Annotated in this window: 58 protein-coding genes (1 of these 58 running past the window's edge); 26 read left to right on the top strand and 32 right to left on the bottom strand. The window is 72.1% G+C overall.

Annotated elements, in window-relative coordinates; all coding sequences use genetic code 11:
- Both VT52_RS24785 and VT52_RS24780 read right to left on the bottom strand, forming a co-directional pair.
- Positions 1–405: the 5' portion of an ATP-binding protein gene (locus tag VT52_RS24785; RefSeq protein ID WP_046417248.1), read on the bottom strand. 51 nt of this gene lie to the left of the window's left edge; 405 of the gene's 456 nt are visible here — the first part of the coding sequence; its start codon is at positions 403–405; its stop codon lies off the left edge, out of view.
- 65 nt (positions 406–470) lie between these two features.
- Positions 471–854, bottom strand: a complete 384-nt coding sequence (locus tag VT52_RS24780) for an STAS domain-containing protein (protein WP_107481431.1) — start codon at positions 852–854, stop codon at positions 471–473.
- Positions 855–1,102: 248 nt separating this feature from the next.
- Here VT52_RS24780 and VT52_RS24775 point away from each other — a divergent pair, with 248 nt between their 5' ends.
- The 4 genes from VT52_RS24775 (at position 1,103) to VT52_RS24760 (ending at position 5,620) form a co-directional block, all read left to right on the top strand.
- On the top strand, positions 1,103–2,203 hold the full coding sequence (locus tag VT52_RS24775) for a serine/threonine-protein kinase (RefSeq protein ID WP_046417249.1): 1,101 nt from the start codon (positions 1,103–1,105) through the stop codon (positions 2,201–2,203).
- Between the two features lie 43 nt (positions 2,204–2,246).
- Complete coding sequence (locus tag VT52_RS24770; RefSeq protein WP_046417250.1) at positions 2,247–3,164, top strand: phosphorothioated DNA-binding restriction endonuclease; 918 nt, start codon at positions 2,247–2,249, stop codon at positions 3,162–3,164.
- A gap of 252 nt (positions 3,165–3,416) precedes the next feature.
- Positions 3,417–3,692: a hypothetical protein gene (locus VT52_RS24765; RefSeq protein WP_046417252.1), complete on the top strand. Its 276-nt coding sequence runs from the start codon at positions 3,417–3,419 to the stop codon at positions 3,690–3,692.
- Between the two features lie 113 nt (positions 3,693–3,805).
- Positions 3,806–5,620, top strand: a complete 1,815-nt coding sequence (locus VT52_RS24760; protein ID WP_079175244.1) for a phosphatidylglycerol lysyltransferase domain-containing protein — start codon at positions 3,806–3,808, stop codon at positions 5,618–5,620.
- A 43-nt stretch (positions 5,621–5,663) separates the two neighbouring features.
- Here the strand turns inward: VT52_RS24760 and VT52_RS24755 are convergent, their stop codons facing one another.
- The 4 genes from VT52_RS24755 to VT52_RS24740 form a co-directional block, all read right to left on the bottom strand.
- Entirely contained in the window at positions 5,664–7,058 is a 1,395-nt protein-coding gene (locus tag VT52_RS24755) for a sensor histidine kinase (RefSeq protein ID WP_420856307.1), read from the bottom strand.
- 18 nt (positions 7,059–7,076) lie between these two features.
- Positions 7,077–7,811 (bottom strand): response regulator transcription factor, encoded by a 735-nt coding sequence (locus tag VT52_RS24750; RefSeq protein WP_079175243.1) that lies wholly within the window; start codon positions 7,809–7,811, stop codon positions 7,077–7,079.
- A gap of 227 nt (positions 7,812–8,038) precedes the next feature.
- Entirely contained in the window at positions 8,039–8,563 is a 525-nt protein-coding gene (locus tag VT52_RS24745) for a CE1759 family FMN reductase (protein ID WP_046417256.1), read from the bottom strand.
- Positions 8,560–9,669, bottom strand: coding sequence for an LLM class flavin-dependent oxidoreductase (locus tag VT52_RS24740; RefSeq protein ID WP_046417257.1), 1,110 nt, complete (start codon positions 9,667–9,669; stop codon positions 8,560–8,562). The genes VT52_RS24745 and VT52_RS24740 overlap by 4 nt, the downstream gene beginning before the upstream one ends.
- A gap of 177 nt (positions 9,670–9,846) precedes the next feature.
- On the opposite strand from VT52_RS24740, the gene VT52_RS24735 reads away from it, so the two are divergent.
- Genes VT52_RS24735 through VT52_RS24725 form a run of 3 tightly spaced genes read left to right on the top strand, consistent with a single transcriptional unit; the run spans position 9,847 to position 11,188 of the window.
- A complete protein-coding gene (locus tag VT52_RS24735) occupies positions 9,847–10,185 on the top strand; it encodes a YnfA family protein (protein ID WP_046417259.1) in 339 nt (112 codons plus the stop codon).
- A gap of 47 nt (positions 10,186–10,232) precedes the next feature.
- Complete coding sequence (locus tag VT52_RS24730; RefSeq protein WP_046417260.1) at positions 10,233–11,009, top strand: SDR family NAD(P)-dependent oxidoreductase; 777 nt, start codon at positions 10,233–10,235, stop codon at positions 11,007–11,009.
- Positions 11,009–11,188: a hypothetical protein gene (locus VT52_RS24725; protein WP_046417261.1), complete on the top strand. Its 180-nt coding sequence runs from the start codon at positions 11,009–11,011 to the stop codon at positions 11,186–11,188. The genes VT52_RS24730 and VT52_RS24725 overlap by 1 nt, the downstream gene beginning before the upstream one ends.
- A 96-nt stretch (positions 11,189–11,284) precedes the next feature.
- On the opposite strand, the gene VT52_RS24720 is transcribed toward VT52_RS24725, so the two are convergent.
- Positions 11,285–12,478, bottom strand: coding sequence for an RtcB family protein (locus VT52_RS24720; protein WP_046417263.1), 1,194 nt, complete (start codon positions 12,476–12,478; stop codon positions 11,285–11,287).
- 242 nt (positions 12,479–12,720) lie between these two features.
- On the opposite strand from VT52_RS24720, the gene VT52_RS24715 reads away from it, so the two are divergent.
- From VT52_RS24715 to VT52_RS24690, 6 genes are all read left to right on the top strand, one after another.
- On the top strand, positions 12,721–13,560 hold the full coding sequence (locus VT52_RS24715; protein ID WP_046417264.1) for a hypothetical protein: 840 nt from the start codon (positions 12,721–12,723) through the stop codon (positions 13,558–13,560).
- Positions 13,561–13,688: 128 nt separating this feature from the next.
- Positions 13,689–14,540: a DUF3558 domain-containing protein gene (locus VT52_RS24710; RefSeq protein ID WP_240509867.1), complete on the top strand. Its 852-nt coding sequence runs from the start codon at positions 13,689–13,691 to the stop codon at positions 14,538–14,540.
- Between the two features lie 118 nt (positions 14,541–14,658).
- Positions 14,659–16,083 (top strand): DUF2637 domain-containing protein, encoded by a 1,425-nt coding sequence (locus VT52_RS24705; RefSeq protein WP_046417265.1) that lies wholly within the window; start codon positions 14,659–14,661, stop codon positions 16,081–16,083.
- Positions 16,084–16,264: 181 nt separating this feature from the next.
- The gene (locus VT52_RS24700) at positions 16,265–16,687 is read left to right on the top strand and encodes an RlpA-like double-psi beta-barrel domain-containing protein (RefSeq protein ID WP_046417266.1); all 423 of its coding nucleotides are present in this window, start codon (positions 16,265–16,267) and stop codon (positions 16,685–16,687) included.
- 13 nt (positions 16,688–16,700) lie between these two features.
- Positions 16,701–17,309, top strand: coding sequence for a hypothetical protein (locus VT52_RS24695; RefSeq protein WP_046417267.1), 609 nt, complete (start codon positions 16,701–16,703; stop codon positions 17,307–17,309).
- Positions 17,310–17,326: 17 nt separating this feature from the next.
- Positions 17,327–18,190, top strand: coding sequence for a MauE/DoxX family redox-associated membrane protein (locus VT52_RS24690; protein WP_046417268.1), 864 nt, complete (start codon positions 17,327–17,329; stop codon positions 18,188–18,190).
- A 50-nt stretch (positions 18,191–18,240) separates the two neighbouring features.
- Here the strand turns inward: VT52_RS24690 and lysS are convergent, their stop codons facing one another.
- Entirely contained in the window at positions 18,241–19,980 is a 1,740-nt protein-coding gene (lysS, locus tag VT52_RS24685) for a lysine--tRNA ligase (RefSeq protein WP_046417269.1), read from the bottom strand.
- 210 nt (positions 19,981–20,190) lie between these two features.
- On the opposite strand from lysS, the gene argS reads away from it, so the two are divergent.
- The gene (gene argS / locus VT52_RS24680; protein ID WP_046417271.1) at positions 20,191–21,972 is read left to right on the top strand and encodes an arginine--tRNA ligase; all 1,782 of its coding nucleotides are present in this window, start codon (positions 20,191–20,193) and stop codon (positions 21,970–21,972) included.
- 5 nt (positions 21,973–21,977) lie between these two features.
- On the opposite strand, the gene VT52_RS24675 is transcribed toward argS, so the two are convergent.
- A complete protein-coding gene (locus VT52_RS24675) occupies positions 21,978–22,985 on the bottom strand; it encodes a helix-turn-helix transcriptional regulator (RefSeq protein WP_046417273.1) in 1,008 nt (335 codons plus the stop codon).
- An 81-nt stretch (positions 22,986–23,066) separates the two neighbouring features.
- Here VT52_RS24675 and VT52_RS24670 point away from each other — a divergent pair, with 81 nt between their 5' ends.
- Both VT52_RS24670 and VT52_RS24665 read left to right on the top strand, forming a co-directional pair.
- The gene (locus VT52_RS24670) at positions 23,067–23,447 is read left to right on the top strand and encodes a VOC family protein (protein WP_046417274.1); all 381 of its coding nucleotides are present in this window, start codon (positions 23,067–23,069) and stop codon (positions 23,445–23,447) included.
- A gap of 145 nt (positions 23,448–23,592) precedes the next feature.
- Positions 23,593–24,420 (top strand): DUF4253 domain-containing protein, encoded by an 828-nt coding sequence (locus VT52_RS24665; RefSeq protein ID WP_046417275.1) that lies wholly within the window; start codon positions 23,593–23,595, stop codon positions 24,418–24,420.
- 46 nt (positions 24,421–24,466) lie between these two features.
- Here VT52_RS24665 and VT52_RS24660 read toward each other — a convergent pair whose 3' ends face one another.
- Positions 24,467–25,834 carry a transcriptional regulator gene (locus VT52_RS24660; protein ID WP_046417276.1) on the bottom strand — a complete coding sequence of 456 codons (1,368 nt, stop codon included), beginning with the start codon at positions 25,832–25,834 and terminating at the stop codon, positions 24,467–24,469.
- Between the two features lie 176 nt (positions 25,835–26,010).
- On the opposite strand from VT52_RS24660, the gene VT52_RS24655 reads away from it, so the two are divergent.
- The gene (locus VT52_RS24655) at positions 26,011–26,787 is read left to right on the top strand and encodes a DUF4232 domain-containing protein (RefSeq protein WP_046417278.1); all 777 of its coding nucleotides are present in this window, start codon (positions 26,011–26,013) and stop codon (positions 26,785–26,787) included.
- A gap of 18 nt (positions 26,788–26,805) precedes the next feature.
- Here the strand turns inward: VT52_RS24655 and VT52_RS38940 are convergent, their stop codons facing one another.
- Both VT52_RS38940 and hemB read right to left on the bottom strand, forming a co-directional pair.
- Positions 26,806–27,579, bottom strand: a complete 774-nt coding sequence (locus tag VT52_RS38940) for an NAD(P)-dependent oxidoreductase (protein WP_240509866.1) — start codon at positions 27,577–27,579, stop codon at positions 26,806–26,808.
- Positions 27,580–27,655: 76 nt separating this feature from the next.
- Positions 27,656–28,648: a porphobilinogen synthase gene (hemB, locus tag VT52_RS24645; RefSeq protein ID WP_046417279.1), complete on the bottom strand. Its 993-nt coding sequence runs from the start codon at positions 28,646–28,648 to the stop codon at positions 27,656–27,658.
- 206 nt (positions 28,649–28,854) lie between these two features.
- On the opposite strand from hemB, the gene VT52_RS24640 reads away from it, so the two are divergent.
- Positions 28,855–29,850, top strand: a complete 996-nt coding sequence (locus VT52_RS24640; RefSeq protein WP_046417281.1) for a phospholipase D-like domain-containing protein — start codon at positions 28,855–28,857, stop codon at positions 29,848–29,850.
- Positions 29,851–29,950: 100 nt separating this feature from the next.
- Here VT52_RS24640 and VT52_RS24635 read toward each other — a convergent pair whose 3' ends face one another.
- A complete protein-coding gene (locus tag VT52_RS24635; RefSeq protein ID WP_046417283.1) occupies positions 29,951–30,880 on the bottom strand; it encodes a helix-turn-helix domain-containing protein in 930 nt (309 codons plus the stop codon).
- A 155-nt stretch (positions 30,881–31,035) separates the two neighbouring features.
- Between VT52_RS24635 and VT52_RS24630 the strand changes: the two genes are divergently transcribed.
- Positions 31,036–31,758: an SDR family oxidoreductase gene (locus tag VT52_RS24630; RefSeq protein ID WP_046417284.1), complete on the top strand. Its 723-nt coding sequence runs from the start codon at positions 31,036–31,038 to the stop codon at positions 31,756–31,758.
- Positions 31,759–31,798: 40 nt separating this feature from the next.
- On the opposite strand, the gene VT52_RS24625 is transcribed toward VT52_RS24630, so the two are convergent.
- Positions 31,799–32,644, bottom strand: a complete 846-nt coding sequence (locus VT52_RS24625) for an SDR family NAD(P)-dependent oxidoreductase (RefSeq protein ID WP_046417285.1) — start codon at positions 32,642–32,644, stop codon at positions 31,799–31,801.
- Positions 32,645–32,774: 130 nt separating this feature from the next.
- Between VT52_RS24625 and VT52_RS24620 the strand changes: the two genes are divergently transcribed.
- Positions 32,775–33,365: a TetR/AcrR family transcriptional regulator gene (locus tag VT52_RS24620; RefSeq protein WP_046417286.1), complete on the top strand. Its 591-nt coding sequence runs from the start codon at positions 32,775–32,777 to the stop codon at positions 33,363–33,365.
- A gap of 670 nt (positions 33,366–34,035) precedes the next feature.
- Positions 34,036–34,746: an RICIN domain-containing protein gene (locus VT52_RS24615; protein ID WP_046417287.1), complete on the top strand. Its 711-nt coding sequence runs from the start codon at positions 34,036–34,038 to the stop codon at positions 34,744–34,746.
- A 121-nt stretch (positions 34,747–34,867) separates the two neighbouring features.
- Here the strand turns inward: VT52_RS24615 and VT52_RS24610 are convergent, their stop codons facing one another.
- Positions 34,868–35,392: an ATP-binding protein gene (locus VT52_RS24610; RefSeq protein ID WP_063888333.1), complete on the bottom strand. Its 525-nt coding sequence runs from the start codon at positions 35,390–35,392 to the stop codon at positions 34,868–34,870.
- Positions 35,393–35,552: 160 nt separating this feature from the next.
- Here VT52_RS24610 and VT52_RS24605 point away from each other — a divergent pair, with 160 nt between their 5' ends.
- Entirely contained in the window at positions 35,553–36,386 is an 834-nt protein-coding gene (locus tag VT52_RS24605; RefSeq protein WP_046417335.1) for a DUF5753 domain-containing protein, read from the top strand.
- Positions 36,383–36,559, top strand: coding sequence for a DUF397 domain-containing protein (locus tag VT52_RS24600; RefSeq protein ID WP_046417288.1), 177 nt, complete (start codon positions 36,383–36,385; stop codon positions 36,557–36,559). Before VT52_RS24605 ends, VT52_RS24600 begins: the two co-directional genes overlap by 4 nt.
- A 59-nt stretch (positions 36,560–36,618) precedes the next feature.
- Here the strand turns inward: VT52_RS24600 and VT52_RS24595 are convergent, their stop codons facing one another.
- From VT52_RS24595 to VT52_RS24565, 7 genes are all read right to left on the bottom strand, one after another.
- Entirely contained in the window at positions 36,619–37,032 is a 414-nt protein-coding gene (locus VT52_RS24595; protein ID WP_046417290.1) for a hypothetical protein, read from the bottom strand.
- A gap of 190 nt (positions 37,033–37,222) precedes the next feature.
- Complete coding sequence (locus VT52_RS35975; protein WP_079175242.1) at positions 37,223–37,603, bottom strand: hypothetical protein; 381 nt, start codon at positions 37,601–37,603, stop codon at positions 37,223–37,225.
- A 122-nt stretch (positions 37,604–37,725) separates the two neighbouring features.
- Positions 37,726–39,429 (bottom strand): bifunctional uroporphyrinogen-III C-methyltransferase/uroporphyrinogen-III synthase, encoded by a 1,704-nt coding sequence (locus tag VT52_RS24585; protein ID WP_046417293.1) that lies wholly within the window; start codon positions 39,427–39,429, stop codon positions 37,726–37,728.
- Positions 39,426–40,385, bottom strand: a complete 960-nt coding sequence (hemC, locus tag VT52_RS24580) for a hydroxymethylbilane synthase (protein WP_046417294.1) — start codon at positions 40,383–40,385, stop codon at positions 39,426–39,428. Before hemC ends, VT52_RS24585 begins: the two co-directional genes overlap by 4 nt.
- A complete protein-coding gene (locus VT52_RS24575; protein ID WP_046417295.1) occupies positions 40,382–42,082 on the bottom strand; it encodes a glutamyl-tRNA reductase in 1,701 nt (566 codons plus the stop codon). The genes hemC and VT52_RS24575 overlap by 4 nt, the downstream gene beginning before the upstream one ends.
- Complete coding sequence (locus VT52_RS24570) at positions 42,079–42,843, bottom strand: redox-sensing transcriptional repressor Rex (protein ID WP_046417297.1); 765 nt, start codon at positions 42,841–42,843, stop codon at positions 42,079–42,081. The genes VT52_RS24575 and VT52_RS24570 overlap by 4 nt, the downstream gene beginning before the upstream one ends.
- 281 nt (positions 42,844–43,124) lie before the next feature.
- The gene (locus VT52_RS24565) at positions 43,125–43,424 is read right to left on the bottom strand and encodes a glutaredoxin family protein (protein WP_206306598.1); all 300 of its coding nucleotides are present in this window, start codon (positions 43,422–43,424) and stop codon (positions 43,125–43,127) included.
- Between the two features lie 110 nt (positions 43,425–43,534).
- Between VT52_RS24565 and VT52_RS24560 the strand changes: the two genes are divergently transcribed.
- The 3 genes from VT52_RS24560 (at position 43,535) to VT52_RS24550 (ending at position 47,125) form a co-directional block, all read left to right on the top strand.
- Positions 43,535–44,464 (top strand): HAD family hydrolase, encoded by a 930-nt coding sequence (locus VT52_RS24560; RefSeq protein ID WP_079175241.1) that lies wholly within the window; start codon positions 43,535–43,537, stop codon positions 44,462–44,464.
- Between the two features lie 409 nt (positions 44,465–44,873).
- Positions 44,874–45,668 (top strand): ECF subfamily RNA polymerase sigma factor, BldN family, encoded by a 795-nt coding sequence (locus VT52_RS24555; protein WP_046417301.1) that lies wholly within the window; start codon positions 44,874–44,876, stop codon positions 45,666–45,668.
- Between the two features lie 248 nt (positions 45,669–45,916).
- A complete protein-coding gene (locus VT52_RS24550; RefSeq protein WP_046417303.1) occupies positions 45,917–47,125 on the top strand; it encodes a DUF5667 domain-containing protein in 1,209 nt (402 codons plus the stop codon).
- 99 nt (positions 47,126–47,224) lie between these two features.
- Here the strand turns inward: VT52_RS24550 and VT52_RS24545 are convergent, their stop codons facing one another.
- From VT52_RS24545 to VT52_RS24505, 10 genes are all read right to left on the bottom strand, one after another.
- Positions 47,225–48,316, bottom strand: coding sequence for a lysophospholipid acyltransferase family protein (locus VT52_RS24545; protein WP_046417304.1), 1,092 nt, complete (start codon positions 48,314–48,316; stop codon positions 47,225–47,227).
- A 24-nt stretch (positions 48,317–48,340) separates the two neighbouring features.
- Entirely contained in the window at positions 48,341–49,402 is a 1,062-nt protein-coding gene (locus tag VT52_RS24540; protein WP_046417305.1) for an NAD-dependent epimerase/dehydratase family protein, read from the bottom strand.
- A gap of 215 nt (positions 49,403–49,617) precedes the next feature.
- Positions 49,618–49,716 (bottom strand): 30S ribosomal protein bS22, encoded by a 99-nt coding sequence (locus tag VT52_RS35970; RefSeq protein ID WP_003948845.1) that lies wholly within the window; start codon positions 49,714–49,716, stop codon positions 49,618–49,620.
- 134 nt (positions 49,717–49,850) lie between these two features.
- The gene (locus VT52_RS24535) at positions 49,851–50,063 is read right to left on the bottom strand and encodes a helix-turn-helix domain-containing protein (RefSeq protein ID WP_046417307.1); all 213 of its coding nucleotides are present in this window, start codon (positions 50,061–50,063) and stop codon (positions 49,851–49,853) included.
- Between the two features lie 129 nt (positions 50,064–50,192).
- The gene (locus tag VT52_RS24530) at positions 50,193–50,990 is read right to left on the bottom strand and encodes a phosphatase (RefSeq protein ID WP_240509865.1); all 798 of its coding nucleotides are present in this window, start codon (positions 50,988–50,990) and stop codon (positions 50,193–50,195) included.
- 97 nt (positions 50,991–51,087) lie between these two features.
- Entirely contained in the window at positions 51,088–52,260 is a 1,173-nt protein-coding gene (locus VT52_RS24525) for an acetoin utilization protein AcuC (protein WP_079175239.1), read from the bottom strand.
- Positions 52,211–53,428, bottom strand: coding sequence for an MFS transporter (locus tag VT52_RS24520; RefSeq protein WP_046417310.1), 1,218 nt, complete (start codon positions 53,426–53,428; stop codon positions 52,211–52,213). The genes VT52_RS24525 and VT52_RS24520 overlap by 50 nt, the downstream gene beginning before the upstream one ends.
- A gap of 23 nt (positions 53,429–53,451) precedes the next feature.
- Positions 53,452–54,198, bottom strand: a complete 747-nt coding sequence (locus tag VT52_RS24515; RefSeq protein ID WP_046417311.1) for a VC0807 family protein — start codon at positions 54,196–54,198, stop codon at positions 53,452–53,454.
- Positions 54,199–54,303: 105 nt separating this feature from the next.
- The gene (locus VT52_RS24510) at positions 54,304–54,948 is read right to left on the bottom strand and encodes an HAD family hydrolase (RefSeq protein WP_046417312.1); all 645 of its coding nucleotides are present in this window, start codon (positions 54,946–54,948) and stop codon (positions 54,304–54,306) included.
- A gap of 9 nt (positions 54,949–54,957) precedes the next feature.
- Positions 54,958–55,770 carry a DUF3050 domain-containing protein gene (locus VT52_RS24505; protein ID WP_240509864.1) on the bottom strand — a complete coding sequence of 271 codons (813 nt, stop codon included), beginning with the start codon at positions 55,768–55,770 and terminating at the stop codon, positions 54,958–54,960.
- Between the last annotated feature and the right edge of the window lie 122 nt (positions 55,771–55,892).

Raw genomic sequence — 55,892 nt, 5'->3', positions numbered from 1 at the left:
CTTGCCCCGCCGCGACGGCACGGTCCGCAGCTGTTCGCACAGCCGCGTGACGAGGCGCAGACCATGGCCGCCGGCGCGGCGCGGGTCCGGGTCCCGCAGCAGGGGTTCCTGGGACGAGCTGTCGCGCACGGCGATGGTCAGGCGGGCGGCGTCCGCGGAGAGCTCCAGCAGCAGTTCGCCGGGGCCGGGGGCGTGGCGGAGCGCGTTGGTGACGAGCTCGCTGACGACGAGCTGTGCGTCCTGGTTCGGCTGCCGGTCGGGATGGTGGCCCGCGCGCGCCAGCAGTGTGCGCACGGCCCAGCGGGCGTCCGCGACGGGGATACCCGCCATGCCCCAGACGGCGCTGTAGCGCGAGGGCGCCGAGCGGGGTTCATCCATCGCCTGGATTCCGAGCGGGATGACCATGGGAGTGTCTCCGATAGGGCGTATGTTCCTTTTGATCACGGATTCTTCTCGTGCCTGTCTCTCGGCTACCCACTGTCCTCGTCTTCATGGGGTTCTCGTCCGCCGGTACGGACAGCGGCGCCGGTGTCCGAGACCGTGAAGTGTCCGAGAACGCCGCCGACGTCCAGCAGCCGCCGCACGACGGGATTCAGGGGGCCGAGCAGTACGAGGTCGCGGCCGTCGGACGTGTGACGGCGCCGGAGCGCCAGGAGGGTGTTGAGGAGCATGCTGTCGGCGAAGGTGACCCGGGACAGGTCGATCGCCGTGACGGGCAGCGCGGCGCGGTCGGCCGCCTCCCGAGCGGCTTCGAAATCCTCGGCGTCGTCCCAGTCCATCTCGCCGCGCAGCGTGATCACGAAGGTCTCTTCGTGGCGGGTGACGTGCACCTTCATCTCCGAACCCGGATGCATTGCGTCATCCTCACATCACCGGCCTCCGTCAGGCCAGTCGTCCGCCGGCGGGCACCGGACCACGGGCACCGGACCGCGGGTGCCGGCCGCCCGCGGTCCGGCCGGGGCGGCGGGCACCTGAGCGCGACCTGAGGGCCGCGGGGCCGATACGCTTGGGCCGCTGCGGCACCCTCCCAACTGATCCGCTCCCGCGGTGAGTCACGGCCTGCGGCGATCCAGACGTCTTTGGGCATGAGGATGAAGAACAAGTGCTTATAGCGGGCCGATACAGGCTGCGGGACACCATCGGGCGGGGCGCGATGGGGGAGGTCTGGCGGGCCTTCGACGAGACGCTCGGCAGACCGGTCGCCGTGAAGCTCCTGCTCCCCCACGACTCCGATCCGACCGCGTCCTCGCGGTTCCGGCTGGAGGCGCAGACCGCGGGGCGCCTCAGCCACGCGAACGTCGTCGGCGTCCTGGACTTCGGCGAGTTCGAGGGCCGGCTGTTCCTGGTGATGGAGTTGGTCGACGGGGGCAGCCTCGACGGGGTGCTCAGCGCCTCCGGGCCGCTGCCCGCCGAGCGGGTGGCCCGGATCGCCGCGCAGGCCGCCGTCGGGCTGGCCCTCGCGCACCGGCAGGGCATCGTGCACCGGGACATCAAACCGGCCAACCTGCTGCTGTCCGCCGACGACACCCTGAAAATAGGGGACTTCGGCATCGCCCGCTTCTTCGACGACCCCAACTCCGCGCTCACCGCGACCGGGCAGATCGTCGGCACCAGCCTGTACCTGGCGCCCGAGCGGGCCCTGGGCCGCACCGCCGCTCCGGCCTCCGACGTGTACTCCCTGGGCTGCGTGCTCTACCAACTCCTCACCGGGCGACCGCCGTTCCAGGCGGACAGTCCGCTCGCGGTGCTGCACCAGCACCTCGACGCCGCCCCCGTCCCGCCCCGGCAGCTGCGCTCCGACCTCTCGCCCGCCTTCGAGAGCTATCTGCTCGGCCTGCTGGCCAAGGAGCCCGAGAGCCGGCCCACGGCCCAGGAGGTCGCGGACTGGTTCGGGCGCGGCTCCTGGCGCGGCGCACCGGAGCCGATGCCGCTCGCGCAGGGCCACGGCCGCTCGAAGCAGTCGCCGGCCCGCGCCGCGAGGCCGACCGCCCCCGCACGCCGCGCCCCCGCTCCCCCGACGCGCTCCGGCGGCGCCTTCACCCCCGCGGGGGACACCGAGTGGCAGACGAGCGTGCACCGGGCCGCGAACCGCCGCCCGCGCCTGCCACTGGTCCGCCGTTCCCGCGTGCTGGCCGTGCTCGGCGGCACCAGCCTCTTCGTGCTGGCGCTGCTGGCGGGCATGGCCTGGTTCTCGCCCGGCTGAGCCGCCGGGAGCATCCGGCACGGGCCGTCTACGATCGGGCCGCATGGACTGGTTGGAGCAGGTCGGCAAGCTCAGGCAGTGGGCCAGGGGCGGGGTGCGGGCCCCGCACAAGCCGCTGTTGCTGCTGTACGCGCTCGGCCGGTTCCAGCAGGACGCCGAGGGCGGGCTGCGGTACACGGCGGTGGAGGCGGACCTCCAGCGGCTGCTGACCGAGTACGGCCCGCCGAACCGGACGACGCCCGCGTACCCCTTCCACCACCTCACCGCCGACGGTGTGTGGGAGGTACGCACCGACCGGGGGGCCGGCAGCCCGGGGAGCGGGGTGCGGGACCTGCGGGAGACGGGTGCCACCGGGCGGCTCGCGCCGGACCTGCGCGCCGCGCTGCGGCGTGACCCGCGACTCCTCGGCAGGATCACGCGGTTGCTGCTCGACCTGCACTTCCCGCCCTCCCTGCACGGCGAGTTGTGCGAGGCGGTGGGCCTGGAGCCGGAGTGGGCCCGGACCGGGCTGCCTCCGGCGGCGCGCAGACGGCGGGACCCGCGGATGCGGGAACTGGTGCTGACCGCCTACGAGTACCGGTGCGCGTTCTGCGGCTACGACGGCCGGATCGGCGCGATGCCGGTCGGGCTGGAGGCGGCCCATGTGCGCTGGTGGGCCTTCGACGGCCCCGACGAGGTCGAGAACGGGCTGTGCCTGTGCTCGCTGCACCACAAGCTGTTCGACCGGGGCGTCCTCGGCATCGGGGACGGCCGGCGCATCCTGGTCTCGCAGCGGTTCGCCGGCCACAGTCCCGCGGCCCGCGACCATGTCACCGCCCTCGCGGGCCACCGCGTGATCGGCCCCCGGCCCGGCATACGTCCGGTCGCGGACGCCCACCGCGACTGGCACACCCGCCAGGTCTTCCGCGGCGAACCGCGGCTGCCCGGACAGCGGGCCGGCGACGGTACGAGGGTGAGCTGAGGGGGCGGCGGCCGGGCCGCCGGCCGCCCGCGCGCCACGCACCGCAGCGTTCGCGTCCTCCGCCATCATGGAACGGCCCCGTCCGCGGTCTTGGCCGGACGTCGTCGACGAGGCCCGTAATGTCTTGCATGTCCGCACTCGCGCGGACAGGCGTGGCGTCGGCCCCCAGAGACCCTACGTATTGTAGGTTCCCGACCGGCCGGGGCCGCGCGGCCGTTCATACACCTGTTCCACCACGTCAACGGGGGATCCATGCAGGACACGGAGACGGTGCCCGGTGGCGAGGTCTGCGCGCGCAGCCTCGCGCCGACCCTCGCCGTACTCGTCGTCAGCCTTTTCGTCGCCGCCGTCGGCGTGTACGAGCTGTGCGGCTTCGGGCTGCACAGCCTCGACCGGCGCCCGCACCTGTTCAGCGACGGCCTCGCCACCGGCGGGGTGATCGTCGCGGTGGTGGCCGCCGGGGCCGCGGCGGGGAACCTGGCCTGGATGCTGGCCTCCGCCCGGCGCGGTACGGAAAGGACCAGGTAAGAAGCGGGCCCGGTACGCTCCTGTCCCGATAGACAGACCGGCGCATTGTTCCCTACAAGTTGTAGGGTCGCGCCCGTAGGCCCCGTCCCCCTTCCCCAAGGTGACCAGTCACCATGCCTGCTCCGCAGTCGACCGTCCCCTCCGCGCACGCCCCCTCCGAGCGTGCCCCGCGCCGCGAGTTCCCGCCGATCACGCCCGGCCCCCGGCTGCGCGCCGCCGCTGCCTCGGTCACGGTGTGGTACCTGCGGCTGATCGCCGTGCTCAACGTCCTCGCGGTCCTCTCCCTGCCGTTCCGCGAGGAGGTCCACGAGCACAACACCAGCAAGCTCTTCAACCAGCAGCATCCGCATCACGTCGGCGCGTTCTTCACGCCGTACCTGGCCACCGGCGGCCTCGTCTCGGCCGCGCTCGCGATCTTCCTGATGCTGGTGATGCGGCGCCGCAAGCGCGCCGCCTGGCTGACCAACATCGCGCTCGCCGGACCGCTCCTCGCGGTGTACGTCGTCGGGCTCGTCACGCAGGACCGGTACGCCGACCACGTCTTCAACTGGGTCTCGGCCGGCCTGACCGGTCTGTTCGTGGCCGCCCTGCTGATCGGCAGGCGCGAGTTCAACGCGGTCGGCGACCCCTCCAACCCGAAGCTGGCGCTTGCCGTCGGCGCGGGCGGGCTGCTGGCCACCGGCGGCCTCGGCACCCTGCTGGTGCACGCCACCAACAGGCTTCCCGGCGCCGGCCTCACCGACGAGATCGTCTACACCTACCTGCGCGGCATCAGCGTCGGCATGTTCGCCGACCGCATCGAGCATGTGCACGCGCCCCGCTGGACCGACATCACGGTCAACGTATCGCTCGCCGTGGCCTTCTGCCTCGTCCTCTACGCCTGCTTCCGCTCCCCGCGCGGCAAGCAACTGCTCACCGCCGCCGACGAGGAGCGGCTGCGCGCCCTGCTCGACAAGCACGGGGCCCGCGACTCCCTCGGCTACTTCGCGCTGCGCCGCGACAAGGCCGCCGTCTTCTCCCCCAGCGGCAAGGCCGCGATCACCTACCGCGTCGTCGGCGCCGTCTCCCTCGCCTCCGGCGACCCGATCGGCGACCCCGAGGCGTGGCCCGGCGCCATCGACGCCTGGCTCGCCGAGGCCCGCCGGCACGCCTGGATCCCCGCGGTCATGGGCGCGAGCGAGGAGGCCGGCACCGTCTACGCGCGGCACGGTCTGGACGCCCTCGAACTCGGTGACGAGGCGATCGTGGACATCGCCGACTTCACCCTCGAAGGGCGCCCGATGCGGGTGGTCCGGCAGGCCCACAACCGGGTCAAGCGGGCCGGTTACACCGTGCGCATCCGGCGCCACGAGGACATCCCTGCCGAGGAGATGGCCCACCTCATCGACCGCGCCGACCACTGGCGCGACGGCGCCACCGAACGCGGCTTCTCCATGGCCCTCGGCCGCCTCGGCGACCCGGGGGACGGCCGCTGCGTGATGCTGGAGTGCCGCGACGGCGACGACCAGCCGCGCGCCCTGCTCAGCTTCGTGCCCTGGGGCGAGCGTGGCCTCTCCCTGGACCTGATGCGCCGCGACCGCGACTGCGAGAACGGCCTGATGGAGTACATGGTCGTCGAGCTCCTGCTGCACGCGGGCGACTTGGGCGTGCAGCGGGTCTCGCTGAACTTCGCCATGTTCCGCTCGGTCTTCGAACGCGGCGCCCGGCTCGGCGCGGGCCCGGTGCTGCGGCTGTGGCGCTCGGTCCTCACCTTCTTCTCGCGCTGGTGGCAGATCGAGTCCCTGTACCGCGCGAACGCGAAGTACCGGCCGGTGTGGGAACCCCGGTTCCTGCTCTTCGCCAAGTCCAGCGACATCCCGCGGATCGGCCTGGCGAGCGCGCGGGCGGAAGGGTTCCTCACGCTGCCGGTGATCGGGGAGCGGTCGTAGCGGGGACGCGAGGGAGGGCAGGCCCGGCCGGGTGCGGCCGGGCCTAACCGCCGCCCACGGTGAACCCGATCACCGCGCCCCCGCCCTCCCGGCGATACGCGAACGGCGCTCCCCCGTGCGCCATCGCCACCTCCCGGACGATGGACAGCCCGAGCCCCGACCCCGGCAGGGAGCGCGCGTCGGCGGCCCGGTAGAAGCGGTCGAAGATGCGGATCAGGTCGCCCTCGGCGATGCCGGGCCCCCGGTCCAGGACCTCGACGCGGACGGTTCCGGGCCGGGCCGGGCCCATGACGTGGACCTCGATCGGCGCCTGGCCCGCGCGGTCGAACTTGGCCGCGTTCTCGACCAGGTTGGACATGGCCCGCTGGAGCATCCCCGGCCGTCCGTCGGTCGTCGTGTCGCCGCTCACGCGCAGCACGATCCGCCGGCCGGTGCGCCGCGCCGCCAGCCCCACCACGTCCTCCGCGATGTCGGCGAGATCCACCCGCTGCGGCGGCTCGGTGTCGGACTGCCCGGCGGCGAGGTCGACCAGCTCGTTCACGAGGTCGGTCAGTTCGCGCGCCTCCTGGGTGAGGTCGGCGACGAGGTCGTCCCGGGTCGCCGGGGGCAGCTCGTCGATGCGGCGCAGGAGGGAGATGTTCGTACGGAGCGAGGTGAGCGGCGTCCGCAGTTCGTGCCCCGCGTCCTGGACGAGGCGCCGCTGGTCCTCCTCCGACTGCGCGAGCCGCCCCAGCATCCGGTCGAAGGCCCGCCCGAGCCGCCCCACCTCGTCGAGCCCGGCCACCGGGACCTCGATGCCGAGGCGCCGGGTGCGGGCGACGTCCTCGGCTGCGTTGGTGAGCACCACCAGGCGCCGGGTGATCCGGCGGGCCAGCCACCAGCCGAACAGCCCGGCGGCGACCACCACGGCCGCCATCAGGATCAGCGTCCGCTGCTGCAGGGTGCGCAGCAGGTCCTCGGTGTCGCTGAACTCCTGCGCCACCTGCACCGCGCCCCGCCCGTCACCGAGCGAGACGGTGGCGATGCGGTAGAGGTCGTCGCCGACCTGGACGTCCTTGTGCTCGACCGCCTTGCCGGCCGTCCGCGTGAGCGCCATCGACCTGTCGTGCGAGGTGACGGGCAGCGACGGGTCGCCGTGGTCGACGATCTGGCCCTGCGCGCCGAGCACCTGCACATCGGTACGGGCGGGCCGGACCAGGTCGTGGCCCGGCCGGGAGGAGGAGAAGTCCTCCGGCAGCATCCTGTGCTGCCGCACCTCGTCCCGTACGTCCTGCACGACCTGGCTGAACACCGACTGCTGGTCGACACGGACCAGCCGGGCCGCCGAGCCGTACGACACGATGCCGACGAGGATGGCGACGGCCGCGGTCACGGCGGCGAAGGAGATGGCGAAGGTGGTGCGCAGGGAGACCAGCTTGGGCCGGCGCCGAGCGAGCATCCGACGCAGGCGGCCCACTCAGTCCTCCCGCAGCACGTAACCCACGCCGCGCACCGTGTGGATCAGCTGCGGGGCGCCGGGCTCGTCCAGCTTGCGGCGCAGATAGCCGACGTAGACGGCGAGGTTCTTGGAGCCGGGGCCGAAGTCGTAGCCCCAGATGCGGTCGTAGATCGTGGAGTGGTCGAGGACGATTCCGGCGTTGCGCACCAGCAGTTCCAGCAGCTCGAACTCGGTGCGGGTCAGCTCCAGCTCCCGCTTGCCGCGCCAGGCCCGGCGGGCCTGGAGGTCCATGCGGATGCCGGCGGCCTCTACCTGCCGGTCGGAGAGCTGGGGCTCGCCCCGGCCACCGCCGCCGCCGTCGCCGCCGGCCGGCCCCGCGGGGACCGGGGTGGTGCGGCGCAGCAGGGCGCGCAGCCGGGCGAAGACCTCCTCGACGTCGAAGGGCTTGACCACGTAGTCGTCCGCGCCGGCGTCCAGGCCCGCGATGCGGTCGGCGGTCTCCACCAGGGCGGTGAGCATGAGGATCGGGGTGCGGTCGCCCTCGGCGCGCAGCACGCGGCAGACCTGGAGGCCGTCGATACCCGGCATCATCACGTCGAGCAGGAGGACGTCCGGCGGCGTCCTGTGGGCCTGTGCGAGCGCCTCGACGCCGTCGGCCACCGCCGTCACCTCGTACCCTTCCAGCGTCAGGGCACGTTCGAGGGCGTGGCGGATGGCACGGTCGTCTTCGGCGAGCAGCACAGTCTGGGGCACGGAACCAGTCTGCCAAGGCCCGCGGCGGTTCGGCGGGGCTGGTTGGGCCTACGATCACGCTTTTTACCGCGCTCTCACCGTCGGGCGGGCAACCGGCGCGGGTCACCTACCGTCCTCTCACCGAACGGGGCGGGCGGAGCGTTCGGCGCGGTCCGGCGTCGGGTGCGGCCACGTCATGACCGGTCACGCGCCGGGAGCCGCGCGCGGAACGCGGCTCCGCGCCCCCCTCAGGTCGCTCGCAGCGCGGCCGGCCGCCCGGCGAAGGGGACGGCGCGCGCCTCCACCCCCCGCTCCGCCTCCGGCATCAGCGCGGCCAGCTCCCGCGCCGCCCGCTCGATCCGCTCCGGCAGTCCCCGCGCGCCCCAGTCCTCCGCGGCCGCGTAGACACCGGTCGGCGCGACGACGGCCCGCAGGTGGGAGAAGAGGGGGCGCAGGGCGTGGTCGAGGACCAGGGAGTGCCGCGCGGTGCCCCCGGTCGCGGCGATCAGCACCGGCTTGCCGGCCAGCGCGTCCCTGTCGAGCACGTCGAAGAAGGACTTGAACAGCCCGCTGTACGAGGCGCTGAACACCGGCGTGCCGACGATCAGCCCGTCGGCCCCGGTCACCGCGTCCTGCGCGGCGGCGAGGCCGCGCAGCTCGATCACCTCGGTGTCCACGGGCGTCCGGTCCGCCACCGCCGCCGCGAGCCGGTCGGCCAGCAGCCGGGTGGACGAGGGGACGCTCAGTCCCGCGGACACGACGACGAGCTTCATACGGCACTCTCCTGCTTCTCGCGCTTGTCGCCCTCTTCCTTCCCGGCCAGCAAGGACGCGTGCGTCGGCGCCTGCGGCACCTCCGCCGGGCGCCCCTTCGCGAACTCCTCGCGCAGCACCGGCACGACCTCCTCGCCCAGCAGGTCCAGCTGTTCCAGGACGGTCTTCAGCGGCAGCCCGGCGTGGTCCATCAGGAACAGCTGGCGCTGGTAGTCGCCGACGGTCTCGCGGAACGCCAGGGTCCGCTCGATGACCTGCTGCGGGGAGCCCACCGTCAACGGGGTCTGCTCGGTGAAGTCCTCCAGTGAGGGGCCGTGGCCGTACACCGGGGCGTTGTCGAAGTACGGCCGGAACTCGCGCACCGCGTCCTGCGAGTTCCGGCGCATGAACGCCTGGCCGCCGAGGCCGACGATCGCCTGTTCGGGGGTGCCGTGCCCGTGGTGGGCGTAGCGCGCCCGGTACAGGCCGACCATCCGCCTGGTGTGCTCGGCAGGCCAGAAGATGTTGTTGTGGAAGAAGCCGTCGCCGTAGAAGGCGGCCTGCTCGGCGATCTCCGGGGAGCGGATGGAGCCGTGCCAGACGAACGGCGCCACGCCGTCCAGCGGCCTCGGGGTGGAGGTGAAGCCCTGGAGCGGGGTGCGGAACTCGCCCTCCCAGTCGACGACGTCCTCGCGCCACAGCCTGCGCAGCAGGGCGTAGTTCTCGATGGCGAGGTCGATGCCCCGACGGATGTCCTTGCCGAACCAGGGGTAGACCGGGCCGGTGTTGCCGCGGCCCGTCATCAGGTCGACGCGGCCGTCGGCCAGGTGCTGGAGCATCGCGAAGTCCTCCGCGATCTTCACCGGGTCGTTGGTGGTGATCAGCGTGGTGGACGTGGAGAGGATCAGCTTCTCGGTCCGCGCGGCTATGTACCCGAGCATCGTGGTCGGGGACGACGGCACGAACGGCGGGTTGTGGTGCTCACCGGTCGCGAAGACGTCAAGACCGACCTCCTCGGCCTTCAGCGCGATGGCGACCATGGCCTTGATCCGCTCCCGCTCGGTCGGCGTGCGCCCCGTGGTGGGGTCCGGCGTCACATCACCGACCGTGAAGATCCCGAACTGCATGGCCGCTCACCCTTCAATTGGTTGACCATTCAACTACATCGCCCAACGGTACCCCGCGCCCGGATATTCCGGCGCCGCTGTTCCGGCGCCGCCGCCTGTCCGGACCACGCGCTCCCCGGGTCCCTCCCGCCGCCGGCCGCGGGGCCCCGGTACGCCCCGCCGTGCCAAGCTGCCGGCATGACGATCCTCCGTTCCGCCACCCTCTTCGTCCTCGCCGCGATCCTCGAGATCGGTGGGGCCTGGCTGGTCTGGCAGGGGGTGCGGGAGCACCGGGGGTGGCTGTGGGCCGCCGGTGGGGTGATCGCCCTCGGGGCGTACGGGTTCGTCGCGACCTTCCAGCCGGACGCGCACTTCGGGCGCGTCCTCGCGGCGTACGGCGGGATCTTCGTGGCCGGGTCGATCCTGTGGGGCGCGGTCGCGGACGGTTACCGGCCGGACCGCTGGGACATCACCGGGGCGCTCGTCTGCCTCGGCGGAATGGCGCTGATCGTGTGGGCCCCGAGGAACGGCGGCTGAGCCTCGCTTACATTGGACGGAGCACCGACACACCCGAGGAGCCGCCCATGGCCACGTCCGCCCCGTCCGCCGCCTCCCGCATCGCCGTCGTCACGGGTGCGAGCAGCGGCATCGGCGCTTCGACGGCCCGGCAGCTCGCCGCCGCCGGCTACCGCGTGGTGCTCACCGCCCGCCGCAAGGACCGCATCGAGGCCCTGGCGGAGGAGATCAACGCGGCCGGTCACGCGGCGACGGCGTACCCGCTGGACGTGACGGACCGCGCGGCCGTGGACGAGTTCGCGACGGCCTTCAAGACCATCGGCGTCCTGGTGAACAACGCGGGCGGCGCGCTCGGCGCCGACCCGGTGGCCACCGGCGACCCGGCCGACTGGCGCACGATGTACGAGACGAACGTCATCGGCACCCTGAACCTCACCCAGGCCCTGCTGCCCAAGCTGGAGGCGAGCGGCGACGGCGTCGTGGTCGTGGTCTCCTCCACCGCCGGACACGCCACCTACGAGGGCGGCGCGGGCTACGTCGCCGCCAAGCACGGCGCCCATGTGCTCGCCGAGACCCTCCGGCTGGAGATCGTCGGCAGCCCGGTGCGCGTCGTGGAGGTCGCGCCCGGCATGGTCAGGACCGAGGAGTTCGCGCTGACCCGCTTCGGCGGCGACGCGGAGAGGGCGGAGAAGGTCTACGCGGGCGTGGCCGAGCCGCTGACCGCGGACGACGTGGCGGAGACGATCACGTGGGCGGTGACCCGGCCCAGCCACGTCAACATCGACCTCCTGGTCGTCCGCCCGCGCGCCCAGGCGTCCAACGTGAAGGTCCACCGGGAACTGTGATGGCCGAGGACACCGCGGGCGCTCCCTCCGCGCCGACCCCCGGCGAGGAGTTCGACAGGCGCCGCCTCGCCCGGGAGACGAGGGACGAGCGCAAGGTCTGGTACTTCCTCGCCTACTTCCTCTTCGGCATCCACCTCGTGGCGTTCGTCATGATCTACGCGGTGCGGCACGGCAAGTAGGCGCGCGGTGGTGGCGCAGGCCCGCCTGCCCGCACCCTGAGGACGGCGAAGGGGGGCCGGTATGGTTCCGGCCCCCCCTTCGCGGTCGCGCGGGCCTCAGCCCTTCACGCAGACGACCTGCTTCAGCTTCGCCACGACCTCCACCAGGTCCCGCTGCTGGTCGATGACCTGGTCGATGGACTTGTAGGCGCCCGGGATCTCGTCCACCACACCGGAGTCCTTGCGGCACTCCACGCCCCGCGTCTGCTCCTCCAGGTCCTTGGCGGTGTAGCGTCGCTTGGCCGCGCCTCGGCTCATGCGCCGGCCCGCGCCGTGCGAGGCGGAGTTGAAGGAGCTGTCGTTGCCCAGGCCCTTCACGATGTACGAGCCCGTGCCCATGGAGCCCGGGATGATGCCGAGGTCGCCGGAGCCGGCCCGGATCGCGCCCTTGCGGGTGACCAGCAGGTCCATCCCGTCGTACCGCTCCTCCGCCACGTAGTTGTGGTGGCAGGAGATCTCCGGCTCGAAGAGCGGCTTGGCCTTCTTGAACTCCTTGCGGATCACGTCCTTCAGCAGCGCCATCATCAGGGTGCGGTTGTACTTGGCGTACTCCTGCGCCCAGAACAGGTCGTTGCGGTACGCCGCCATCTGCGGGGTGTCCGCGACGAAGACCGCGAGGTCGCGGTCGACCAGGCCCTGGTTGTGCGGGAGCTTCTGGGCCACGCCGATGTGGTGCTCCGCCAGTTCCTTGCCGATGTTGCGGGAGCCGGAGTGGAGCATCAGCCAGACCGCGCCGGTGGTGTCGGTGCAGACCTCCACGAAGTGGTTCCCGCTGCCGAGCGTGCCCATCTGCTTGGTGGCACGCCCCTGGCGGAAGTGGACCGCCTCGGCCACCCCCTCGAAGCGCCCCCAGAACTCGTCCCAGCCGCTGGTGGCGAGCCCGTGGAAGCCGCCCGGCTCGACCGGGTCGTCATGCATGCCGCGGCCCACCGGGATCGCCTGCTCGATCCTGGAGCGCAGCCGGGACAGGTCGCCCGGCAGATCGTTCGCGGTCAGCGAGGTCTTCACCGCGGACATCCCGCAGCCGATGTCCACCCCGACCGCGGCCGGGCACACGGCGCCGCGCATCGCGATCACCGAGCCGACCGTGGCGCCCTTGCCGTAGTGCACGTCCGGCATCACGGCCAGGCCCTTGATCCACGGCAGCGTCGCGACGTTCTGGAGCTGGCGCAGGGCGCCGTCCTCGACCGTCGCCGGGTCGGCCCACATCCGGATCGGTATCCGGGCGCCCGGCATCTCCACGTACGACATGACTTCCTCGTCCCCCCGGACTCGACAACAAGAAACGACAACAAAAGGCTTAAAAGCATCAAAAAGGAAAAGCAGCGCCAAGCGCGTCGAAAGAGGACCGCGGACCGGCATCCACGGCGGCGCGTGCGATACACATTGTCTCCAGGCCAGCCCCCGCCGCGGCAAGCGAATAACCAGGCGGGGACACTGAGGCGACCATCGCGCGCATCCACCGGAGCGCAGCCGTCGGAAGGAGCCCGCCCGTGCAGCGGAAGGCGTACGTAACCGGCACCGCCGCCCTGCTCGCGGCGCTGCTCGCGGGCTGCTCCGGCGGCTCGGGCGGCGGCGCGGCGGACGACGCCAACCCCGGCGACGCCGGCACCGCCACCGTCGCGGCCCAGCCCGGCCGCTACCGCACCCTGCCCGAGCCCTGCGGCGCGGTGAGCCACGGCACCCTCGACGCGCTGCTGCCGGGCATCCGGCAGATCGCCGACCCCGACCAGCGGGACAAGGCGTACCAGGGCGAGGCCGAGCTGACCTACGACACCGACCGCAAGGTCGGCTGCCGCTGGAAGGTCCCCTCCGCCGGCTCCACCGACCGCCTCTCGGTCGACCTGGAGCGCGTGGTGTCGTACGACAACACGGTCAGCGACGACGACCAGGCGCGGGACCTGTTCGAGCAGAAGGAGTCGGCCGCCGGTCTCCCCGCGGCGAGCGACAGCCCGTCGGCGAGCACCCCGAGCGGCAGTTCCGACGCCTCCCCCTCGGCTTCCCCGTCGCCCAGCGGCTCCGCGAGCGGCACCCCCTCCGCCCCCTCCGCCCCCTCCGCCTCGGACTCGCCCTCGGGTGCCATGGCCCCCGAACTCCAGCCGCGCACCCTCTCCGACCTCGGTGACGAGGCGTACCTGGACGACAAGCTCGGCTCGTCCGGCTCGACGGCCGCACAGCGGACGGTGACTGTGGTGTTCCGCACGTCCAATGTCGTCGTCACCATCCAGTACGAGGAGCAGCCGATGGCCGCCGGCGCCGCGCCCGACAGCAAGGAAATGCAGGACAGGGCCCGGAATCTGGCCGCCAAGCTGGACGACGCGCTGGGCAGCTGATCCACCCCGCGGCCCCTCGCGCCCCTGCGCGCAAAGATCCCGGACGGAAACCGCACAGCTCCTTCACCGCGTACGGTGGGGCCCCGCAGGAACCCGCACGAACACCGAGCGTCATGAGTGAAGGAACCATGCAGCGAGTCAAGCGAGACGACCGTGCCCGGCTGGAACAGCGAAACAGGCGTCTGCGCCGTGCCCTTGTCTGCGCGGCAGCGGTCCCCGCGGTACTGATCACCGCGGCCTGCTCCTCGGACTCCGGCGATTCCAAGCCCAAGAGCGACGGCACCAGCGCCTCCAAGCCGGCGGGCGACAGCGCGTCGCCGTCCGCCAGTTCCTCCCCGACGCCGGCGCCGGCGGCGTACAAGACGCTGCCGAACGCGTGCAAGGCGCTGTCGTCCAAGACGCTGGGCGACATGGTGCCGAAGGCCGGCAAGTCGGGCAAGAAGGGCGGTTCGGACGACCCGTCCTCCCGTGCCTCCTGCTCCTGGAGCAGCCTGAGCAACAACGGTGTCAAGGGCTCCCAGTTCCGCTGGCTGAACGTCTCCCTGCTGCGCTTCGACTCCGACGCCGCCCGCGGCTCGGGCAACACCCAGGCGCACACGTACTTCACCAACCAGGTCAAGGACGCCCGGTCGGTGGGCGGCGCCAAGAACACCAAGGTCGTCCCGGTGTCCGGCACCGGCGACGAGGCGACGTCCGTGCGCTACGACCTGAGCAAGAAGGAGGGCCTCTTCAAGCAGGAGACCCTCGTGGCACGGGTCGAGAACGTCGTGGTCACCCTCGACTACAACGGCGCCGGTCTCGCGGGCGACAAGACCCCCGACGCCGATGGCCTCGCCAAGTCCGCGGAGAAGGCCCTCAAGGAGGCCGTGAGCTCGGTTTCCTCCGCCAACAGCGCGGGCGGGTCCGGGAGTTCGTCCGCCGACCCGTCCACGAAGCCGACCGGCAGCCCCTCGTCGTCCGCGTCCGCCAAGAAGAGCTGACCGAACGGGCTTACGCCGACCGGCGGCGCGTGCGCCGCATACGTGTGCCACCCTGTTGCGCGCAACAACAGGCAACGGGAGGGGAGTACGAGTGGCCGCGCCACCGCAGCTGACTCGGATGCACCGGACACTCATCGGCGTGGTCGTGGGCGGCGCCCTGATCATCGCGGGGATCGGCTTCGCCGGTTCGTACGCGGCCGTCCGTGAGCTGGCCCTGAAGAAGGGCTTCGGGAACTTCGCCTACGTGTTCCCGGTCGGCATCGACGCGGGCATCTGCGTCCTGCTGGCCCTGGACCTGCTGCTGACCTGGATCCGCATCCCCTTCCCGCTGCTGCGCCAGGCCGCCTGGCTGCTGACGGCGGCGACGATCGCCTTCAACGGCGCGACCGCGTGGCCCGACCCGCTCGGCGTCGGCATGCACGCGGTGATCCCGATCCTGTTCGTCGTCGCCGTCGAGGCGGCCCGGCACGCCATCGGCCGGATCGCGGACATCACGGCCGACAAGCACATGGAGGGCGTCCGGCTCACCCGCTGGCTGCTCTCCCCGCTGCCCACGTTCCTGCTGTGGCGCCGGATGAAGCTCTGGGAGCTGCGCTCCTACGAGCAGGTCATCAAGCTGGAGCAGGAGCGCCTCGTCTACCAGGCCCGCCTGCGCTCCCGCTTCGGCCGCGCCTGGCGGCGCAAGGCCCCGGTGGAGTCCCTGATGCCGCTGCGCCTGGCGCGCTACGGCGTCCCGCTCGCCGAGACGGCCCCCTCGGGCCTGCTGGCGGCGGGGATCGAGCCGGTACTCCTGGCGCCGACGGCCCCGAAGGCTCCGACGCCGGAACTGACCGCGGGAGCGGCGGCGACGGCGGGCGCGATACCGGTCGCGGGCAAAGGCACCGCGGCGCCGGCCACCACCACGGACCCGGCCGCCGCTCCGGTCACCGCCGCCGCGGACCCGGCGACCGCCGCGGCTCCCGCCCCCGGCGCGGCCCCGGGCGCCACGGCCGCCGTGCGGGCCGGAGCCCCCGCGAAGGCCGCGCCGGCATCCGCGCCCCAGCCCGCCCAGCGGCCTCAGGACCCCGAGAGCCCCCAGGCCCCCCAGAGCCCCGAGGTCCCTCCGCAGGACGAGCAGAGCCCCTGGTTCCAGTCGCCGCGGGAGGTCGAGTACCACGGTGGGTACGACCCCGCCTTCGAGCCGCCGCCGGATCCCCAGTACTACCCGGAGGAGCAGTACGAGGACTGGTACGAGGGCCAGCCCCCGGAGCGGTTCCAGCAGCCCTCCCCCGAGGAGACCGGCAGCTTCCCCATCCCGGTCGGCCCCAACCGCACCCGCGAACTGGGCGGGGGCGGCGGCACCCCCGCCGCCGAACCGGACGAGGACGCCTTCTACCAGGTGTTCCGGCAGTCGATAGACGGCAGTTACCCCACGGCCCACATCCTGGGCGAGAACATCCAGGCGACGTACGGCACCCAGCTCAGCCCCACCGAGCTGAAGTCCCTCGCCACCCGCTTCCAGCAGCGCCACTCGGCGGAGCTGGAGGAGGACCACATCGCCTGACGCCCCGTGGGCCGTTCCCCGGAGCGGCCCACGAAACCCCACCCGTCACGGCACACCCCCTGGCCAACGCGCGTAGCAGCGAGCATCATGGCTTGCGCCAACGCACCTTCCCGCACAGTACTTTCGCCTCTCTTTTGTCATGCACCGGTCAATTCGCACCGTTCGACGAAGGGAAACAGCAATGGCTTGCGGATCCACCAGCCTGTGGGCGGGCGAGACCTCCTGGTTCTGCTGCGGCAGTTCCTGGGGCCCCTGCGGCAGCACCGGCACCGGCGCCTGCGGCACCTGCCAGTCCGGCAAGAACATGGCCGCCTGGCCCAACCTGACGGCGGCCTGCTGGAGCGTCACCGACCCGGCGGCCTGCGGCGAGAACATGCCCAGACGCGGCTGCGGTTCGGTCGTGAAGGTCAAGCACCAGTGCTCCGGCGCCGCCGTCTGCGTCACCCTCGCCGACTGCGGCCCCAACACCCAGATGTGGTGCGGCGAGCAGACCTGCTGCAACGGCGCGTGCCGCACCCACCGGGTCATCGACCTGACCCCGGCGGCCTTCTCGGCCATCGGCAGCCTCAGCTCCGGCCTGCTTCCCGTCTACATCTACGAGTGAGGAGGAACCCGCCATGACCGGACGCCACGGCATCGACCGCCGCTCCGTCCTGACCAGCGCCGCCCTCGGCGGCGCCACCATCGTGGGCGCCTCCGCGCTCGGCGGCCTGGACGCGGACGCCGCCTTCGCCGCCCCCATGCCCTCCCTGGACCCGGCGGTGTCCCGGTCGTCGTTCGTCGACGGCCGCGTCAGCCGGATCAAGGGCAGCACCCTCGACGTCGTCGAGTCCGACGGCACGCACCGGCTCGTCCGGCTCACCAACGCCACCAGCGTCTGGAAGCTGGAGACCGTCACCGCCGAGGCCGTCGAGACCGGCGACGGCCTGTACGCGCGGGGCGTCGAGATGCCCGACGGCAGCGTGGCCGCCGACGCGGTCTGGGTGAACATCGTCAACCTCTACGTCACCGTCCGCGGCATCGAGCGCTCCCGGCTGCACCTGAGCCACGGCCGCAACACCCTGGTCGGCCGCATCGTGGCGAAGCGCACCACCGCGTCCTTCCGCGGCGGCGCGCTCACCTCCGACCTCTCCCAGCTCAAGATCGGGCACCACGCCCAGGTGCTCGGCGCCTGGCGGCCCGCGGACGACAGCGTGGACATCGCCCGCATCAGCGTCGGGCACTGAGGCGGGGGGATCTTTCGATGGCATCGCTCACCACGGACCTCGCGCCCCTGCTGCTCGGCGTCCTGCTCGCCGCCACCGGCGCGGGCAAGGCGTTCGGGAGGCGGGTCGCCGGGCAGGCGGCCGGCACCGTCCTGGTCCGCGTCCTGAACGACGGCCGCCGCGCCACCCGGGCCCTGCGGGTCACCGGCGCGGTGGAACTCGTCGTGGCCGCGGGCCTGCTGGCCGCACCGGCCACCGTCCTCCCCGGGATCGCCGCGGCCGTCCTGGGCGCCGGCTTCCTCGGCTACCTCGGGTACGCCCGCGCCACCGCCCCGGAGTCGTCCTGCGGCTGCACCGCCCGCGCCGACGGGCCGATCACCTGGCGGGCCTTCGTCCGCGCGGGCCTGGTCGTGGTGGGCGGTGCCGCGGCCGCCGGGGCCCGGACCGCCTGGTGGACCCAGGCCGCCCGGCATCCGGTGGCCTCGCTCGCCCTCCTCGTCGTCGCCACGGCCGTCCTGGCCGCGTTCTCCAGCGACCTGGACCAGCTGTGGCTGGTCCCGCTGCGCAGGACCCGGCTGCGGGTCTTCGGGCATCCGCTCGGCACCGGCCGGGACGAGGAGGTGCCGGTGGCCGCCTCCGTCGAACTGCTGGAGCGCTCACTGGCCTGGGTCGCCGCCGCGCCGGTCGTCCGTTCCGGGCTGATCGACCACTGGGAGGCCGACGGCTGGCGCTTCCTCCAGTTCGCGGGGGTGCACGAGCCCGGTGGCGCGGCACGCCCGGTCACCGTGCTGTTCGCGCTGGACCCGCGCGCGACGAAGGACACCACCGACCGGCCGGCGGTCCGGGTCACCTTGATCGACGACCGGACCGACGAACCGGTCCCGGTGGATCTGCTCGCCTGATACATGGGTGAGGGGCCCTCCGGCGGGAGGGCCCCTCACTCACGCGTGCGTCACTCCCCGAGCAGCGCCCGGACCCGCTCCTGCCCCACCGCGAGCAGCAGCGTGGGCAGCCGGGGACCGGTGTCGCGGCCCACCAGCAGCTGGTACAGCAGCGCGAAGAACATCCGCTGGGCGGTCTTGATCTCCGGCGGCAGCTCCTTGGGCGTCGCGTCCGCCGAGAAGCCGGCCTGCACCTTCGGCACGCCGTAGACGAGGTGCGTCAGGCCGTCCAGGGACCAGTGCTCGGCGAGGCCGTCGAGCAGCAGCCGCACGGACCGCTGGGACGCCTCGTCCAGCGACTTCAGCAGTTCGGCGTCCGGCTCCGCGCGCACGATGGTCCGCTGGTCGGCGGGCACGTGCGTGTTGATCCACGCCTCGGCCTTGTCGTAGCGCGGCCGGGCCTGGTCCAGCGAGGACAGCGGGCTCCGCGGGTCCAGCTCGGAGAGGATGCGCAGGGCCTGGTCCTCGTGCCCGGCCGTGATGTCGGCGACGGACGCGAGCGTGCGGTACGGCAGCGGACGCGGCGTCTTCGGCAGCTCGGCGGCGGCCGTGCCGACCGCGCGGGTGTACGCGGCCACGTCACCCGGCAGCGCGGACCCGTCGGCGACCTTCGCGGCGAGCTTGTCCCACTCGTCGTAGAGCCGCTGGATCTCCTGGTCGAAGGCGATCTTGAAGGACTGGTTGGGCCTGCGGCGGGCGTACAGCCAGCGCAACAGCTGCGGCTCCATGATCTTCAGCGCGTCGCCCGGGGTGGGCACGCCACCGCGCGAGGACGACATCTTGGCCATGCCGGAGATGCCGACGAACGCGTACATCGGGCCGATGGGCTGCTCGCCGCCGAAGATGCCGACGATCTGCCCGCCCACCTGGAAGGACGACCCCGGGGAGGAGTGGTCGACACCGCTGGGCTCGAAGACCACGCCCTCGTAGGCCCAGCGCATCGGCCAGTCGACCTTCCAGACCAGCTTGCCGCGGTTGAACTCGCTCAGCCGGACGGTCTCCTTGAACCCGCACTCGCCGCAGACGTACGACAGCTCGGTGGTGTCGTCGTCGTACGAGGTGACGGTCGTCAGGTCCTTCGCGCAGCCGCCGCAGTACGGCTTGTACGGGAAGTACCCGGCGCCGCCGGCGGAGCCGTCGTCCTCGGCCGCCGCGCCGGAGCCCTCCTCGGCCTCCAGCTCGGCCTCGTCCACGGCCTTCTGCTGCTGCTTCTTGACCTTGGGCCTGGTGCGGTACTGCGCGAGGATCGCGTCGATGTCGCCGCGGTGCTTCATCGCGTGCAGGACCTGCTCGCGGTAGACGCCCGAGGTGTACTGCGCGGTCTGGCTGATGCCGTCGAACTCGACGCCCATCTCGGCCAGCGACCGGACCATCGCGGCCTTGAAGTGCTCCGCCCAGTTCGGGTACGCCGAGCCCTTCGGGGCCGGCACCGAGGTGAGCGGCTTGCCGATGTGCTCGGCCCAGGACTCGTCCACGCCCGCGATGCCCGCCGGGACCTTGCGGTAGCGGTCGTAGTCGTCCCAGGAGATCAGGTGCCGGACCTGGTGCCCCCGACGGCGGATCTCGTCGGCGACCAGGTGCGGGGTCATGACCTCGCGCAGGTTGCCCAGGTGGATGGGGCCCGAGGGGGAGAGACCGGACGCGACGACGACCGGTTTGCCCGGGGCCCGGCGCTCCGACTCCTCGATGACCTCATCCGCGAAACGGGAGACCCAGTCGGTGGTCTCGGTGCTCTGAGCCACGATCGGCACGTCCTTCTTTCTCCATCGGGCAGCCGCTGCGGTCGCACGGCTGGCCGCTCCATTGTCCCAGGCGGGACCACTTCCGCGAAAACGCCTTTTCAACGCGTGGGACGCGCTCACCGGGACGCGCGTTCACCGGCGGACCGGAAAATCCGCTTGGCCCCCCATGGAATACTGGGCGTGACTATCCATCCCCACGAGGAGAACGGCACCTCACCTATGGCCTCGGTCACGTCCCTCAGCGACTCCGTCCAGCAGCAGCTCGCGTCCGCCCTCTCGGCCACCCTGCCGGAGGCCGCCGGCGCGGACCCGCTGCTGCGACGAAGCGACCGGGCCGACTACCAGGCCAACGGGATCCTGGCCCTTGCCAAGAAGGCGAAGTCGAACCCGCGGGAGCTGGCCACGCAGGTCGTCTCCCGGGTGGCCACCGGTGCGGTGATCCAGGACGTCGAGGTCTCCGGCCCCGGCTTCCTCAACATCACCGTCTCCGACCGGGCGATCACCGAGAACCTCGCCGCGCGCTACGCGGACGGGACCGGCCGCCTCGGGGTGCCGTACGCCGCGCACCCGGGCACCACGGTGATCGACTACGCCCAGCCGAACGTGGCCAAGGAGATGCACGTCGGCCATCTGCGCTCCGCGGTGATCGGCGACTCGGTCGTCCAGCTGCTGGAGTTCACCGGCGAGACCGTGATCCGCCGCCACCACATCGGCGACTGGGGCACCCAGTTCGGCATGCTCATCCAGTACCTGGACGAGCACCCGCACGAGCTGGACCACAAGGCGTCCGCCGAGGACACCGCGGCTTCCGGCGAGGAGGCCATGTCCAACCTGGACCGCCTCTACAAGACGGCCCGCAAACTCTTCGACTCCGACGAGGAGTTCAAGACCCGCGCCCGCCGCCGGGTGGTCGACCTCCAGGCCGGCGACCCGCACACGCTGGCCATCTGGCAGAAGTTCGTGGACGAGTCGAAGATCTACTTCTTCTCCGTCTTCGAGAAGCTGGACATGGAGGTCCGCGACCCCGACATCGTCGGCGAGTCCGGGTACAACGACATGCTGGCCGAGACCTGCCGCCTCCTGGAGGAGTCCGGCGTCGCCGTCCGCTCCGAGGGCGCGCTCTGCGTCTTCTTCGACGACATCAAGGGCCCGGAGGGCAACCCGGTCCCGCTGATCGTCCAGAAGTCCGACGGCGGCTACGGCTACGCGGCCACCGACCTCTCCGCCATCCGCGACCGCGTCTTCAACCTCAAGGCGAACACCCTGCTGTACGTGGTGGACGCCCGCCAGGCCCTGCACTTCCGCATGGTCTTCGAGACGGCCCGCCGCGCCGGCTGGCTGAACGAGGACGTGACCGCGGTCCAGCTGGCCTTCGGCACGGTGCTGGGCAAGGACGGCAAGCCGTTCAAGACGCGTGCCGGCGAGACCGTCAAGCTCCAGGACCTGCTGGACGAGGCGGTCGACCGTGCCACGGCCGTGGTCCGGGACAAGGCCGAGAAGGTGGGCCTGACCGAGCGGGAGATCGAGGAGAACGGCCGGTACGTCGGCATCGGCGCGGTCAAGTACGCGGACCTGTCGACGTCGGCGGTGCGGGACTACAAGTTCGACCTGGACCAGATGGTCTCGCTGAACGGCGACACGTCCGTCTACCTCCAGTACGCCTACGCCCGTATCCAGTCCATCCTCCGCAAGGCCGGCGAGGCCCGCCCCGCCGCCCACCCGGAGCTGGAACTGGCCCCGGCGGAGCGCGCGCTGGGCCTGCACCTGGACCAGTTCGCCGAGACGGTCCTGGACGTGGCCGCCTCCTACGAGCCGCACAAGCTGGCCGCCTACCTCTACCAGCTGGCCTCGCACCTGACGACCTTCTACGACCAGTGCCCGGTCCTGAAGGCCGACACCCCCGCCCGGACCGAGAACCGCCTCTTCCTGGTCGACCTCACGGCCCGCACCCTGCACCGGGGCATGTCCCTGCTGGGCATCAGGACCCCCGACAAGCTCTGATCCCGCTAGGGCCCCGGGTGGGCCTCGGTGACCGGTTCGCCGGCGGCCTCCGCACCGGAGCCGCCGGCGTTGTCGTCCGCCAGTTCCCGTGCCCGCCGTACCAGGGCCTCCCGCACCACGTCCGGTGCCAGGACCCGCAGCGGTGTCCCCAGCCCCAGCAGATAGCGCGCCAGGCCGTCCGCGTCGGCGCCCCCGATGTCGACCAGGGTCGCGTCGGGGCCGTCCGGGCGGTGGGTGCCGACCGTCGCGGGGACCAGGCTGAGGGCCCGGTCCAGGGGGACGGGCAGGCGGACGGTGGCGGACAGGGGGTAGGGGCCGTTCGCGATGTTGCGGGAGACCAGGTGGGCCGGGTCCGGGGGGTCACCGAGGTCGGCGGGCCGGCCGGTGGGCTGGAGGCGGTCGACTCGGTCCGCGCGGAAGGTGCGCCACCGGCCGCGCGCCACGTCCCGCGCGACGAGGTACCAGAGCCTGCCCGTGTGGACCAGCCGGTACGGGTCGATGTCCCGGACCGTGGACCTGCCCTCGGCGTCCGTGTACGACAGCCGGGCCCGTTCCGCCCGCCGGCACACGGCCGCCAGCTCCAGCAGCAACCCGGGGCTGACCCCCGAGCCGCGCGCCCCGGGGAGCAGCACGAGGGCGTCGTCCAGTTCGCCCAGGCGCTTCGCGATGCGGATCGGCAGCACCGAACGGAGTTTCAGCAGGGCCGACAGGGCGGCCTGGTCGCTGCCCAGGGCGCGGTTCAGGGCCGCCTCGCCGAGACCGACCGCGACGGCCAGCGCCTCCTCGTCGTCCAGGATCAGCGGGGGCACCCGGGATCCGGGACGCAGCCGGTAGCCGCCCCAGGGGCCCGCCTCGGAGTCGACGGAGTAGCCGAGTTCACGCAGGCGGGCGACGTCCCGGCGGACCGTGCGGTCGGTGACCTCCAGGGACCGGGCCAGTTCGGCACAGGTCCACGAGGGGCGGGCGGACAGGAGGTTCAGCAGGCCCAGCAGGCGGGCGGACGTGGCTAGCACGGGGATGTCCCCCGGAGATTCTCGACGACAGCGGCACAACCAGGACCGTACCTGTCCTGGTCACGTCGTACCGTCCTCCTCATGACCACGCAGACCACTCCCGCGATCCGCTACGCCGCCGTCACCTTCGACTGCGCCGACCCCGCCGAACTCGCCCGTTTCTATGGCGAGCTGCTGGGCCACGGGACCCTCTTCTCCACCGACGACTTCATCCTGCTCGGCACGGAGGGCGTCCCCGGCCTCGGCTTCACCCGTGTCGCCGACTACCGCCCGCCCACCTGGCCGGACCCCGCCCAGGGCAAGCAGGCTCACATCGAGCTGGGCGTGGACGACCTGGCGGCGGCCGAGCTGCGGGCCCTCGAACTGGGCGCCACCAAGCCGGGGTTCCAGCCGGGCGAGAAGCGCTGGACGGTGCTCCTCGACCCGGCCGGACACCCGTTCTGCATCACGGCCCTGGCCTGACCGCAAGGGTCTCGCGCCCGTGCGCGGTCGCCGCCCGCATCGCGGCGGCGACCGCGGCCGGTGCCAGGGGCCAGGGGCCAGGGGCCAGGGGCCAGGGGCCAGGGGCCAGGGGCCATTGTCAGACCCTCCCCCTACAGTCGCCTCCATGGCGACTCTTCCCAACCCGCTGCCCCGGCTGGCCACCGACCCCAGCGGCCGCAGCCTGGGGCTCCAACTGCCGCCCGGCAGGCTGCTCGACACGACCGAGAACGGCCCGCATCACGAGCCGCTGCTCTGGCTCGCGGACAAACCGGCCGGCCCCGGCACCTGGACCGCCCTCGGCGCCCCGGCCGCGCGCGCCGGGCTGCTGCCGGTGCTGGTGGAGACCGGTGGCTCCCAAGGCGGACCGGAACGCTGGGAGTTGATGCCGGACGACGTCTCCTACCCGGGGGACCACGATCCGGAAGAGGTACTCGCCGAGTACTGGGAGGGCGACGAGGAGTCCGACCCCGACGACGAACTCGGGTACGTCGTGGAGCCGTTCGGGCCAAAGTGGCCCGGACTCGCCCCGCCCAAGAAGCTCAGCGCCGACCCCAGCACCCGCGCCGCGCGCGCCGCCGACGAACTGACCGCCGACCAGGGCCAGTCCGTCTTCCCCTCCCCGCACCTCGCCCTCGTCCCCGCCCGCCGCTCCGCCGACATCCCGGCCGCGATCGGCTGGAGCGGCTCGCTGAACCACGAGAACGACGTGGCGCGGCTGTGCGCGGTCCTGCGCTCCTGGGAGGACCGGTTCGGCATACGGGTCGTCGCGCTCGGCTTCGACGCCCTGCTGCTGTCCGTGGCCGCCCCGCCGGCCGACCTTGCCGAGGCCGAGGCGGTGGCGGCGGAGCACTTCGCGTTCTGCCCGGACAACATCACGCAGGGGGCGGACACCCTCCGCGCCTACGCGAAGGAACTGGTCGGCGAGACCACCTGGTTCTTCTGGTGGGACTGACCCGCGGGTGAGGACGGCCGCCGGTCACCACGGCGGCCGCCGGTCACTACTGCGCGGGCGCCCACTTCTCGCCGCCCAGCGGGAAGGCGTAGGCGGGGCGCCCGTTGCTGCCGCTGGTGCGGAAGGGCCGGCCCTTGTCACCGATCTCCAGGGTGCCGTGCCGGCCGCCGCTGGACCAGGACAGCTCCAGGTACCAGCTGACGTCGTACGCCGACGCGTTCGCCGTGACGTAGAAGACCTCGGGGTCCGACTCGCTCACGCTGAGCGGGAAGCCGCGCTGCCCGGCCACCGGCTGGACGGCCGGCCGTACGGCGTCCAGGGCGACGGTGAAGGAGTGGGTGGGGACCCCGCCGCCGCAGCCGACGCCGGGGTAGCCCATGGCGTAGTCGTTCCAGGCGAGCGGCGAGCGCTTGCCCGCCATCCGTACCGACATGCCCTCCAGCACCACGGTCTGCTTGCCGCTGCCCTGCACGGTGAGCGTGACGAACTGCTCGTCCGCCGAGACGGCCTGGTGCACGGCCACCCACGCGGGCGCGTCGTTCTCGACGGGCGGCGGGGACACGTCCGTGGGCGGCCGGTCGATCAGGTAGTGCTGGGAGCAGGGGCTCTCCCAGGAGTACGGGTGGGTGGTGATCGCGAGGGGGACGGCCGTGGACGCCTTGCCGTCGGCGCTCACCCCGCCCGGTGGTCCGCTCGTGGCGGCGTCGGGTCCCTCGGCGTTGCCGGAGCCCACGGAGGGCGAGGGGTGCCGGGCGGAGCCCGAGGGGGAGGGTGAGCCGCTGCCTCGGGAAGCGGTACCGGTCGCGGGCGCGTGGTCGCGGGTGACCGAGGAGGCGGAGGCGGTGGCTCCGGTGGAGGCCGTGTCCCGGTCGTGGCTCCCGCCGCCGGGCAGCCCGAACGCGAGGGCCACGGCGCCGAGTACGGCGGCCCCGGTGACGGCGGCGACGAGGGCGGGGCGGCGGGAGCGGGGTCGGGAAACGGGGGCTTCCGCGACCGGCGCCGGTTCCGGGGCCGGCTCCGGAACCGTGGCCGTCTCCGGTGCCGGCGTGGGACCCCCTTCCTCCGTCACGGCTTCCTCGGTCACCGCTTCCTCGGTCACCGTCCCCCCGGACGCTTCCGCGCCCCCCGCCCGTTCACCCACCGCGTCCTCGGCCGCCTTCCTCCCCCGGCCCGCGTCCGCCAGCACCCAGCTCCGGTGCAGCGCCACGAGTTCCTCGGGCGACGCCCCGCAGAGTCGCGCCATCCGCTCCACCGGGGCGTAATCCGTCGGCACGGCCTCCCCGTTGCAGTAGCGGTGCAGCGTCGAGGTGCTCATGTGGAGCCGTTTGGCGAGCATGCCGTAGCTGTGCCCGGAGCGGTTCTTCAACTCCCGCAGCCGCTCGGCGAACCCGGTCCCCCCGGTGCTGTCCGACACGATCCGTCCCCTCCCCTGTCCCGTTCCCCCGTTCCAGGGATGGGACGTTCTTGCAGGTCAACACCTATGTGGCCGTTCCAGCGTCCCGGATCGGCCGCCGGGGCTGGCGGGCGGGACAAAACGGCCCGCAGGCTGTGGACATCCAAGCACCCCAGGACCCGGAAGCGAGAAGCGCCATGCGCAACCGCCTTACCCGCCACACCCGTACCCCCCTGCTCGCCGTGGCCGGAGCCGCCCTCGCCGCGCTCGCCCTGACGGCGTGCGACAACGGCACGGGCACCAAGGACGAGGGCGCCGCCCAGCACACCCCGGCGGCGAGCGCGAGCACCGGCACGCCCGCCGGCGGCCGGCCCTCCGCCGACGCGAAGGCGCAGCAGGGGTCGACCGGCTCCACCGCCCACGGCACGCAGACCTCGGCCGGCACCCACCGCGGCACCGGCACCGGCACCGGCGGCACCCGAGGAACCCACGCCTCCGGCGGCACCGGCGGTTCCAAGGGCTCGGGCAACCCCTGGGACCCGGAGAACCGCGTCCTGTGCAACGGCTCCAACACCAGGGTCACCGCCCAGGTGCTGTCCCGGCCGCTCAACCACATGATGCTCACGGTCAAGAACACCGGCTCGAAGTACTGCGACCTGACGTACTACCCGGTGCTCCGCTTCGACGGGATGCAGTGGGCGCCCGGCGCCGACGAGTCGACCAAGCCCCAGGCGGTCACCACCCTCGCGCCCGGCGAGTCCGGCTACGCGGGCGTGCTGCTGTCCGCCGCCGACGGCAGCGGCGACGGCGGGCAGACCGGCCACAAGCTGACCGTGTACTTCCAGGGCATGACGCCGCACAGCGACGGCGGCGCCACCGCGAACGTCACCCTGCCCTCGAAGGGCGTGTACTACGACAGCACGCTGAAGGTCACCTACTGGCAGCAGAACGCGTCCGACATCGCGGGCTGGTGACCGCGGCGGGCCCCGGCCCTAGTAGGCGATGGAGATGTGCGCCCGGGGATGCGCGTCGCGCTCGATCTCGTCCACGATCGCCAGCGCGAAGTCGGCACCGGAGATCTCCGACCCGCCCCGGGCGTCGTGGAGGGCGACGTCCCCGCCGACCCGGTAGGTCCCGGTGCGCGAGCCCGCGGCCCAGGCTCCGTAGCCGGCCGCGGGCGAGATCAGGGTCCAGTCGAGCGAGCCGGGCGCGGCGGTGGTGAGCCATTCCCGGATCGCGTCCATCTCGCGCGCCTCGGACCGGAACTGCTCGGGGACGTCCCCCTCGGCGAACCGGGGCTCGCCCGGCGCGGGGCGCAGCGAGGAGAACCCGCCGATCACGATCAGCCGCGCGCCGGTGGCGTCCGCGGCGGCGGCGATCTCCTGGTACCGGCCGAGCAGCCGGCCCACCAGGTCGCCGCGCGGCGACAGGGCCGCGACCACCACGTCCTGGCCGGCGACCAGCCGCGCCGCGTCCTCGGCCGGGCCCTGGGCGTACGACACCCCCTCGACCGGGGACCCGGGCGCCGACCGTGAGTACGACGCCACCTGATGGCCCCGGGCGACGGCCTCGGCGGCGACGTTGGCGCCGGTGTAACCGGTCCCGCCGATGATCAGGATCTTGGCCACGGCGACTCCCGCCGGTCGGGGTCGGCACCGGCCGAGCGCCGGCGCGACATGGGTGAGGACGTTCTCCAGGACGTGACCGTTGTAGTCCACGCCGAGCCGGTCGGGCACGGTCAGCGGCGGCGTGTCGGCCCAGGCCACCGCCTCGTCCCCCGCCGGCTCCCCGGCTGCCCTCCGGCCGGGCGGCCCGCTCGGCCGCTGCGGGCCGCCCCCGGGCTCAGCGCAGCTTCTGCGCCACCTCGGTCGCCCAGTACGTCAGGATGTTCCGCGCCCCGGCCCGCTTGATCCCCGTCAGGGCCTCGAAGATGGCCCGGTCCCGCTCGATCCAGCCCTTCTCGGCCGCGGCCTCGATCATCGAGTACTCGCCGGAGATCTGGTACGCGGCGACCGGCACGTCCACCGCGTCCGCGACGCGCGCGAGGACGTCGAGGTACGGGCCGGCCGGCTTGACCATCACCATGTCCGCGCCCTCGGCGAGGTCCAGTTCCAGCTCCCGCAGGGACTCGCGCCAGTTGGCGGGGTCCTGCTGGTACGTCTTGCGGTCGCCCTGGAGCGAGGAGGCGACGGCCTCGCGGAAGGGGCCGTAGAACGCGGAGGAGTACTTGACGGTGTAGGCGAGGATCGCCACGTCCTCGCGGCCGATCTGGTCGAGCGCGTCCCGGATGACGCCGATCTGGCCGTCCATCATCCCGCTGGGGCCGACGACATGGGCGCCGGCGTCGGCCTGCACTTGGGCCATCTCGGCGTACCGCTCCAGGGTGGCGTCGTTGTCGACCCGGCCCTCGGCGTCCAGCACCCCGCAGTGCCCGTGGTCGGTGAACTCGTCCAGGCACAGGTCGGACATGACGAGGAGGTCGTCGCCGACCTCGGCGCGTACGTCGCGCAGCGCGACCTGGAGGATTCCCTCGGGGTCGGTGCCGGCCGTTCCCTGGGCGTCCTTGTTGTCGTCCTCCGGCACGCCGAACAGCATGATCCCGGATACCCCGGCCTCGACCGCCTCCGCCGCGGCCTTCTTCAGGCTGTCGCGGGTGTGCTGGACGACGCCGGGCATCGCGGCGATCGGCACGGGTTCGCCGACGCCCTCGCGGATGAACGCGGGGAGGATCAGGTCGGCGGGGTGCAGACGCGTCTCGGCGACCATGCGCCGCATGACGGGCGAGGTCCGCAGCCGGCGGGGACGCGTACCGGGGAAAGATCCGTACTTCGTCATGCCTTCTACGCTACGCCCGCTCGCCTCCCCTCCTTACCGACGCCCTGTCGGGCCCGCGGCCCGGCATCGAGGGGCGGACCGGGACCCCGATACCGAGTTTTTGCGTCCCCCTGGCCATCTCTGGATCCGGGCGCCTCCCCGGCGTTCTACGCGCGTGGTGTCATGCACCCGACATCGCACTCCCCCCTCCCCCAAGGAGTCACGCAATGCTGCGGAAGGCACTCACCCGCGTTGCCGTCGCCCTCGCCGCCGGTACCGCCGTCGCCGTCGCCGCCGTCCCCGCGAACGCGGCGACGTACTCGGCGTTCGCCTTCTCCCAGGCCGGTACCGGCCAGCCGACGATCTACGACTTCATCAACTCGGCCACCAGCAAGCTCGACATGACGATGTACGAGCTGGAGGACACGACGGCCGTCAACGACCTGGTCGCACTGGAGAAGAAGGGTGTCACCGTCCGGGTCGTCCTGGACCGGCAGCACAAGAGCCAGAACAACGCGGCGTACACGACGCTGACCGGCGCGGGCGTGGGCGTCGTCTGGTCCTCCTCGTCCTACGTCTACACGCACCAGAAGACGATCACCGTCGACGGCACCAAGTCGCTCGTCATGACCGGCAACCTGACCTCGCAGTACTACACGACCAGCCGGGACTACGGCGTCTTCACCGACGACACCCGCGACGTCGCCGCCATCGAGAAGGTCTTCGACGCCGACTACGCCGGCACCGCGATCACCCCCACCGACGGCGACCACCTGCTGTGGTCCCCCACCGACTCCCGCAGCCGGCTGGTGTCCTTCATCGACGCCGCGACCAAGACGCTCGACGTGCAGGAGCTGGAGTTCAGCGACAGCACGGTCGTCAACGCGATCGTGGCGCGCGCCAAGGCGGGCGTGAAGGTCCGCGTCGTCCTGGAGGACCCCGCGAGCTACGCCGGCGAGGTCTCCGCGGTCAAGGCCGCGGGCGGCACGGTCGTCGGCTACTCCGACCCGAACGGCTTCTACATCCACGCCAAGGCCATGGTCGCCGACTACGGCCTGTCCACCCAGGCGGTGGAGGCCGGATCCATGAACATCAGCAGCAACTCCCTGAGCAACAACCGGGAGCTGGGCATCATCCTGACCGGCACCGGAGTGGCCCAGCCGGTGGCGCAGACCATCGAGACGACGTTCAGCGGCGACTACGCGGGCGGCACGGCGGCGTAACGCCGGCCCGCTCGGTCACCTTCGCCCGTCGCGGGCGGTCCGGCCCGGCCGCCCCGCCCGCGACCGGTCCGCCCCCGTCGCCGCCCCTTGGGCAGGCGGGTCACGAGCGAGCCGGCGGCGGCGCCTGCCCCTGCCCCTGCCCCTGCCCCTGCCGGACGTCCGGGAGCGGCCGGCCGTGGTGCTCGGCGGCGGCGAGCAGGCGCAGGGCGTGGGCGGAGGGACTGTCGGCCTCGGCGGTGTAGAGGTAGAGGGCCTGGTCAGGGTCGTCGGGGAGGGTGAGCGACTCGTAGGCCAGGGTGAGCTCGCCGACGAGGGGGTGGCGGTAGAGCTTGATGCCGTGGGTGTACCGCAGGACGTCGTGGTCGGCCCACCACTGGCGGAAGTCCTCGTCCCGCACGGACAGCTCGCCGACCAGCTCGGCCAGCCGCGGGTCCCGCGGATGGCGGCCGGCGTAGAGACGCAGGGCGGCCGCGGTGCCGCGGGCGGCCGTCTCCCAGTCGGCGAGGAGGTCGTGGGCGGTGGGGTCGAGGAAGATGAAGCGGGCGAGGTTGCGGTCGCGGTGGGGCAGGGCGTCGAAGTCGGTGTACAGGGCCTTGGCGAGCGGGTTGGCGGCGAGGACGTCCAGTCGGTGCCCGAGGATCATCGCCGGGGTGTCGGTCAGAACGTCCAGGACGCGCAGCAGTCCGGGCCGCACTCGCTGGGGTGGCGCGGGGCGCCGGCGGCCGGCGGCCGGCCCGGGTCTGGCCAGGTCGAACAGGTGGACGCGCTCGGCCGGGTCGAGCCGCAGGGCGCGGGCCACGGCGTCGAGCACGGCGGCGGAGGCGTTCGGGGTGCGGCCGCGTTCCAGGCGGACGTAGTAGTCGACGCTGACCCCGGCCAGCTGTGCGACCTCCTCGCGGCGCAGTCCGGGCACCCGGCGCCGACCGGCGTGCGCGGGAAGGCCCGCCTCGTCGGGTCGGATCCGCGCCCTGCGGGAGCGCAGGAAGTCACGCAGTTCCAGATTGGGTCCGCGCTCCGCTGACGTGCTCATTCCTTCAGGCTAGGACGGCCCGCGGGGTCCCGGGCCGCGGGAGAGGGGGTCTGTGGGACCCCCGGTGGAGCCGGGCCCCCGCGCCGGCACGCGCGGGGCCCGCGGCGGTGCTCTCCTGGAACGCGAGTACGACACGGTTCCCCGGAGGTTCCCCCATGACCAAGCCGCTCATCGTCATCACCGGTGCCAGCTCCGGCATCGGCGCCGCCACCGCGCGCCTGTTCTGCGCGCAGGGCCATCCGCTGCTGCTGCTCGCCCGCCGGCGGGAGAGGCTGGAGGAGCTGGCGCTGCCGGACACGCTGTGCCGCAGGGTGGACGTCACCGACCGCGCCGCCGTCGAGGAGGCCGTGCGCGAGGCGGAGGAGCGGTTCGGTCCCGCCGACGCGATCGTCAACAACGCCGGGGTGATGCTGCTGGGCCGCGTCGCCGACCAGCCGGTCGACGAGTGGGACCGGATGATCGACCTCAACATCAAGGGCGTGCTGTACGGCACCCGCGCGGTGCTGCCCGGCATGCTCACCCGCGGCACCGGCACGGTCATCAACATCAGCTCCGTCGCGGGCCGCAAGACGTTCCCCGACCACGCCGCCTATGTCGCCACCAAGTTCGCCGTGCACGCCCTGTCGGAGAACCTCCGCGAGGAGGTCGCCGCGACCGGCGTCCGGGTGGTGACCATCGCCCCCGGCGCGGTGGAGACGGAACTGCTCTCGCACACCAGCGACGAACAGATCAAGAGCGACTACGAGGCGTGGAAGAAGTCGGCCGGCGGCGCCCTGGACCCGCGGACCGTGGCCGAGGCCGTCGTCTACGCCTACCAGCAGCCGCGGAACGTCACCGTCCGCGAGATCGTCCTGGCCGCCACCGGACAGGAGGCCTGACTCCCGGGCCGGGGCGGACCGCCCGGGAGTGCCCGAGGGGTCAGCGGACCCAGGTGGCGGTGAGGTCCCGGACGGCGGAGCCGTCGAGGTCGGCGAGGGTGGTGGCGACGAAGTCGCGGGCCCACTGCGAGGTCTGGACCCGGAAGGGCGGGCGGGCTGCGGTCAGGGCCTCCACGATCGGGGCGGCGGCCTCGGCCGGGGTCTGGGCGCCGGCGAAGGACTCCTGGGTGCGGGCGATGTACGCCTGGAGGGCCGGGGCATAGGGCCCCATCGCGGCGAGCATGGCGGGGAGGTCCAGGCCGAGGTTGGCGACGAACTCGCTGGCGACGGCGCCGGGTTCGACCACGGTGACGTCGACGCCGACGGTGGCGGCGACCGGGGCGAGGGACTGCATGAAGCCCTCGACGGCGAACTTGGCCGCGCAGTAGGCCTCGTTGAAGGGCTGGCCGACGGCGCCGCCGACACTGGTGACGGTGATCACCCGGCCCCGGGAGGCGCGCAGGTGCGGCAGGGCGGCGCGGGTCACGGCCACCACTCCGAAGAAGTTGACCTCCATCGCGGCGCGGACGTCGTCGAGGCTGCTCTGCTCGATGGTGCCCACCTGGGCGGCGCCGGCGTTGTTGACGAGCGCGTCCAGGCGACCGTGTTCGGCCATCACCTTGTCCAGGCAGGCGGTGATGCTCGCGGGGTCGGTCACGTCCAGGCGCTCGACCCGGACACGATCGGCCACGCCCGCGTCCGTGGCCGCCTTGAGCAGCGCCTCGGCCTTGGCCGGGTCGCGCATGGTGGCGACGGCCGTCCAGCCGGCCTGTGCCGCGCCGACGGCGGCGGCCAGGCCGATACCGGAGGACGTGCCGGTGATCAGAACCGTCTTCGTGGAGGTCATGAGGTCTTCCTGCCTGTGGGGCGAAACGGGCGGCAACCCGTAACCGGGGAGTTCTCCGGTTCGCTTTCAAACGTAATCGGGGAAGTCCCCGGTTGTCCAGTTAGACTGGTCCCAGCCGAAGGGAGCAGCCTTGACCACCCAGCCGAGCGTGTTGCGCGCCGACGCCCGCCGCAACCGGGAGCGCATCCTCGAAGCGGCCGTGCGCGCCTTCTCCGAGAAGGGCGCGGACGTTCCGATCGACACGATCGCCAAGGCCGCGGGCGTGGGCTCGGCCACGCTCTACCGCCATTTCCCCACCCGCGAGGCGCTGGTCGAGGCGGCCTACCGCAACGAGCTGGCCCGCGTCTGCGACAGCGCCGCGGGGCTGCTGGCCGACAATCCTCCGGACCGGGCACTACGGCTGTGGATGGACAGGTTCATCGACTACCTGGCCGCCAAGCACGGCATGGCGGACGCCCTGCGGGCCGCGGTCGCCACCGGCGCGGACCCCTTCGCCGAGACCCTCGACAAGCTCGGCACGGCGATCAGCACCCTGCTGCGCGCCGGCACCGACGCCGGCCTCCTGCGCCCCGACACCGACCCCCTGGACGTCGGCTTCAGCCTCGCCGGCATCGCACTGGTCACCAGCGCCCCCGACCAACGCGACCGGGCCGGCCGCCTCCTCGACCTGCTCCTCGACGGCCTCCGCCACGGAGCGGCCGAACCGGCGCCGGGTCCCTGAGGGGCGGGGCAGCACGCACCCCGGCACGCGGACCCGCCCCGAAGACTCGGCGCGCTGGACGCCCTCATGCGCCACTCGCCGACTTTCAGCCATCTGGAGAAGGCGCTGCTCGGCCGGGACGAACGAGCGGTCATCCGCGAACTGGAGCGCGCCGGCCGGAGCTGACCGCGCCGCCACCGTCCGCTTCCGAGGGCATGGGCAGGACCAGCCTGCGATACGACTACTCGATGCGGCCGTGGTCCGCGGTGGACCGGCCTCAGTACCAGCGTCCTGCGCTCGCATGAGTTCTTCTGACGGGGTGTCGGCGTGGTGTCGGCGCCCTGTCGTGGTCCGAAGCCGGTGCCGCTGCTGTTGACGGATGACGAACGAGACCGCCGAGGAGATCCTCGAATCCCTCGCCCGACACCGCCGACGGATCTCCGGCGCGGGACACCAGTGCTCGCACGCGGGTCCGGCGCCGGTACATCGGCCAGAACGAATGAATTTTCGGCCAGCATTTAGCTCTGCTCATGACAGCTCCAGGCCTCGACCCATGGAATGAACACGCACGAAGGCCGCGTGAAGATCGTGGGGAGGCGGTGTGTGTGCCTCATGGGTCCACGCCGGCTACGCCGAGCCGCGCCGCGCCGGCCGCATGGTTTCGAGCAGGTTCCAGCAGGAAGGACACCACATGAGACGCCGCACAGCGGCTCTGCTGACCCCGGCCCTGGCATTCGCCGGAGCCCTGGCCCTCCCGGCCACCGCACACGCCGAGGCCCCCGGCAACTGCGTCACCTCGCACAACGGCCCGCTCGCCATCGCCGACTGTACGGGCGTGGCGAAGGGTACGACCTGGCAGGCCCGAGCCGTCTGCATGCACGTCGTCTCCGGCCAGCCGCTCGACTACTGGCGCAACGGCGCCCTCGTCACCGGCAACGGCAGGTCGGTGGTGTACTGCGACCGCGGGGACTACGCGACCAAGACGATCAGGACAGTGACCCTGTCCGTGGCCGGCAAGCAGGGCCGCTTGGTCGGCTACGGCGGCAAGTGCGTGGACATCCAGCACGCCAAGGCGTCCAACTCCACCGCGGTGCAGCTCTACCACTGCAACGGCACCGCCGCCCAGTGGTGGACCCTGGCCGACGACCACACGGTACGCGGCTTGGGGTACTGCCTGAACGTGGAGTGGGGGCGCAGCGCGAACGGCACCCATGCGGAGATCTACAAGTGCGTCCCGGGCGCCACGGGTGAGCAGTGGATTCCGCAGCCCAACGGCTCGCTGAAGAACGTTCTGACCGGCAAGTGCCTGGACGACCTCGGCTTCAACACGAAGGACGGGACCCGGTTGGGCATCTGGGACTGCAACGGGCTGGCCAACCAGAAATGGACACTGACGCCGTGATCGCGGCGTAGCACCCGAAGGCCCACGGCGCGAAGCGGGCCAGTATGCGGGCACGTGGTGTGGCGGCGACGGGGAACTCGCCGCCACACCCGGTGATCCGCTGGACGTCATGCGCTGTCGATCAGCTGGTCGGCCGCGTCCGGGGACGGTCGAGCTCCTGGGCGAAAGGCGCACTCGCCGCTTGGAGGAACTCGTTCGCCCAGGGTCGGCCGTCGACGGTCACCGGCGGAGCGAACACGCACTCCGCCCACACCGTCTTGCACGGCACCGGCCCCTGGCGGACGCCCCAGCGGGTGGACAAGGTGCCGACCAGGAGCAGGCCGTAGCCGGATTCGGAGGCGTCGGGGTCGCGGACCGGGAGGGACTCCGCACGGGTGTCCGTGACCTCGATGCGCAGGAGGCCCGGCTCCGGCACCGCCAGGGTCAGGCGGAAGCTGCGGCCCGGGACCCGGCCGTGCAGCACGGCGTTCGCCGCCAGCTCGGCCACGATCAGCCGAGCCGGGTCCGACGGGACGCCCCACGACTCCAGTTGCTCGACCGCGAGGAGCCTCGCCAGGCGGGCGCCCCTGCGGGTGGCCGACAGCGGTACGGAGAACTGGCGCGGCGGCTTTCGCGTCGGCGCGGTCTGCTGGGATTCCTGATTCACATCACGCAGCGTGGCCGTGCCTGCGTAGCCTGTGAATATCGGTGGCCCGTGCGACCAGTGCCTGTCCGTGAGCTGTCCGGATCCGTCCGGGCTGTCCGGCGTGACCGCGCACCCACGTTCGCGGTTGGGCCGCAGAGGACGCGGCGGGAGGGCAGTGGACATGAGCGACTGGGACGCCGAGCTGGAGGACGAGGAGGCGGGGGCCGTCATTCGCACGGTCGCCCGGCAGCTGAAGCTGTGGCGCGAGGCGGCGGGCCTCACCCAGGCCGAGTTCGGCGCGCTGATCGGGTACGGGGAAGAACTCGTCTCCTCCGTGGAGAGAAGGCGGCGGATCCCCCGCCCCGAGTATCTCGACGCGGCGGACGAGGCGTTGCGGGCCGAGGGCAGGATCTCCGCTATGAAGACGGATCTGGAGGAGGTCCGGTACCCCAAGAAGGTACGAGACCTGAAGAAACTGGAGGCGGAGGCGACGGAGCTGTGCGCCTACAACAACACCGTCGTGCACGGGTTGTTGCAGACCGAGGAGTACGCCCGGGTCGGTCTCCAGGCGCGTCGGCCGGTATTCACCTCGGAGGAGCTGGAGCAGCGCATCGCCGCCAGGATGGCCCGACAGGAGATCATCAGCGAAACGTCGCCCTGGCCTGTCTTCAGTTTCGTGCAGTGCGAGTCGACGCTTCGTCGGCCCCTTGGGGGCAAGATGGTCATGCGGCGCCAACTCGAACGCCTGTTGGAGGTTACCAAGTTGCCCCACGTCGACCTACAGGTGCTTCCGCTGGGTCTTGAGGAGAACGCCGGCCTCGACGGCTCGTTCAGGCTGCTCAGACTCAACGACGGCACCACCGTCGGACACTTGGAGGTGCAGCACATCAGCCGGGTGATCACCAACCCGAAAGAGGTGCAGCTCCTGGAGATGCGCTATGGAATCATCCGGGCACAGGCTCTCAGCCCCCGAGAGTCGTCGGCCCGCATCGAGAAAGTGCTTGGAGAGACATGAAGCTGGAGTGGATAAAGAGCAGCTACAGCACGCCTGATGGGCCGGACTGCGTCGAGGTGGCCACCATCCCGGACCACATCCTCGTCCGCGACTCCAAGAACCCCACCGGCCCCCGCCTCGCCCTCACCCCCGCCACCTGGGCAAGCTTCCTGCCCTACGCGTCGAAGCGCTGACCTGGTGAACCGACGGGGCCCGTACGCCCATTCGCGCGTACGGGCCCCGTCCACACGGGTCACAGCCCCCTGACGACCCGGGCCCTTCCCTGCGTGCGGAAGCCCAGGGCATGCCGATAGATCTCGGGCATCCGGTAGCGGCCATCGGCGTCTCTGGCCAGCGCGCCCCACTCTTCGAGGGCTTCGACGTCGTCGGGGCGCAGTTCGACGTCGGACGCCTCGAACGGCATCTTCACCGACTCCGAGAAACTCGACATGTGGCGAAGGAGCTTACCCGGACGGGGATTCTCTTGGTTGATCTCCTCGACCTTGGCCCGGCTGCACTCCCCCAGGGCCCTGCGCATCGCCGCCGGGGTCAGTACCCGGTCGGACCAACGGCCATCACCCACTGAGGCCCTGGCCGCCTCACACAGGAAACGCACGACGTCGCGCGCCTGGATCTGCTCCTTGAAGTCGGCGAGGGCCGCCGGCACCCATCGCTCGGTCCACGCTTCCCGTGAGGCTTCCGTGCCCAGCTTCGCCCCCCCCACAACGGCAACAGCGCACGGACGATCTCGTCGAAACCCATGTCCGCGATCGGCCTGGACGGTTCGGTGACCGCGCCCGCGTTCACCGCCACCCACAGGGACAACGTTCCCTTCCTGGCGTCGTTCAGCAGCGACTTCAGTGCTTCCAGTGCCGCTTTCTGATCAACCGCACGCAGTTCTGCACCATAACGCCAGCTTCGTGAAGTTCGCGGCACTCGATCCAGGTGCCGCCCCTGTGCCGTCGGCACCTCAGCGGATCAGGGCCGGGCCCAGGGTCCTTCAGATTCAGCGCCTTGGCCAGGCGCCGCAGATCGTGCGAGCGCAGATCGCCCGGCAGACCCGCTGTGTCATTGCGTTGGAGAACGCTGCGCAGCAGCTCGGCCTTCAGATTGCACTCGGCCGCATAAAACAGCAGCAGCCCGCTCGCCGGTAACTCCCCCGCACGCTCGGCTGCCTGGGCCTGCTTCTCCAGTCTGTCGCGGCTGCGACGCAGCTCGCCCACCCCCACATCGACCATGGCGCCAGAGTACTGATCCCGGGGGACGGGGCAGGACGCTTCTCCGGCAACCGCACAGCCCCAGAAACGCCAAGCGTCCCGCACCATGCGCTGTGGTGCGGGACGCAGGCGTCGATCCGGTGTCAGGTCGTCGAACGACGCCGCCGCGCTCCCGGCCGGCGTTCGCTCGGCCGGGTCACCGGGTCACCCGACTCCAGTGCCGCGTCGCGGCGCTTCGCGCCGAAGTCGGCCAGGGCCTCGGCCAGTTTGGCGACCGAGGGCTCCGGGGCCATGACATCGACGCGGAGGCCGTGTTCCTCGGCCGTCTTCGCCGTCGCGGGACCGATGCAGGCGATCACCGTCACGTTGTGCGGCTTGCCCGCGATGCCGACCAGGTTGCGGACCGTGGAGGACGAGGTGAACAGGACCGCGTCGAAGCCGCCGCCCTTGATCGCCTCGCGGGTCTCGGCCGGCGGGGGCGAGGCGCGCACGGTGCGGTACGCCGTGACGTCGTCGACCTCCCAGCCCAGCTCGATCAGCCCGGCCACCAGGGTCTCCGTGGCGATGTCGGCCCGGGGCAGGAACACCCGGTCGATCGGGTCGAAGACCGGGTCGTAGGGGGGCCAGTCCTCCAGGAGGCCGGCCGCCGACTGCTCGCCGCTCGGCACCAGGTCCGGCTTCACGCCGAAGGCGATCAGCGCGAGAGCCGTCTGCTCGCCCACCGCAGCCACCTTGATACCCGCAAAAGCCCGAGCGTCAAGGCCGTACTCCTCGAACTTCTCCCGCACCGCCTTCACCGCGTTGACCGATGTGAAGGCGATCCACTCGTAGCGGCCGGTGACCAGGCCCTTGACCGCGCGCTCCATCTGCTGGGGCGTACGCGGCGGCTCCACCGCGATGGTCGGGACCTCGTGCGGCACCGCGCCGTAGGACCGCAGCTGGTCGGAGAGTGCCGCCGACTGCTCCTTCGTGCGCGGCACGAGCACCTTCCAGCCGAACAGCGGCTTGGACTCGAACCACGACAGCTGGTCGCGCCGGGCGGCGGCCGAACGCTCGCCGACCACCGCTATCACCGGGCGGCCGCCGTCCGGCGAGGGCAGCACCTTCGCCTGCTTCAGCGTCTGCGCGATGGTGCCGAGCGTCGCGGACCAGGTGCGCTGGCGCGTCGTCGTACCGGCGACGGTGACCGTCAACGGGGTGTCCGGCTTGCGGCCGGCCGAGACCAGCTCGCCCGCCGCGGCGGCCACCGCGTCCAGGGTCGTGGAGACGACCACCGTGCCGTCGGAGGCGCCGACCTCGGTCCAGCAGCGGTCGGAGGCGGTACGGGCGTCCACGAACCGGACGTCCGCGCCGTCCGCGTCCCGCAGCGGCACACCGGCGTACGCCGGGACACCGACCGCGGCCGCGACGCCGGGTACGACCTCGAAGGGCACCCCGGCGGCGGCGCAGGCCAGCATCTCCTCGGCGGCGTCCGTGTCGAGCCCGGGGTCACCCGAGACCGCACGCACCACCCGCCTGCCGCCCCGCGCGGCCTCCATGACAAGATGAGCGGCATCCCGGGCAGGAGACGGGGCAGCGGCGGTGGTTGACGTGCCGTCAACGACCGTGAGCTGCGGCGTGCCCGGTGGCGACGTGGAGAGGTCCTCGTCGGTGTGCACGACGGAGACGCCCTGCCGGGCGTGCGTCCGGATCACGTCGAGCACCTCGGGCTCGGCGATCAGGACGTCCGCGTTCGACAGTGCCTCCACGGCGCGCAGAGTCAGCAGTCCCGGATCCCCGGGTCCGGCACCGAGGAAGGTGACGTGCCCGTGTTCCGGACCGGCGGCAGGAAGGGCGGTGGGGCTCAATGTGCTCGCTCCCCCATCAGACCGGCCGCGCCCTGGGCGAGCATCTCGGTGGCGAGATCGCTACCGAGTGCCAGCGCACCCTCGTGCGTCTGGGGCACGGGACCGGTGGTGGACAACTGCACCATGCGGGTGCCGTCGGTGGTCCCGACGACGGCGCGCAGGCGCATTTCCTTGACAATCTGCCCGCCCCCCAACAAGTCGGCCAGCGCACCCACAGGTGCGCTGCAACCGGCCTCCAGGGCGGCGAGCAGTGATCGTTCGGCGGTCACGGCGGCCCGCGTGAACGGGTCGTCGAGCTCGCCGAGCGCCGCGATCAGGTCCGCGCGCTGGGCTGCGCACTCGATCGCCAGGGCCCCCTGGCCGGGGGCGGGCAGAACCGTGTCGACCGACAGGAAGTCGGTCACCTCTTCGATGCGGCCGAGCCGGTTCAGTCCGGCGGCGGCCAGCACCACCGCGTCCAGCTCGCCGTCCCGGACGTACCGGATGCGGGTGTCCACGTTGCCGCGGACCGGGACCGTCTCGATGTCCAGTCCGTGGGCGCGGGCGTACGCGTTCAGCTGCGCCATGCGGCGCGGGGAGCCGGTGCCTATGCGGGCGCCGGGCGGCAGGTCGGTGAACTTCAGCTCGTCGCGCGCGACGATCACGTCCCGCGGGTCCTCGCGCACCGGCAGGGCGGCCAGGACCAGTTCCTCGGGCTCGGCCGTGGGGAGGTCCTTGAGCGAGTGAACGGCGAAGTCGACCTCGCCGCGCACCAGCGCGTCGCGCAGCGCCGTGACGAACACGCCGGTGCCGCCGATCTGCGCGAGGTGCTCGCGGGAGATGTCGCCGTACGTCGTGATCTCGACCAGCTCGACCGGTCGCCCGGTCACCCGGCGGACGGCCTCCGCCACCTGACCGGACTGGGCCATGGCGAGCTTGCTCCGCCTGGTTCCCAGTCGCAGTGCCTTGTCACTCATGCCGGTCGGTCCTTCGTTTCTGTGCTGTCCTCGGCGCGGGAGACGGAGGCGACCGTCTCGGGGTCGAGGTCGAACAGGGTGCGCAGCGCGTCCGCGTACCCGGTGCCACCGGGCTCGGCCGCGAGCTGCTTGATCCGCACGGTCGGCGCGTGCAGCAGCTTGTCGACGACCCGGTGCACGGCCTGGCGGATCTCGCCGCGCTGGCGTTCGTCCAGGTCGGGCAGGCGGCCGTGCAGCCGCGCGATCTCGCCGGCGACGACGTCCGCGGCCATGGTGCGCAGCGCGACCACGGTCGGCGTGATGTGCGCCGCCCGCATGGCCGCCCCGAAGGCCGTGACCTCGTCGGAGACGATACGCCGCACCTGGTCCACGTCGGCCGCCATCGGGGCGTCGGCGGAGGCCTCGGCGAGCGACTCGATGTCCACCAGGCGCACCCCGGCCAGGCGGTGCACGGCGGCGTCGATGTCGCGGGGCATGGCCAGGTCGAGGAGGAAGACGACGGGCGCGGGCCGCTCGGCGACCGGCTCGGGGCGGCGCCGCTCGGGGATCCGGCCCACGGTGGCGGCGGTCGCGGCGAGCGCGGTGATCAGCTCGGCGTCGGCCTCGGTGGCTTCGGTGGTACGGCCGCTCGCGGGGCGCCGGTCGGTGGTGCCCCCCGCGGCCCACGTGGCGTGCTGCTCCAGCGTGGCCGCGTCCATGCCGGCCACGGCGGCCTCGCCCATGACGGAGAAGCCGGGCTGGGCGGCGGCCAGGTCGAGGGGGCAGTTCTCGTCCGGGGCGGCCGTCTCCTTGGCGGGCACGTCCTTGAAGGCCGTACGACCGTCTTCGAGCGGTTCGGCGACGGCCGGCTGCCCGGTGCGGCCCTCGACCGCCTGTGCGACCGCCTCCGCCGTGAGCACCAGGCCCGTCGCCCCGGTGCAGGAGACGACGACGTCGGCACGTGTCAGCTCGTTCGGTACGGCGTTCATCCGTACCGCACGGGCGGTCACCGCGTTGTCGTCGGCCTCCTGGAGGATCTCGGCGAGGCGCTCGGCACGGTCGAAGGTGCGGTTGGCCACGACGATCTCGGCGACCCCGGCCCGCGCGAGCGTGGCGGCGGCCAGCGAGGACATGGAACCGGCGCCGATCACCAGCGCCCGCCGGCCGGCCGCCCACCGCTGGACGTCGCCGCCCGCGGCCATCTGCTCCAGGCCGAAGGTGACCAGGGACTGGCCCGCGCGGTCGATGCCGGTCTCGGAGTGGGCACGCTTGCCGACCCGCAGGGCCTGCTGGAACAGGTCGTTCAGCAGCTTGCCGGCGGTGTGCAGGTCCTGGGCGCGGGCCAGCGAGTCCTTGATCTGGCCGAGGATCTGGCCCTCGCCGACGACCATCGAGTCCAGACCGCAGGCCACCGAGAAGAGGTGGTGGACGGCCCGGTCCTCGTAGTGGACGTACAGGTAGGGGGTCAGTTCCTCCAGGCCGACGCCGCTGTGCTGGGCGAGCAGCGTGGACAGCTCGGCGACACCGGCGTGGAACTTGTCCACGTCGGCGTACAGCTCGATGCGGTTGCAGGTGGCGAGCACCGCGGCCTCGGTGGCGGGCTCGGCGGCGACCGTGTCGTGCAGCAGCTTGGTCTGGGCGTCCGCGTGCAGCGCCGCCCGCTCCAGCACGCTGACCGGGGCGCTGCGGTGGCTCAGTCCGACGACGAGGAGGCTCATGCGGGCATCACGGCGGGTACGTCCCCGTCGGGCCCCTGGTCGGCGTCGTCGCGGGGGGTGACGGCGGCGGGCAGGGCGCCGTCACCGGCCGCGGTCTCCTCGCCGGACTTGCGCTGCTCGTGGAAGGCGAGGATCTGGAGTTCGATCGACAGGTCGACCTTGCGCACGTCGACGCCGTCCGGCACGGACAGCACGGTCGGCGCGAAGTTCAGGATGGAGGTGACCCCGGCGGCCACGAGCCGGTCGCAGACCTGCTGGGCGGCGCCGGCCGGGGTGGCGATGACGCCGATGGAGACCCGGTCGTCCTTGATGATCTTCTCGAGGTCGTCGGTGTGCTGCACCGGGATGCCCGCGACCGGCTTGCCGGTCAGCCCCGGGTCCGCGTCTATCAGCGCGGCCACGCGGAAGCCCCGGGAGGCGAACCCGCCGTAGTTGGCGAGGGCGGCGCCGAGGTTACCGATACCGACGATGACAACCGGCCAGTCCTGGGTGAGGCCGAGTTCGCGGGAGATCTGGTAGACGAGATACTCCACGTCGTAGCCGACACCGCGCGTTCCGTAGGAGCCCAGGTAGGAGAAGTCCTTGCGCAGCTTGGCGGAGTTGACCCCCGCGGCCGCGGCCAGCTCCTCGGAGGAGACCGTGGGCACCGAGCGCTCGGACAGCGCGGTCAGGGCTCGGAGGTACAGCGGAAGCCTGGCGACGGTGGCCTCGGGAATCCCTCGGCTGCGGGTCGCCGGTCGGTGTGTTCGGCCAGTTGCCACGGTGCTCCTGATGGTAGAGCGGGGCTGCGGGCGGTCATATGTCCCCAGACCGCCCCGTCCACAGCAGGCTATGTCTTTGTGAACGCGTGCACAAAGATGGTGTCCGATTTGCCCGGCAGAAGTGACCGGGGTCACGCACCTTTCGCGCCGTTGGCGGGAACCGGCGGGCACAGACCGGTGCGCCTTCGTTACTGGGGGCAAAACCGCACACACTCCTCACGAATCCCGCCCCCGAGACCAAACCGCCCGTAGATCCTAAGCGACTTTCGGGACCAGTTGGACTACTCGGTCAGTGCTTTGCGGAGCCGGTCGGCGTTCACGCGCCAGAAGGTGTGCTGCTCGCCGTCGACCAGCACGACGGGGATCTGCTCCCAGTACCGGTCGTACAGTTCCTTGTCCTCGCCGATGTCCTTCTGGTCCCAGGGCACCCCGAGTTCCCCGCAGACCTCCTCGATCACGGCCTGCGCGTCGTCGCACAGATGGCAGCCGGGTTTGCGGATCAGGGTGACCAGCCGATCGCCGGGCCCGGTCCTCGGGTTCTTGTCGCCGCCGCGGCGGAAGAGTGGACTCATACCGGCCATTCTCCCGCGCCGCCTTCGCGCACCCGGCTTAACCCTCGCCTCACCCGGAGTTCACGGCCTTCGAACCTCTCGGCTCCGGAAGCACCGAACGGACTGGCTATGCTCACGACATGGCCGCTCTCGGATGGCTCACTCCCCGTAGGCGCTCCGCCACGGCGCGGAGCGTGTTGGCAGGCGAGGCCTCGGCGGAGGCCGCCCGCAAGTCCTCGGAGGAGGCACAGGAGACCGCGCGGACCGACACGGAGGAACCCGCCTTCCCGGTGATCGGCGACACCAGCGCGGCCGCCTTCTTCGACCTCGACAACACCGTGATGCAGGGCGCCGCGATCTTCCACTTCGGGCGCGGCCTGTACAAGCGGAAGTTCTTCGAGACCCGCGACCTGGCGCGCTTCGCCTGGCAGCAGGCGTGGTTCCGGCTGGCCGGGGTCGAGGACCCCGAGCACATGCAGGACGCCCGCGACTCGGCGCTGTCCATCGTCAAGGGCCATCGGGTCGTCGAGCTCCAGACCATCGGCGAGGAGATCTACGACGAGTACATGGCCGACCGCATCTGGCCGGGCACCCGTGCGCTCGCCCAGGCACACCTGGACGCCGGGCAGAAGGTGTGGCTGGTCACGGCGGCGCCGGTGGAGATCGCCACGGTGATCGCGCGCCGGCTGGGGCTGACCGGTGCGCTCGGGACGGTCGCGGAGTCGGTGGACGGCGTCTACACCGGCCGGCTGGTCGGCGAGCCGCTGCACGGGCCCGCCAAGGCGGAGGCGGTCCGCGCACTGGCCGCGGCGGAGGGCCTGGACCTCGACCGCTGCGCGGCGTACAGCGACAGCCACAACGACATCCCGATGCTGTCCCTCGTCGGCCACCCCTACGCCATCAACCCGGACGCGAAGCTGCGCAAGCACGCGCGGGAGAAGGACTGGCGCCTTCGGGACTACCGCACGGGCCGCAAGGCGGCGAGGGTGGGGATCCCGGCGGCGGCGGGTGTCGGCGCGGTCGCCGGCGGCACCGCGGCGGCGATCGCTCTGAGTCGCCGGCGCCGATAGGTCCCCGCCGACGGACCTCGCCGCACAAGGCGCGGTCCGTTGCCGGGCGTGGGCGCGCCCCGGCCGCTCGCGCCCACGCGGCGGAACCGCATGTCGACACGGCCCCGCGCCGCTCAGGTGCGTCTCTCGGCGCTCTTCCCCGCGCCCGGAATTATGCCGCGGCCATTTCAAGATGTCCTGGAGTTCACCGAAACACGCCCCTTTTCGGTCAAGAAGTGATCAGGTTACGGAACGGGATGGGGCAACAATCGGTTACAGATACGACGCAATCGGTGATTTGAGCAACTCGGTGTAGCAGGGTCTGCACGAAGCGTTATTCTCCTCAGACGCAAACCGGTACCCCTCCGTCGCCACGACGGGTGAACGGTTCCGCACTGCACGTGATGAAAGCTCTGCCTCTGGGAGTCCCGTGTACCCACACGTCGGGGTTGACGCCTCGGGCCTGGCTACGCTGCGCGCAACTGTCGCAACGGTCAAAGAGACGCTGCGCGGCCTCGTCCCCACCGCGCTCACCGTCCCTGCCTTCGCCATCGCCGCGCCCACGGGCCCGTGCTACGCACTGGCCGACGGCGCCGCGGTCGCCAGACGCGGGCGCTCCGCGGGCGCCGGCGGCGCAAGTGGCGCCACCACCGCCCGGCGGCCGGCCGCCGACAGCGACAGCGCCCGGATGATGGATCTGGTCGAGCGCGCCCAGGCGGGCGAGGCCGAGGCCTTCGGACGGTTGTACGACCAGTACAGCGACACCGTCTACCGGTACATCTACTACCGGGTGGGCGGCCGAGCGACCGCCGAGGACCTGACCAGCGAGACCTTTCTGCGCGCCCTGCGCCGGATCGGCACCTTCACCTGGCAGGGCCGCGACTTCGGCGCCTGGCTGGTGACGATCGCCCGCAACCTCGTAGCCGACCACTTCAAGTCCAGCCGCTTCCGGCTGGAGGTCACCACCGGCGAGATGCTGGACGCCAACGAGGTCGAGCGCTCCCCGGAGGACTCCGTCCTGGAGTCGCTGTCGAACGCCGCGCTCCTGGACGCCGTCCGACGCCTCAACCCGCAGCAGCAGGAGTGCGTCACGCTCCGCTTCCTCCAGGGTCTCTCGGTCGCGGAGACCGCCCGGGTCATGGGCAAGAACGAGGGTGCGATCAAGACGCTCCAGTACCGCGCCGTCCGCACCCTCGCCCGGCTGCTGCCGGACGACGCCCGCTGAAAGTCCCCGCCCCCCGGCCCGCCACTCCGGGCGATCGTCAACTCACCTTCCGTGAAGGAGTTTTGACTTTCCGCAAGGATCGATCGGGGTCCGTAACCCAAGTGCCGCGCCAGTCGTTGTGCGGGATACAGGCTCCCTGTGGTCACCTCCCGGCCGGCCCATCGCTCGATCGTGTGGAGTGGCCGGGGGCGTGCAACCCTCAGGACCCCCTGGGGAGTCGACCGTCATGACGAGAGGAGGTGCCGCCAGTGATCGCGAACGTATCGGCGCACCGGCGGGCGAACGCCTTCGCCCAGGCCCTGGAGGAGCAGCCCGACCGGGACACGGCGGCCGAGCAGTCCGACGAACCGGCGGGTTCCCCGCCGACCACCGAGGAACTGACCGAGCGGGGCCGTCTGCTGGCCCTCGCGGACGGACTCGGCGCGCTGCCCAGGCCGCAGCTCGACCCCGACGTCAAGGTCGTCCAGCGCGCACAGCTGGTGGCCGCGATGGAGGCCATGCTCCAGGAGGGGACCGGGGCGGCGGAGCCGACCGTACCGGGTCAGCGGAAGGCCAAGGGCGCGCACCGGGCGAGCGCGCTGGGCAGACTCCGGCCGCGGACCAGGCTGACCAAGGGCCTCGCGGCCGGTGGGCTGAGCGTGGGCGTGGCCGCGGGGGCCTTCGGCGGCGTCGCCGCCGCCAGCTCCCACGCCCTGCCGGGCGACTCGCTGTACGGACTGAAACGCGGCATCGAGGACTTCAGGCTCGACTACCTGAGCAACGGCGAGGACCAGCGCGGCCAGGTCTACCTCGACCAGGCCTCCACCCGGCTCGGCGAGGCCCGCCGGCTGATGGAGCGCGGCCGCGGCGGCCATCTCGACCACGAGTCCATCGGCGAGATCCGCCGCACCCTGTCCGGGATGCAGCACGACGTCAGCGAGGGCCACCGGCTGCTGCACGCGGCCTATGAGGCGGATCCGGACCAGCTGGGCCCGATCCAGGCGCTGTCCGCGTTCTCCCGGTCCCACCGCGAGGCATGGAGCGCGCTGAGCGACAAGCTCCCGGTACAGCTCGGGGACGTCAAACAGCAGGTGTCGTCGGTGTTCGACGCCATAGACCAGGAGGTCGCCCCGCTCCAGTCCCTGCTGCCGCAGCAGCCCTCCCAGGGCGGCGACGGCACGCGCCGGAGCACCGGCACGGCGTCCCCCGGCACCCACCGGTCGGCCGCGCCGCGCCACAGCACCCCGTCCACCGGTCACAGCACCACCGAGCACCCGACCGGCGGGGCCAGCGACAACACCGATGACGGTCTGCTCGGCGGCAACACCGGCGGCCTGCTCGACCCGCCGAAGTCCAGCGCCGACGGCAGCACCCCGTCCACCAGCAAACCCCCGGCCACCGCCCCCGACGTCACCCTTCCCCCGCTCCTCCCGGGTCTGCTCCCGGGACTGGGGATCGACGACGACCAGGCGAACTAGGGAAGTGCGACAGTGAGGGCGCCCCCACCCGAGCGGGGACGCCCTCACTGTCGTACAGCGGGCCGGAAGCCGTACGCCGAGCTAGTGCCGCAACAGGCACTAGAAGAAGACCGACCGCCGCTGCACCAACAACTTGTACAAGGTGTGCTGGATCTGTTCCCGCACCTGGTCCGTGAGGTTGAACATCAGCATCGGGTCCTCGGCCGCCTCCGGCGGATACCCGTCGGTCGGGATCGGCTCGCCGAACTGGATCGTCCACTTCGTCGGCAGCGGCACCGCGCCCAGCGGCCCGAGCCAGGGGAACGTCGGGGTCAGCGGGAAGTACGGGATGCCCAGCACCCGCGCGATGGTCTTCGCGTTGCCGATCATCGGATAGATCTCCTCCGCCCCGACGATCGAGCACGGGATGATCGGCACCCCCTGCCGCATCGCCGTCGACACGAACCCGCCCCGCCCGAACCGCTGGAGCTTGTACCGCTCGCTGAAGGGCTTCCCGATGCCCTTGAACCCCTCGGGCATCACCCCCACCAGCTCGCCCTGCTCCAGCAGCCGCTCCGCGTCCTCCGCGCACGCCAGGGTGTGCCCGAGCTTGCGCGCCAGCTCGTTGACCACCGGCAGCACGAACACCAGGTCCGCCGCCAGCAGCCGCAGATGCCGGCCGGCGGGGTGCCGGTCGTGCACCGCGACCTGCATCATCAGCCCGTCCAGCGGCAGCGTCCCGGAGTGGTTGGCGACGATCAGCGCGCCGCCCTTGTCCGGGATGTTCTCGACGCCCTTCACCTCGACCCGGAAGTACTTCTCGTACACCGGCCGCAGCAGCGACATCAGGACCTGGTCGGTCAGCTCCGCGTCGTACCCGAAGTCGTCGACCTCGTAATCCCCGGTCAGCCGGCGCCGCAGGAAGGACAGTCCGGCGGCCACCCGCCGCTCCAGACCGCCGTCCGGGCCACCCTCCGGGCCGGACCGGTCACCGGACCCGGACCGCTCGGCCGGCCGCTCGGCCCCGCCCGCCGGCCCCCGCTCCGGCAACCGCTGCACCCCGCCCAACTCCTCGGCCGCGGCCCCGGTGTCGCCGCGGCCGCCGCGCCGGCCGCCGGCGCCCCGCCGTCTCCCGGACCGCTGTGGGCCACCACCGCTCCCGCTCCCCCGGGACCGGTCGTCGTCGAAGGGAATCACCTTGGCGTCCGCCATCGTTACCGCGCTCCTCGGTTGGCGCTAGTCCGCGCTGTGCGTCGTGGGCCGGCCGCCGCCCGGCAGGGCGAGCGCGGCGATCCGGTCGACGGCTCCCGCGACGGCCTCCGGCGGCAGCAGCCCCGCGCCCTGGCCACGGGCGAAGTCCGCGAACGCCTCCGCCGTCGTGTAGCGGGGCGTGAACCCCAGCGTCTCGCGCATCTGGACGGTGTCCACGACCCGCCCATGGGTGAGCAGTCTGAACTGCTCCGGTGAGAAGTCCGTCATACCCAGCGTACGGACCAGGGAGCCGGCCCAGGTGACCGCGGGCAGCAGCAGCGGCACGGTGGGCCGCCCGAGCCGCCGGGAACACTGCGACAGCAGCAGCACGCCGTCCCCCGCGACGTTGAACGTGCCGCTGTTGAGCGTGCCCCGGCGCGGCTCGTGCGAGGCGAGCCGCAGCACCTCCACCACGTCGTCCTCGTGCACGAACTGGAGCCGCGGGTCGTAGCCGAACACGGTCGGCAGCACCGGCAGCGCGAAGTACGAGGCGAGCGGGGTGTCCGCGGACGGCCCGAGGATGTTGGCGAACCGCAGCACGCACACGGCCACGTCGGGCCGCCGACGTGCGAACCCGCGCACGTACCCCTCGACCTCGACGGTGTCCTTCGCGAACCCGCCGCTGGGCAGCGACTTGGCCGGGGTGGTCTCCGTGAACACGGCGGGATCGCGCGGTGCGGAGCCGTACACATTGGTACTGGACTTGATCACCAGTCGTCGGACCGCCGGCGACTTCTGGCAGGCGCCGAGCAGCTGCATGGTGCCGATGACATTGGTCTCCTTGACCGTGGCCCGGTTGCCCCCGCCCAGCGGGGTGCCCGTGACATCGAGGTGCACGACGGTGTCGGCGCCGGTCTCGGCGAGCACCCGGGCTATGGTCGGCTGCCGGATGTCGGCCTGGACGAAGTCGGCCCCGCCCAGCTGGTGCGCGGGCGGCACCGCGTCGACCGCGATCACCCGCTCGACCTCCGGGTCCCGCTGGATCCGCCGTACGAACCGGCCGCCCAGCTGCCGGGCGACCCCGGTGACGAGCACGACCTTGCCCAAGATCAGCGCCTTCCTTCCCGCGTCACTCACGTTCCGGTTCCCCGTGAGGGCCAACTTAGCGGGTGGATGTTGCACTGTGATGACCGCCCGATGCGCGAGGTGACGGAAATTCCCCGGCTGGAGCCGGCCGGATCGCCACCAGGTCACCGGGGATACACCTGTGGCCCCCCATCATTGCCGATGGGGGGCCACAGAACACGCTCTCGCGTCGCCGCTTACTTCTTGTTGCGGCGCTGAACGCGCGTGCGCTTGAGCAGCTTGCGGTGCTTCTTCTTGGCCATCCGCTTGCGCCGCTTCTTGATAACAGAGCCCACGACTACCCTCGCTCACTTCTCATCACTCGGTTGTTTGGGCGCCATGGGCCCACACGACCTACGAGGGGCTAGCCTACCCAACCGAGCGCCGAGGTCGTAATCGAGGGCCTCCGGGTATCCCCCGGAGGGGATCGTCAGGCCGTCTCCACCCCCACGTAGCTGTCGCGGAGGTACTCGTGGACCGCTTGCTCGGGGACACGGAAGGACCGCCCCACCCGGATCGCGGGCAGATGACCGCTGTGCACCAGGCGGTACACGGTCATCTTCGACACTCGCATCACCGTGGCGACCTCCGCCACGGTCAGGAACTGGACCTCGTTCAGAGGCCTCTCGCCAGCTGCAGCCATGACACACCTGCACCTTCCGCACTCGACGGCCACCGGCTTCCCCTTCCGGTGACTCTTCGTCGCTGCGTGCTCACTCCCCAGACTAGGGGCGGGTGATGCGAGTGGGGAAGAGGTGCACCCATCGGCGGCCTACTGTGACAGACACGCGCGTTTGAGTACGTAGCGGGTGAGTGGCAGGTAGTGACTAGACCGGACTCCGTCGTCCAGGGGTACGACGACCCGGACGGTGCCCTCCGCCTGGCCGACGAACGGCGCGGGATCGTCGGAGTCGGCCGGCCCGATCGCCTCGAACCCCAGCTGACCTGCGCCGCAGAGCCAGCCGTGGTCGCCGACGACCAGCTCGGGCAGCGGTCCGCCGGCGGCCGCGGCCGCCTCCAGGGCGACCCTGACCGGCAGCGGTGAATGGCAGTGCGCGCCAGGCTCACAACCGGGGCGCCCGCCCTCGGTTTCCCGCACCAACGCGACGCGTCGTACGTAGTCGACGCGGTGCGTGCGTAGACCGAAGTGGGTCAATATGTCGATACAGCGACCCTGCGCGGGGGTGAGGACCTCACATCCCGCCGCCGAGAGGGCGTCCGCGAGGGCGGCGTAGAAACCCAGCAGCGAGCGGGGATGCCCGGTGCCGAACAGCACCGGTGCGTGACGCCGCGCGGCCGCCGCGAGTCTCGCCGCGAAGGCGTCCAGCGCGGCGAGGGTCAGCACCGGATCGATCACATCCGGCCCCGACCGGTGCCGGGGATCGGCCGAAACACCGCACCCGCGCGCCATCAGCCCGAGCAACTCCGCCTCGTCCCAGACCCCTTGCGGGTCGATCCCGAGGAGCACCCGGGGGTCGCGGTCCGCGAACTGACGGTACCTCCGCAGACTCCGCTCCCGGGGGGTCTCGACGACCCCGGCCAGCCGGGCGGCGGACAGGTAGGTCAACACGTCTGCGATGGTGGCCCATCGGATCACCCGGTCAGGGGGACAACGGGGGATTTCCGCACGGTCGGCGTAACAAGCCCTTGGGTGTTCCCGGGACTTCCTAGGGGAGCAGGCCCCGAAGGGGGAAGGCCGACCGGCGGGTCGCCAGGACGGACTGGTCGAGGCGGTCCGCGGGGTCGTAGCCGCCCTCCCAGGGGGCCCAGGAGACCGGCCAGCGGCCGTCCGTCATCCGCTGCGGCGCGAGCTCCCGCGTCCGGGCGTAGACCTCCTGGCGCCAGCCCTCCGGGATGACCGTCTCCGGAGCGACCGGCCGCCCCGCGGCGATGGCCACGAGATGCGTCCAGGAGCGGGGTACGACGTCCACCACCGCGTAGCCGCCCCCGCCCAGCGCGACCCACTTCCCGTCGGCGTACTCGTGCGCCAGCTCATGGCACGCCAGCTGCACCACCCGCTGCGCGTCCAGCGAGACCGCGAGATGCGCGAGCGGATCCTCGAAGTGCGTGTCCGCCCCGTGCTGGGAGACCAGCACCTGCGGCAGGAAGTCCGCGAGCAGTTCCGGCACCACCGCGTGGAACGCCCGTACCCACCCCGCGTCCCCCGTCCCGGCCGGCAGCGGCAGGTTCACCGCCGCCCCCTCCCCCGCCCCGGCGCCGGTCTCCTGCGGCCACCCGGACTGCGGGAACAGCGTGCGGGGATGCTCGTGCACCGAGATCGTCAGCACCCGCGGGTCCTCCCAGAACGCGGCCTGCACCCCGTCCCCGTGATGCACGTCCACATCCACGTACGCGACCCGCTCCACGCCCAGCTCCAGCAGCCGCGCGATGGCGAGCGCCGCGTCGTTGTAGACGCAGAACCCGGACGCGGACCCCGGCATCGCGTGGTGCAGCCCGCCGGTGAAGTTCACGGCGTGCAGGGCCTCCCCCCGCCACACCGCCTCCGCCGCCGCCACCGACTGCCCCGCGATCAGCGCGGACACCTCGTGCATCCCGGCGAACGCGGGATCGTCCGGCGTCCCGAGCCCGTACGACGTGTCCGCCGCCGCCGGATCCGCCGACGCGGCCTTCACCGCCTCGATGTAGTCGTCCCGGTGGACGAGGCGCAGCGTGGAGTCACCGGCGGGCTTCGCCGCGACGGTCTCCAGCTCCCGGTCGACTCCCAGGGCACCGACCAGCTTCCGGGTCAGTACCAGCCGTACCGGGTCCATCGGGTGCCCGGGGCCGAAGTCATAGCCCGTTACTGCCTCGTCCCACATCAGCTGTGCGCGGCCGCTCATGCCCGCCACCGTATCGGCCCGGACTCGTCGCGAACGACCTGGCGTACACGAGCGTCACCAGCACCAACACCATGGGCAGCAGCATCGCCCCGCGATAGCTCCAGGCGTCTCCCACCGCGCCCACCAACGGCGATCCGATTAGGAATCCGACGTAATTGAAGATGTTCAGGCGCGCGACCGCCGCGTCCGAGGCCCCGGGGAACAGCCGCCCCGCCGCCGCGAAGGTCTGCGGCACCAGCACGCACAGCCCGAGGCCCAGCAGCGTGAAGCCGAGCATCCCCACCCACGCCCCGGGCGCCGCGGCCACCACCGCGAACCCGCCGGCCGCCACCAGCGTCCCGAGCCGTACGACCGCCGCCGCGCCGAAGCGCCGTACCCCGAAGTCCCCGAGGGACCGCCCGACCAGCGTGGTCACCATGTACACGTTGTAGGGCACCGTCGCCAGCTGCTCCGAGCTGCCCAGCACGTCCTTCAGGTACTTCGCGCTCCAGTTGGAGACCGTCGAGTCGCCGATGTAGGCGAAGGTCATCACCAGGCACAGCGGCAGCAGCAGCCGGAAGACCACGGCGCCGCCGGCGCCTCCCCGCGCCACCGGCTCCGCCGCGTCCCCGTCGACGTACCACCGGCTGCCCACGAGCGTCGCCGGCAGCAGGACGGCCACCACCGGCAGGTACGACACCCACAGGGCGAGCTGCCAGTGCGCCCCGGCCCACGCGAGCGAGGCCCCGACGATGCCGCCCAGGCTGTAAGCGGCGTGGAAGCTGAGCATGATGCTGCGCCCGTACGACCGCTGCAGGCTGACCCCGAGCATGTTCATCGAGGCGTCCAGCATCCCCACGGACAGCCCGAACACCCCGAGCGCCACCGCCACCGCGGCCAACTGCCCCTGGCCGCCCGCTCCTGCGGCCAGCAGCGCGAGCAGCACCACCGGCTGGGACCAGCGCAGCAGCCGGCTGGGCCGTACCCGCTTGACCAGTTGCTCGGTGGTGACGCTGCCGACACCCGCGAGCACCGGCACGGCAGCCAGAAAGACCGGTAGCAGAGCATCGGAGATGCCGTACCGGTCCTGGATGGCGGGGATGCGCGTCACCAGCAGGGCGAAGGCGGCGCCCTGGGCGAAGAAGGCGAACGCCAGCGAGGCCCTGCCGCGCCGCAGCGGATCAGTCATGGCGGCGAGCGTAGGGCCCCGGACTACTTGTGGGTAGACATCGCCGAAGATGAATTTCCTTCAGCTTCGGCGGTGCCGGCCCCGGCGGCGACCTCGGCCTCCAGCAGCTTCTCCATCGGGCCCGCGGCCAGCACCCCGCTGACCCGGAAGGCGACCGCCATCGCGGCGATCAGGACGACGGTGCCGAGCCAGACCATGGTGTCCACGGGGACGGTGTACGCGCCGACGACGCGGGCGACGCACTCGGCGAGCAGCGTCACGCCCCAGACCACGGAGAACATCCGCTCCCGCTGCCCGAAGGCCGCGGACCGGACCGAGGTACCGCCGGTCAGCCGCTGCCAGGCGGCCTCCTTCACCGCGTCCCCCTTCACCAGGAAGGGCATCATCGCGGTGGTCATCATCGGCCGGCCGAGCCGGACCGAGAGCAGGATCCCGATGCCGACGGTGCTGCTGACCGCGCCGTCCTTGGCGAGCATCAGCCGCGGGTCCCCGGCGACCGTACTCACCAGCAGGGAGACGAGGTTGACCACCAGGATCAGGCAGGCCAGCGCGTTGGCCCGGCGCTCCCGGACCAGGCCCCACACGGTCCGCGCCGCCGGCACCACGCTGCTCCAGGCCAGCGCCGCCACGGTGCTCGAGCCGAGGGCGTCCTTGAGGACGTAGTACGCCCCGATGGGCACGACCACGTCGATGACGAGCGGCCGGAGGTTGTCCAGCATGCTGGGGTTCTGCTGCGTGTTCCGGCTGTGGTTCCCCGTGTTCTTCGTCATGCCGTCAGCTTCGCGGCCGGCGGGGGTCCGCCGGTAGAAACGTTCGTCCGGACCACGGCATGACAGATGTCAGGCACCGGCGGATGGCACGGGTCATACCGCGGGTCATATCAGCGGGTCGGGCAACTCCCCCATACCCGGGAACAGTTGGGTGGCACCGGTGAGCCGGTCGGCCGGGGTCATCGCGGTGAACCCGTACACGTCCATCCCGGCCGCCACGGCCGCCTGGATGCCCAGCGGGGAGTCCTCCACGACCGCGCACCGAGCGGGGGCGACCCCCATCCGCTCGGCCGCGTACAGGAAGAGGTCGGGCGCGGGCTTGCCCTTGCCGACGTCCTGCGAGCTGAAGATCCGCTCCTCCTCGAACCACCGGTCGAGCCCTGTGACGCGGTGCCCCACCCTGATCCGCTCGTGGCTCCCGGAGGAGGCCACGCAGTACGGCACCCCGTCCGCGGCCAGCTTCTCCAGCACCTCGGCGACGCCCGGCACGGGGCCCAACTCCCGCTCGAACGCGGCGAAGACACGGGCGTGGAAGACATCGTCGAAGTCCTCCGGCAGCCGCCGCCCGGTGCGCTCCAGGACGAGATCGTGCACCCGGTGCATCGCCGAACCCATGTAGTCGCGCAGGGAATCCTCGTACGACGTCTCGATCCCCAGCTCGGTCAGGCAGGCCGCCAGGTGGCGGTTGGAGATCGGCTCGCTGTCCACCAGGACGCCGTCGTTGTCGAAGATGATCAGGTCGTAGCGCATGGACCCAGCCTAAGAGGCTGTGCGGGGGCCTCCTTCGCGGATCTGCCGCAGGATGGCGTCCCAGAACCCGGCCCGCTCGCGCAGCGCCTCGCGCACCGCGCAGGCGCACTCCGCCCAGGCACGGCTGTCGTCCCCGCAGAGGTCCACCAGCATGCGCATGGCCATGGGGGTGTGCTCGTCGGCGTCGACCTCGATGTGGCGGTGGAGGTAGTCCTTGAACCTGCCGAGCTTCCCGTCCCGGTCGTCGATGCGGACGACCTGCTCGAACATCTCCGGGATCAGGTCCTCGCGCCCGAAGGCGAACACCGCGGCCTGTACGTGGACCGGGGCGGTCTCGACGACGTCCCAGGTCGCGCCGACGAAATCCCGCACCGGGAGCGGTGCGCCGGCGTCCACGAGGGCCTTGGGCACGGGGGTTTCGGACCGGAGCAGGTCGAGGAAGGCGTCCAGCGGTCCGGGGTCTGCTCCGGCGTCGTCCATCGCGGCCCGGTAGAGCTCGAAGTGGGAGGTGAACCCCTCGCCCAGTTCGTCGCTCTCCTCCACCAGCGTGATCTCGTTGATCAGCCGGCGGGAGGCGACCGGGCCCTGGGGCACCCACGGCACGGCGGTGCAGGTCAGCTGCCGCTGGAGGCTCTTCAGCAGCGACATGAAGTCCCACACGGCGAAGGCGTGGTGCTCCATGAACACCGTGACGTCCCGGCGGTCGCGGAAGCTCGTGTAGAGGGGGTGACCGGTGACCTCCGTACGGACCGCCGCGATCTGCTCTTTGAGGGCGAGGACGCCGGGATGCTCGACGGAGGACTTGTAACGGGACATCGTCATGGGCTGATAACGTGCCGGGTCCGTCCGAGGACACTGCACGTTCCGGAAACTGCCCGTGAACGCAGAAAGCCCCCGCACCAACGGTGCGGGGGCTTTCTCAAAATTTGTTCGGCGGCGTCCTA

This window comes from Streptomyces malaysiense (assembly GCF_000980885.2).
Taxonomy (GTDB): domain Bacteria; phylum Actinomycetota; class Actinomycetes; order Streptomycetales; family Streptomycetaceae; genus Streptomyces; species Streptomyces malaysiense.
This window is presented reverse-complemented; position numbering and strand designations above follow the sequence as displayed.

Coding starts and splice junctions, on each gene's coding strand:
- VT52_RS24780 (WP_107481431.1), bottom strand. CDS start 854: ATGCATCCGGGTTCGGAGATGAAGGTGCACGTCACCCGCCACGAAGAG.
- VT52_RS24770 (WP_046417250.1), top strand. CDS start 2,247: ATGGACTGGTTGGAGCAGGTCGGCAAGCTCAGGCAGTGGGCCAGGGGC.
- VT52_RS24765 (WP_046417252.1), top strand. CDS start 3,417: ATGCAGGACACGGAGACGGTGCCCGGTGGCGAGGTCTGCGCGCGCAGC.
- VT52_RS24760 (WP_079175244.1), top strand. CDS start 3,806: ATGCCTGCTCCGCAGTCGACCGTCCCCTCCGCGCACGCCCCCTCCGAG.
- VT52_RS24755 (WP_420856307.1), bottom strand. CDS start 7,058: ATGCTCGCTCGGCGCCGGCCCAAGCTGGTCTCCCTGCGCACCACCTTC.
- VT52_RS24745 (WP_046417256.1), bottom strand. CDS start 8,563: ATGAAGCTCGTCGTCGTGTCCGCGGGACTGAGCGTCCCCTCGTCCACC.
- VT52_RS24740 (WP_046417257.1), bottom strand. CDS start 9,669: ATGCAGTTCGGGATCTTCACGGTCGGTGATGTGACGCCGGACCCCACC.
- VT52_RS24735 (WP_046417259.1), top strand. CDS start 9,847: ATGACGATCCTCCGTTCCGCCACCCTCTTCGTCCTCGCCGCGATCCTC.
- VT52_RS24730 (WP_046417260.1), top strand. CDS start 10,233: ATGGCCACGTCCGCCCCGTCCGCCGCCTCCCGCATCGCCGTCGTCACG.
- VT52_RS24725 (WP_046417261.1), top strand. CDS start 11,009: ATGGCCGAGGACACCGCGGGCGCTCCCTCCGCGCCGACCCCCGGCGAG.
- VT52_RS24720 (WP_046417263.1), bottom strand. CDS start 12,478: ATGTCGTACGTGGAGATGCCGGGCGCCCGGATACCGATCCGGATGTGG.
- VT52_RS24710 (WP_240509867.1), top strand. CDS start 13,689: ATGCAGCGAGTCAAGCGAGACGACCGTGCCCGGCTGGAACAGCGAAAC.
- VT52_RS24705 (WP_046417265.1), top strand. CDS start 14,659: ATGCACCGGACACTCATCGGCGTGGTCGTGGGCGGCGCCCTGATCATC.
- VT52_RS24700 (WP_046417266.1), top strand. CDS start 16,265: ATGGCTTGCGGATCCACCAGCCTGTGGGCGGGCGAGACCTCCTGGTTC.
- VT52_RS24695 (WP_046417267.1), top strand. CDS start 16,701: ATGACCGGACGCCACGGCATCGACCGCCGCTCCGTCCTGACCAGCGCC.
- VT52_RS24690 (WP_046417268.1), top strand. CDS start 17,327: ATGGCATCGCTCACCACGGACCTCGCGCCCCTGCTGCTCGGCGTCCTG.
- argS (WP_046417271.1), top strand. CDS start 20,191: ATGGCCTCGGTCACGTCCCTCAGCGACTCCGTCCAGCAGCAGCTCGCG.
- VT52_RS24670 (WP_046417274.1), top strand. CDS start 23,067: ATGACCACGCAGACCACTCCCGCGATCCGCTACGCCGCCGTCACCTTC.
- VT52_RS24665 (WP_046417275.1), top strand. CDS start 23,593: ATGGCGACTCTTCCCAACCCGCTGCCCCGGCTGGCCACCGACCCCAGC.
- VT52_RS24655 (WP_046417278.1), top strand. CDS start 26,011: ATGCGCAACCGCCTTACCCGCCACACCCGTACCCCCCTGCTCGCCGTG.
- hemB (WP_046417279.1), bottom strand. CDS start 28,648: ATGACGAAGTACGGATCTTTCCCCGGTACGCGTCCCCGCCGGCTGCGG.
- VT52_RS24640 (WP_046417281.1), top strand. CDS start 28,855: ATGCTGCGGAAGGCACTCACCCGCGTTGCCGTCGCCCTCGCCGCCGGT.
- VT52_RS24635 (WP_046417283.1), bottom strand. CDS start 30,880: ATGAGCACGTCAGCGGAGCGCGGACCCAATCTGGAACTGCGTGACTTC.
- VT52_RS24630 (WP_046417284.1), top strand. CDS start 31,036: ATGACCAAGCCGCTCATCGTCATCACCGGTGCCAGCTCCGGCATCGGC.
- VT52_RS24625 (WP_046417285.1), bottom strand. CDS start 32,644: ATGACCTCCACGAAGACGGTTCTGATCACCGGCACGTCCTCCGGTATC.
- VT52_RS24615 (WP_046417287.1), top strand. CDS start 34,036: ATGAGACGCCGCACAGCGGCTCTGCTGACCCCGGCCCTGGCATTCGCC.
- VT52_RS24605 (WP_046417335.1), top strand. CDS start 35,553: ATGAGCGACTGGGACGCCGAGCTGGAGGACGAGGAGGCGGGGGCCGTC.
- VT52_RS24600 (WP_046417288.1), top strand. CDS start 36,383: ATGAAGCTGGAGTGGATAAAGAGCAGCTACAGCACGCCTGATGGGCCG.
- VT52_RS35975 (WP_079175242.1), bottom strand. CDS start 37,603: ATGGTCGATGTGGGGGTGGGCGAGCTGCGTCGCAGCCGCGACAGACTG.
- hemC (WP_046417294.1), bottom strand. CDS start 40,385: ATGAGTGACAAGGCACTGCGACTGGGAACCAGGCGGAGCAAGCTCGCC.
- VT52_RS24575 (WP_046417295.1), bottom strand. CDS start 42,082: ATGAGCCTCCTCGTCGTCGGACTGAGCCACCGCAGCGCCCCGGTCAGC.
- VT52_RS24565 (WP_206306598.1), bottom strand. CDS start 43,424: ATGGCCGGTATGAGTCCACTCTTCCGCCGCGGCGGCGACAAGAACCCG.
- VT52_RS24560 (WP_079175241.1), top strand. CDS start 43,535: ATGGCCGCTCTCGGATGGCTCACTCCCCGTAGGCGCTCCGCCACGGCG.
- VT52_RS24545 (WP_046417304.1), bottom strand. CDS start 48,316: ATGGCGGACGCCAAGGTGATTCCCTTCGACGACGACCGGTCCCGGGGG.
- VT52_RS24535 (WP_046417307.1), bottom strand. CDS start 50,063: ATGGCTGCAGCTGGCGAGAGGCCTCTGAACGAGGTCCAGTTCCTGACC.
- VT52_RS24525 (WP_079175239.1), bottom strand. CDS start 52,260: ATGAGCGGCCGCGCACAGCTGATGTGGGACGAGGCAGTAACGGGCTAT.
- VT52_RS24520 (WP_046417310.1), bottom strand. CDS start 53,428: ATGACTGATCCGCTGCGGCGCGGCAGGGCCTCGCTGGCGTTCGCCTTC.
- VT52_RS24515 (WP_046417311.1), bottom strand. CDS start 54,198: ATGACGAAGAACACGGGGAACCACAGCCGGAACACGCAGCAGAACCCC.
- VT52_RS24510 (WP_046417312.1), bottom strand. CDS start 54,948: ATGCGCTACGACCTGATCATCTTCGACAACGACGGCGTCCTGGTGGAC.
- VT52_RS24505 (WP_240509864.1), bottom strand. CDS start 55,770: ATGACGATGTCCCGTTACAAGTCCTCCGTCGAGCATCCCGGCGTCCTC.